General features: G+C 60.8%; 47 protein-coding genes (2 of these 47 only partly in view). 16 read left to right on the top strand and 31 right to left on the bottom strand.

All coding sequences use genetic code 11. The features are described from left to right. The 12 genes from V0R37_RS05630 to V0R37_RS05575 form a co-directional block, all read left to right on the top strand. Positions 1-236: the 3' end of a flavin-containing monooxygenase gene (locus V0R37_RS05630; protein WP_420373561.1), read on the top strand. Its footprint begins 1,549 nt before the window's first position; only the last 236 of its 1,785 coding nucleotides appear in the window; the start codon falls outside the window, past its left edge; its stop codon occupies positions 234-236. 63 nt (positions 237-299) lie between these two features. After that, entirely contained in the window at positions 300-1,460 is a 1,161-nt protein-coding gene (locus tag V0R37_RS05625) for an ABC transporter substrate-binding protein (protein ID WP_420373560.1), read from the top strand. A gap of 72 nt (positions 1,461-1,532) precedes the next feature. Further along, complete coding sequence (locus V0R37_RS05620; protein WP_420373559.1) at positions 1,533-2,390, top strand: branched-chain amino acid ABC transporter permease; 858 nt, start codon at positions 1,533-1,535, stop codon at positions 2,388-2,390. Continuing rightward, positions 2,390-3,379 carry a branched-chain amino acid ABC transporter permease gene (locus tag V0R37_RS05615; protein WP_420373558.1) on the top strand — a complete coding sequence of 330 codons (990 nt, stop codon included), beginning with the start codon at positions 2,390-2,392 and terminating at the stop codon, positions 3,377-3,379. The genes V0R37_RS05620 and V0R37_RS05615 overlap by 1 nt, the downstream gene beginning before the upstream one ends. Continuing rightward, on the top strand, positions 3,376-4,149 hold the full coding sequence (locus V0R37_RS05610; RefSeq protein ID WP_420373557.1) for an ABC transporter ATP-binding protein: 774 nt from the start codon (positions 3,376-3,378) through the stop codon (positions 4,147-4,149). Before V0R37_RS05615 ends, V0R37_RS05610 begins: the two co-directional genes overlap by 4 nt. Then, on the top strand, positions 4,136-4,858 hold the full coding sequence (locus V0R37_RS05605; protein ID WP_420373556.1) for an ABC transporter ATP-binding protein: 723 nt from the start codon (positions 4,136-4,138) through the stop codon (positions 4,856-4,858). The genes V0R37_RS05610 and V0R37_RS05605 overlap by 14 nt, the downstream gene beginning before the upstream one ends. A gap of 80 nt (positions 4,859-4,938) precedes the next feature. Beyond that, on the top strand, positions 4,939-6,459 hold the full coding sequence (locus tag V0R37_RS05600; RefSeq protein ID WP_420373555.1) for a class I adenylate-forming enzyme family protein: 1,521 nt from the start codon (positions 4,939-4,941) through the stop codon (positions 6,457-6,459). After that, a complete protein-coding gene (locus V0R37_RS05595; protein WP_420373554.1) occupies positions 6,456-6,836 on the top strand; it encodes a hypothetical protein in 381 nt (126 codons plus the stop codon). Before V0R37_RS05600 ends, V0R37_RS05595 begins: the two co-directional genes overlap by 4 nt. A 1-nt stretch (position 6,837) precedes the next feature. After that, positions 6,838-7,638: an alpha/beta fold hydrolase gene (locus tag V0R37_RS05590; RefSeq protein WP_420373553.1), complete on the top strand. Its 801-nt coding sequence runs from the start codon at positions 6,838-6,840 to the stop codon at positions 7,636-7,638. A gap of 73 nt (positions 7,639-7,711) precedes the next feature. After that, entirely contained in the window at positions 7,712-8,494 is a 783-nt protein-coding gene (locus V0R37_RS05585) for an enoyl-CoA hydratase/isomerase family protein (RefSeq protein ID WP_420373552.1), read from the top strand. Between the two features lie 69 nt (positions 8,495-8,563). Next, complete coding sequence (locus tag V0R37_RS05580) at positions 8,564-8,755, top strand: hypothetical protein (RefSeq protein WP_420373551.1); 192 nt, start codon at positions 8,564-8,566, stop codon at positions 8,753-8,755. 4 nt (positions 8,756-8,759) lie between these two features. Next, positions 8,760-9,566 carry an N-acyl homoserine lactonase family protein gene (locus V0R37_RS05575; RefSeq protein WP_420373550.1) on the top strand — a complete coding sequence of 269 codons (807 nt, stop codon included), beginning with the start codon at positions 8,760-8,762 and terminating at the stop codon, positions 9,564-9,566. Positions 9,567-9,723: 157 nt separating this feature from the next. On the opposite strand, the gene V0R37_RS05570 is transcribed toward V0R37_RS05575, so the two are convergent. The 8 genes from V0R37_RS05570 to V0R37_RS05535 all read right to left on the bottom strand — a co-directional run bounded on the left by V0R37_RS05570 (position 9,724) and on the right by V0R37_RS05535 (position 19,219). Further along, positions 9,724-10,740: an amino acid ABC transporter substrate-binding protein gene (locus tag V0R37_RS05570; RefSeq protein ID WP_420373549.1), complete on the bottom strand. Its 1,017-nt coding sequence runs from the start codon at positions 10,738-10,740 to the stop codon at positions 9,724-9,726. Positions 10,741-10,815: 75 nt separating this feature from the next. After that, positions 10,816-12,090 (bottom strand): phenylacetate--CoA ligase family protein, encoded by a 1,275-nt coding sequence (locus tag V0R37_RS05565; protein ID WP_420373548.1) that lies wholly within the window; start codon positions 12,088-12,090, stop codon positions 10,816-10,818. Between the two features lie 17 nt (positions 12,091-12,107). After that, on the bottom strand, positions 12,108-12,938 hold the full coding sequence (locus V0R37_RS05560; RefSeq protein WP_420373547.1) for an ABC transporter ATP-binding protein: 831 nt from the start codon (positions 12,936-12,938) through the stop codon (positions 12,108-12,110). Between the two features lie 68 nt (positions 12,939-13,006). Then, positions 13,007-14,338, bottom strand: a complete 1,332-nt coding sequence (locus V0R37_RS05555) for an ABC transporter substrate-binding protein (protein ID WP_420373648.1) — start codon at positions 14,336-14,338, stop codon at positions 13,007-13,009. 89 nt (positions 14,339-14,427) lie between these two features. After that, positions 14,428-15,492, bottom strand: coding sequence for a branched-chain amino acid ABC transporter permease (locus tag V0R37_RS05550; RefSeq protein ID WP_420373546.1), 1,065 nt, complete (start codon positions 15,490-15,492; stop codon positions 14,428-14,430). Positions 15,493-15,512: 20 nt separating this feature from the next. Further along, positions 15,513-16,442, bottom strand: a complete 930-nt coding sequence (locus V0R37_RS05545; protein WP_420373545.1) for a branched-chain amino acid ABC transporter permease — start codon at positions 16,440-16,442, stop codon at positions 15,513-15,515. A gap of 18 nt (positions 16,443-16,460) precedes the next feature. Further along, positions 16,461-17,258 carry an ABC transporter ATP-binding protein gene (locus V0R37_RS05540; RefSeq protein WP_420373544.1) on the bottom strand — a complete coding sequence of 266 codons (798 nt, stop codon included), beginning with the start codon at positions 17,256-17,258 and terminating at the stop codon, positions 16,461-16,463. After that, the gene (locus V0R37_RS05535; protein WP_420373647.1) at positions 17,258-19,219 is read right to left on the bottom strand and encodes an AMP-dependent synthetase/ligase; all 1,962 of its coding nucleotides are present in this window, start codon (positions 19,217-19,219) and stop codon (positions 17,258-17,260) included. The genes V0R37_RS05540 and V0R37_RS05535 overlap by 1 nt, the downstream gene beginning before the upstream one ends. A gap of 179 nt (positions 19,220-19,398) precedes the next feature. Between V0R37_RS05535 and V0R37_RS05530 the strand changes: the two genes are divergently transcribed. Next, positions 19,399-20,073, top strand: a complete 675-nt coding sequence (locus V0R37_RS05530) for a Crp/Fnr family transcriptional regulator (RefSeq protein WP_420373543.1) — start codon at positions 19,399-19,401, stop codon at positions 20,071-20,073. Positions 20,074-20,083: 10 nt separating this feature from the next. Here V0R37_RS05530 and V0R37_RS05525 read toward each other — a convergent pair whose 3' ends face one another. The 4 genes from V0R37_RS05525 to V0R37_RS05510 all read right to left on the bottom strand — a co-directional run bounded on the left by V0R37_RS05525 (position 20,084) and on the right by V0R37_RS05510 (position 24,093). Continuing rightward, the gene (locus V0R37_RS05525; RefSeq protein WP_420373542.1) at positions 20,084-21,049 is read right to left on the bottom strand and encodes a Bug family tripartite tricarboxylate transporter substrate binding protein; all 966 of its coding nucleotides are present in this window, start codon (positions 21,047-21,049) and stop codon (positions 20,084-20,086) included. A 109-nt stretch (positions 21,050-21,158) separates the two neighbouring features. After that, complete coding sequence (locus V0R37_RS05520; RefSeq protein ID WP_420373541.1) at positions 21,159-22,454, bottom strand: sulfate adenylyltransferase subunit 1; 1,296 nt, start codon at positions 22,452-22,454, stop codon at positions 21,159-21,161. Then, entirely contained in the window at positions 22,454-23,362 is a 909-nt protein-coding gene (gene cysD, locus V0R37_RS05515; RefSeq protein ID WP_420373540.1) for a sulfate adenylyltransferase subunit CysD, read from the bottom strand. The genes V0R37_RS05520 and cysD overlap by 1 nt, the downstream gene beginning before the upstream one ends. A gap of 11 nt (positions 23,363-23,373) precedes the next feature. Further along, positions 23,374-24,093 carry a phosphoadenylyl-sulfate reductase gene (locus tag V0R37_RS05510; RefSeq protein ID WP_420373539.1) on the bottom strand — a complete coding sequence of 240 codons (720 nt, stop codon included), beginning with the start codon at positions 24,091-24,093 and terminating at the stop codon, positions 23,374-23,376. 381 nt (positions 24,094-24,474) lie between these two features. Here V0R37_RS05510 and V0R37_RS05505 point away from each other — a divergent pair, with 381 nt between their 5' ends. Further along, positions 24,475-25,764, top strand: coding sequence for a Glu/Leu/Phe/Val family dehydrogenase (locus V0R37_RS05505; protein WP_420373538.1), 1,290 nt, complete (start codon positions 24,475-24,477; stop codon positions 25,762-25,764). On the opposite strand, the gene treY is transcribed toward V0R37_RS05505, so the two are convergent. From treY to glgA, 8 genes are all read right to left on the bottom strand, one after another. Next, a complete protein-coding gene (gene treY, locus V0R37_RS05500) occupies positions 25,755-28,439 on the bottom strand; it encodes a malto-oligosyltrehalose synthase (protein ID WP_420373537.1) in 2,685 nt (894 codons plus the stop codon). The genes V0R37_RS05505 and treY overlap by 10 nt on opposite strands. Continuing rightward, positions 28,436-30,553, bottom strand: coding sequence for a 4-alpha-glucanotransferase (gene malQ / locus V0R37_RS05495; protein ID WP_420373536.1), 2,118 nt, complete (start codon positions 30,551-30,553; stop codon positions 28,436-28,438). Before malQ ends, treY begins: the two co-directional genes overlap by 4 nt. Then, the gene (treZ, locus tag V0R37_RS05490; protein ID WP_420373535.1) at positions 30,550-32,439 is read right to left on the bottom strand and encodes a malto-oligosyltrehalose trehalohydrolase; all 1,890 of its coding nucleotides are present in this window, start codon (positions 32,437-32,439) and stop codon (positions 30,550-30,552) included. Before treZ ends, malQ begins: the two co-directional genes overlap by 4 nt. Continuing rightward, positions 32,432-34,546 carry a glycogen debranching protein GlgX gene (gene glgX / locus V0R37_RS05485; protein ID WP_420373646.1) on the bottom strand — a complete coding sequence of 705 codons (2,115 nt, stop codon included), beginning with the start codon at positions 34,544-34,546 and terminating at the stop codon, positions 32,432-32,434. The genes treZ and glgX overlap by 8 nt, the downstream gene beginning before the upstream one ends. Further along, complete coding sequence (gene glgB, locus V0R37_RS05480; RefSeq protein WP_420373645.1) at positions 34,546-36,408, bottom strand: 1,4-alpha-glucan branching protein GlgB; 1,863 nt, start codon at positions 36,406-36,408, stop codon at positions 34,546-34,548. The genes glgX and glgB overlap by 1 nt, the downstream gene beginning before the upstream one ends. Positions 36,409-36,500: 92 nt before the next feature. After that, complete coding sequence (gene treS / locus V0R37_RS05475; protein WP_420373534.1) at positions 36,501-39,911, bottom strand: maltose alpha-D-glucosyltransferase; 3,411 nt, start codon at positions 39,909-39,911, stop codon at positions 36,501-36,503. Positions 39,912-39,965: 54 nt separating this feature from the next. Beyond that, a complete protein-coding gene (locus tag V0R37_RS05470; protein WP_420373533.1) occupies positions 39,966-43,022 on the bottom strand; it encodes an alpha-1,4-glucan--maltose-1-phosphate maltosyltransferase in 3,057 nt (1,018 codons plus the stop codon). Next, complete coding sequence (glgA, locus tag V0R37_RS05465; protein WP_420373532.1) at positions 43,019-44,665, bottom strand: glycogen synthase GlgA; 1,647 nt, start codon at positions 44,663-44,665, stop codon at positions 43,019-43,021. The genes V0R37_RS05470 and glgA overlap by 4 nt, the downstream gene beginning before the upstream one ends. A 243-nt stretch (positions 44,666-44,908) precedes the next feature. Between glgA and V0R37_RS05460 the strand changes: the two genes are divergently transcribed. Then, complete coding sequence (locus tag V0R37_RS05460) at positions 44,909-45,148, top strand: hypothetical protein (protein ID WP_420373531.1); 240 nt, start codon at positions 44,909-44,911, stop codon at positions 45,146-45,148. A gap of 6 nt (positions 45,149-45,154) precedes the next feature. Here the strand turns inward: V0R37_RS05460 and V0R37_RS05455 are convergent, their stop codons facing one another. After that, positions 45,155-46,060, bottom strand: coding sequence for a glycosyltransferase family 2 protein (locus V0R37_RS05455; RefSeq protein WP_420373530.1), 906 nt, complete (start codon positions 46,058-46,060; stop codon positions 45,155-45,157). Between the two features lie 68 nt (positions 46,061-46,128). Further along, on the bottom strand, positions 46,129-47,478 hold the full coding sequence (locus V0R37_RS05450; RefSeq protein WP_420373529.1) for a sigma-54-dependent transcriptional regulator: 1,350 nt from the start codon (positions 47,476-47,478) through the stop codon (positions 46,129-46,131). 219 nt (positions 47,479-47,697) lie between these two features. On the opposite strand from V0R37_RS05450, the gene V0R37_RS05445 reads away from it, so the two are divergent. Continuing rightward, positions 47,698-48,660, top strand: a complete 963-nt coding sequence (locus tag V0R37_RS05445) for a sigma-54 interaction domain-containing protein (protein WP_420373528.1) — start codon at positions 47,698-47,700, stop codon at positions 48,658-48,660. Here V0R37_RS05445 and V0R37_RS05440 read toward each other — a convergent pair. The 9 genes in view from V0R37_RS05440 to V0R37_RS05400 are tightly spaced (at most 37 nt apart) and all read right to left on the bottom strand, a layout consistent with a single transcriptional unit that may run on beyond the window. Further along, positions 48,590-49,603: a UDP-glucuronic acid decarboxylase family protein gene (locus tag V0R37_RS05440; protein WP_420373527.1), complete on the bottom strand. Its 1,014-nt coding sequence runs from the start codon at positions 49,601-49,603 to the stop codon at positions 48,590-48,592. The two genes, V0R37_RS05445 and V0R37_RS05440, sit on opposite strands and share 71 nt — an antisense overlap. Beyond that, a complete protein-coding gene (locus tag V0R37_RS05435; protein WP_420373526.1) occupies positions 49,600-50,694 on the bottom strand; it encodes a glycosyltransferase family 9 protein in 1,095 nt (364 codons plus the stop codon). Before V0R37_RS05435 ends, V0R37_RS05440 begins: the two co-directional genes overlap by 4 nt. Beyond that, positions 50,691-51,674, bottom strand: a complete 984-nt coding sequence (locus V0R37_RS05430) for a glycosyltransferase family 2 protein (RefSeq protein ID WP_420373525.1) — start codon at positions 51,672-51,674, stop codon at positions 50,691-50,693. The genes V0R37_RS05435 and V0R37_RS05430 overlap by 4 nt, the downstream gene beginning before the upstream one ends. Then, the gene (locus V0R37_RS05425; RefSeq protein WP_420373524.1) at positions 51,671-53,404 is read right to left on the bottom strand and encodes a carbamoyltransferase family protein; all 1,734 of its coding nucleotides are present in this window, start codon (positions 53,402-53,404) and stop codon (positions 51,671-51,673) included. Before V0R37_RS05425 ends, V0R37_RS05430 begins: the two co-directional genes overlap by 4 nt. Further along, entirely contained in the window at positions 53,392-54,477 is a 1,086-nt protein-coding gene (locus V0R37_RS05420) for a glycosyltransferase family 9 protein (RefSeq protein ID WP_420373523.1), read from the bottom strand. The genes V0R37_RS05425 and V0R37_RS05420 overlap by 13 nt, the downstream gene beginning before the upstream one ends. After that, positions 54,474-55,094, bottom strand: a complete 621-nt coding sequence (locus V0R37_RS05415) for a D-glycero-alpha-D-manno-heptose-1,7-bisphosphate 7-phosphatase (RefSeq protein ID WP_420373522.1) — start codon at positions 55,092-55,094, stop codon at positions 54,474-54,476. The genes V0R37_RS05420 and V0R37_RS05415 overlap by 4 nt, the downstream gene beginning before the upstream one ends. After that, a complete protein-coding gene (locus V0R37_RS05410) occupies positions 55,085-55,819 on the bottom strand; it encodes an SDR family oxidoreductase (RefSeq protein ID WP_420373521.1) in 735 nt (244 codons plus the stop codon). Before V0R37_RS05410 ends, V0R37_RS05415 begins: the two co-directional genes overlap by 10 nt. Before the next feature lie 37 nt (positions 55,820-55,856). Further along, on the bottom strand, positions 55,857-57,140 hold the full coding sequence (locus V0R37_RS05405; protein ID WP_420373644.1) for a glycosyltransferase family 4 protein: 1,284 nt from the start codon (positions 57,138-57,140) through the stop codon (positions 55,857-55,859). Beyond that, positions 57,140-57,671, bottom strand: the 3' portion of a protein-coding gene (locus V0R37_RS05400) for a BON domain-containing protein (RefSeq protein WP_420373520.1). The gene runs 44 nt beyond the window's last position; the window shows 532 of its 576 coding nt (coding positions 45-576); the start codon falls outside the window, past its right edge; the stop codon is at positions 57,140-57,142. The genes V0R37_RS05405 and V0R37_RS05400 overlap by 1 nt, the downstream gene beginning before the upstream one ends.

The raw sequence follows: 57,671 nt of genomic DNA, 5'->3' as shown, positions 1-57,671 counted from the left end.
GTTATAAAGGGCCCGAGCATCTTCTGCCGCAGCTGTTTGGCGAATCCGTAGCGCAGCGGGTCGGGCCTATTTGGGGCTTTGATGAATCACAGGAACTGCGCAATATGTGGAGGCGAACCAAACAGGCGGGGCTCTGGTTCACAGGTGGGGCATTCTCTCAGTGCCGAATTTACTCGCGCTACCTTGCCCTGCAAATCAAAGCGGCCGAGCTGGGCCTCTTGCCGAAAGAGCAGTAGTCGGTTTCAAGCAGTTCATATACAACAAATGGAAGTCCAATTTCCCGTTTACAGGAGACAGACATGAACAAGATGATGAAAAAGGCAACCGCCCTGGCGTTCGGGCTCAGCCTGATGGCGGGCGCTTCGGCGCAAGAAGTTCTCAAGATCGGCGTGGTCAGCGCGCTCGATGGCCCCGGTTCCGAATGGGGCCGCGGGGTCGACGGCGGCACCAAGATCGCGGCCAAGGAAATCAACGAGGCCGGCGGCCTGAAAGTGGGCGACAAGACCTACAAGCTGGAAGTCATTTCCTACGACGACTCCTACAAAGCCGCGCAAGGCGTGTCCGCCGCCACACGACTGATCGAGCAAGACCGTGTGAAGTTCGTTCTGGGTCCCCTGGGCTCGGCGTCAGGCTTGGCGGTCAAGCCCATATACGAACAGAACAAGGTGATAGGGCTGGTCAACACCTACACGCCGCAAATGCTCAAAGACGTGAAGTATATTTTTCGCGTCCTGCCGACAACCGCGGAAATTGTCCAACCCATCATCAACTGGGTCAAGGAACACCACCCCAACCTGAAGACCGTGGCAATCATTTCGCCAAACGATCAAACCGGATGGGATAGCCAAAAAGCGCAAATCGCCGCGTACAAGAAATCCGGCTACGACATTATTGGCTCTGAACTGTTCGAGCGCTCCTCGCGCGACTTTCAATCGTTCCTTACCCGAATCATCGCCAAGAAACCCGATATCATCGAGCTCGATACCACGCCTCCAGGCACTGCGGGCTTGATCATCCGGCAAGCACGTGAGCTGGGTTACCAGGGCCTCTTCACCAAGATTGGCGGGCCCGGCGTGCCAGAGATCGTCAAAGCCGCCGGAAAAGAGTTTGCGGAAGGTACGGTCACCTATGTGGCTGCAGACACCTCGGCCGAAAAATACAAGTGGCTGGAAAAGCAATATACAAACTTCTATCCCGCTCCCATGAACGCATTCAATGTCTTCTTCTACGATGGCGCTCGTATGCTGTTCAAGGCGCTTCAGGATGCAGGAACGGTCACGGATACGGACAAGGTTCGCGAAGCGCTGATCAAGCTCTCCCCCTTCGAGGGCATGCAGGGCGCCTTGGCCTGGGGCGGCCAAGACCTGTACGGCAATAATCATCAGATCCAGGCACCTGTCTTTATAGGCAACATTAAAGACGGTCAGGAAGTCATTGTCGGGAAAGTCGACGTCAAGTAAAAATCAACCCGGCGGCTCCTGCCGCCGGGCCGCTTCCCGGGAAGCGGATCTCGCCAGCACTAAGGACGTAACATGCTCCAGCTAATCAGCCAGGTAGCTGCCAACGGTCTGATGACCGGACTGGTCTATATACTTATGGCTCTTGGTTTTACACTGATTTTCGGCATCATGCGGGTGGTCAACTTCGCCCACGGCGAGCTGTACATGATCGGTGCATTCGCCATTCTGATCCTTTTCGGCACGCTCGAAGTAAATTACTACCTGGCTGTCGTGGTCAGCGTGATCATTGCAGCCATCTTCGGCATCATTATCGAGCGCACGCTGTTGCGCCGTTTTGTCGGCCAGGAGCTCAATGGCATGATCATGGCTCTGGCGATTTCAATTTCTCTACAAGCCCTGGCGGGAATCTTTTTCGGCCCCCAAGAGCAATCCGTTGCCCGGCCCATCAGCGGCATCTTCAATGTAGGGGGCGTCATTGTTCCCCGAGACCGCATCGTGGTTGGCGGCATCGCGTTGCTGGTGCTTGCCGCTTTTTATATATTCCTTCGCTATACCCGCTATGGCCTGGCCATGAGGGCCGTGTCGCAAGACGCCGACGCCGCCGCCCTGCAAGGCATCCGCCCCGCCCTCATATACACCATGGCGTTTGGCATAGGAAGCCTGCTGGCTGGCCTGGCGGGGGCGCTCATGGCCCCGATATACACCATCTTCCCCTACATGGGGTCCGTACCCATGATGAAAGCCTTCATCGTTGTCATCCTGGGTGGTCTGGGCAGTTTGCCCGGCGCCGTCATTGGCGGCCTCTTACTCGGGATGGTCGAGTCCGGCGTCGCCTCGTTCTACAGTTCCACCATAGCGACGATGGTGGCTTTTGGTCTTGTCATCCTGATCTTGCTGTTCAGGCCGAATGGTCTCATGGGGCGTAGCTGATGATTACCAACAAACTTGTCTCACCACCCGAAAGCAAAGGAAAGCGTCGCTCTCCGTTTACCAGCAGCCCCGCCCTGGCGGTCTATGCCGCGGCCGCGATTGCCTGGCCATTTCTCCTGGACAACCCTTTCCTCACTCACATCGGCGTGCTGTTCTGGATGTTCACCCTGCTCGCGCTCAGCATGAACCTGATGCTCAGAATGGGGCAGCTGTCACTGGCGCATGGCGCGCTGATGGGGCTTGGCGCATACGGCACGGCCCTCCTGATGATGCGCCTGAATGTTCCCTTTATCCTCGCTTTTCCGGCATCGGGCCTCATCGGAGCGCTATTCGCCCTGATTACCGGTCCGATCATGCTCAAGATAAAAGGCGTGTATTTCGTACTGCTGACCTTTGCATTCAGCGAAGTCGTGATACTTACCTTCATCGAATGGGTCGACCTGTTCGGTGGAAACAACGGCCTGTTTGGCGTACCGCGCGCCTCGTTTCTCGGCTACACGCTTACAGAACGCTGGGCATATTATCTGTTTGCACTGACCCTTGCCGCATTGGCCTATCTAGGCGTCAGGTCGCTGTATAAAAGCGAAATGGGCGCAGTCATCGACGCGCTCGACACAAACGAAGAACTGGCTCGGTCGCTGGGCGTGAATGCGCTGCGCTACCGCCTTGTTGTGTTCACGATCAGCGGATTTCTTGCCGGAATTGCCGGCGGATTCTATGCCTGCTATTACACCTTTGTAACGCCTGATGGATTTACTTTCTGGACTGCGGTGAACGCTATCATCATGAACGTGCTCGGAGGCATTGCTCTGCCCATCGGTGCTGTTCTGGGCGCCTTGCTCATGGTGCCCCTGCCGGAAATCCTTAGAGACGCCAAGGAATACCAGCATCTGGCATACGGCGTCATCCTGATCCTCTTCATGGTTTTTCTACCGAACGGGTTCATCGGCGCGTACCGGCAATATCGTGAACGGAGGCAACAGTCATGAGCGCGGTACTCGAGGTCAAGAGTCTGTCCAAGAGGTTCGGCGGTCTGGTGGCGACAAACGATGTCAGCTTCAAGACGGAGCCCGGCGAAATCGTGGGGCTGATCGGGCCCAACGGTGCGGGTAAAAGCACGCTGTTCAACCTGATCACCGGAACCATCCGACCGTCATCCGGACGTGTGGAATTTCACGGCAAAGACATTACCGGCTGCTCTCCTGAGCAAGTGGCGCAGCGAGGGCTGATCCGAACATTTCAATCAGCCACAGTGTTCAAGGATAAAACGGTACGCGAAAACCTTCGCATAGGCATGCAGTTCAATCGTCTGGGCGGGCCCTTGCAATTGCTCGATCGTTCTCGAGTCAGGGTGTTTCGCCGCGACTCAGAGCGCATCGCCAATGAGCTTCTCGAGTTTGTGGCCCTGGAACCTTACGCAAGCCGTCCCGCAGGCGAGCTGCCGTATGGCGCTCAAAAAACGCTGGGGGTCGCCATGGCGCTTGCGGCGGAACCAAAGCAACTGCTGATGGACGAGCCGGCAGCCGGCCTAAACCCGGTCGAAACCGAGCAGATGGGGCATCTGATCGAAAGAATCCGTTCCGAGCACCACATCGATGTGGTGCTCGTCGAGCACGATATGGCAATGGTCACCAGCATTTGCGACCGCATCATCGTCATTAACCGGGGGGAAATCATCGCCGCCGGCACGCCGGAAGAAATCCAGCGCCATCCGGAAGTGATCGAAGCCTATCTGGGAGTAAACCTTGAGCTTGATTGAGTTAAAAAACCTCTCGGTCCGTTACGGGCCGATCACGGCCGTTGAGAAACTGAATGCCTCATTCGAAAAAGGGGCAATTACCTGCATTCTTGGCGCCAATGGCGCGGGCAAGTCCACCACCCTCAAGTGCTTGGCGGGATTGATTCCGCCCAGCGATGGACAGATAATTTTCGACGGCAATGATGTCAGCCGCAGCTCAGCGCACGATATGGTAGCCCACGGCCTGGCGCTGGCTCCCGAAGGGCGCCGGCTGTTTCCAGGACTATCCGTATTCGAGAACCTGAGGCTGGGCGCCTACACCACCCGTGACCGTCAGACATGGAAAGAAAGCCTGGAGCGCGTTTATAGTTATTTCCCGCGTGTTCACGAGCGCAGAAACCAGTTGGCGGGAAGCCTGTCGGGAGGCGAACAGCAGATGGTTGCCATCGGCCGGGCACTGATGAGCCGACCCAAAGTCTTGCTGCTTGATGAACCGTCGCTTGGATTGGCGCCCAAAATCATTATCGATATGGCCAAGATCGTTCGCGAAATCAACACTGCGGGCATTACTGTGGTGATAGTAGAGCAAAATGCCCGACTTGCCCTGCGACTGTCCAGTTACGGCTACGTGCTCGACACCGGACGCCTGGTGTCCGAAGGGACCAGCGAAACCCTGCTGAACGACGATCAGATCAAGAACGCTTATCTCGGGAAAACCGGCGCATCATGATCAAGGATACTGTCCCAGTAAAAGCATAGAGTACGCCGCTCCCTCCAACCCTGGTCGAAGCAACATCGGTGAAGCCAAAGATGCCCAATATCTATCAAGCTGCAATGTTCAATGCTGACCGCCATCCCGAAAAGGTGGCGCTATCCGATGAGCATTCCCAGTTAACCTTTGCACAGCTTTGCAGCCGGGCACGGGCGCTTGCCGCCTATCTTTCCAGACTGGGAGTACAACGCGGAGACCGGATCGGCCTGCTGCTGCACAATTCGATCGACTATGTCGCCCTCCTGCATGCAACGGCGGTCGGAGGCTTCTGCATCGTCCCCATCAACACGCGTTATGGCTCCAAAGAGCTCAGTTTTCTCCTGAACGACTCTCGCCCCCACGTGGTGATTTATGGCGACGAGTTCCAGGAGTGCGTAACCCTGGCGCGGCAATCCGTGGCCGACGAAGCAAACATGGTCTGGCTGGACAGCCTGCCTGAGCATCTTGACGATGAGCTCGCTTTATCGCCGGTTGAAAGGCGATTCGGCATTGTCGAAGACAATGATGTCGCGATAATCATGTATACATCGGGCACGACATCTTCGCCCAAAGGGGCGATGCTCACGCAGGGCAATCTCGCAGCCAACGCCGTCAATTACATTGTGGAACTGGGCGTTGACTCGACTACCCGCTCGCTATTGGCGACGCCGCTGTTTCATATCGGAGGCTTTGGGGTCGTTAACGGTCCCATCCTGTATGCCGGCGGGAGTCTGCATATCGTGCCGCGCTTTGATCCCGATGGAGTGATTGAAGCGCTGAACGCCAATCGCCCCACTCACGTGTTTCTGCTATCGGCGATGTGGGTCGGCCTGACCGACACCCCCCGGTTTGCCGACCTTGTCATGCCGTATGTCGCCTTTGTACAGACAGCGGCAGCGCCGCTGGGTAAATGGAGGCAGGAACTTATTCGGAAGGTGTTCCCGAATGCCGAATTCAGCTGGGGCTTCGGGATGACGGAAAGTTGCGTCACCACCATCAAGAATCGCTATACCAGCGAGATCGAGCAGCATCCCGGCTCCATCGGCTACTTATGGCGCCACATCAAATACCGCCTGGTCGACGAACACGGAGCGGTGCTGTCCGATCAGCGCGGGCCCGGCGAGCTGCACGTGAAGGGCCCTACTGTCTTCAAAGGATATTGGAACCAGCCCGAACTTACCGCCGAAGTGCTCGACAAAGACGGCTGGCTCCATACCGGAGACATTTTGCGTCTCGACGACGACGGTTTTGTTTACTTTGTTGGCCGCAGTAAAGACATGATAAAAACCGGCGGCGAGAATGTGGCCGCGCTTGAAGTGGAAAACTGCCTGGCCGGCCATGCCGATGTGCGCGAGGCGGCGGTTTTCGGGTTGCCGCATGAGTACTGGGGCGAAGAGCTGGTTGCGGCCGTTGTGCCCACTTACGGAAAATCGCCTGACGCCGAGGCCTTGCGAGCGCATTGCCGTAACGCGTTGTCTCCTTTCAAGGTTCCCAAGCGCATCTTTATCGTCGACAGCCTGCCCCAGTCTTCGTCCGGAAAAGTACAAAAGTTCCGTCTGAAAGAGGAATTCTCATCATGACCGCCCAATCCTCCAGCTTCTTCTGCACCGACTGGCTGAACGCGCTTGGCGTGGCAGCCAGTGGAGACAGCTTTGTTGCGCAGCACAGCGTGCTTGCCTCCCTGAAAATGGGCTTTCGCAACACGGAAACCAAAGAAAGCGCCTGGATCTCGGTTGATGAAAATCGTGTCACCGCAGGTACGGAAGCAACCTCGGCTGTCGTGGCCTTCACCTTTCTTGGCGACACGGCAGCGCTCGAGGACCTTCGGCGTGGCTACCCCTTCAACCGTTTGGTGCGGCAGCACCGCTTGGTAGTGGAAGGCGACATGCGCAGTTGCGTTCAGAACTGGTTGTTGATTTACGCCGTTTTGCGTCTGGCCGCCGGATTGGAGCACTGACATGCCTTATATCACCACATCAGACAATATAAGGGCCTATTACGATTTCGAGGGGTCGGGACCCGCCCTGATCATGCTGCATGGCGCCAGCCAGGACAGCCTGTCGTGGCAATACAATGTAGAGTTCTTTGCTCGGCATTACAGCGTTTACGCGTTAGACCTTCCCGGACATGGCAAAAGCGGGATGCCAGCGGACGGGCCAAATCGCCGTTCAGACGACAATGCGCGCTATCTCATCAGTGTCATGGACGCTCTGAGTTTGGAGTCAGCCGTCTTGATGGGCCACTCCATGGGCGGCGGCATCGTGGCGCGGGCAGCCACCATGGAAAAGAGCCGCGTACAAGGCCTGGTCCTGGTCGATGGCGCATCCGTCAACGTCGTGAAGTCTTCAGGCTATAACCCCAAAATACTGGAAATGGCCCGCATCAATCCAGGCGACTGGTTTGAAGTTACCTTTCGCACCTTGATGGGCAGCGCAACGTTGGCCGAGCGTGCCGAAGAAATCGTCACTGATGCCCGCCGCTGCATCCCTGCCGTTGCATTTGCCGATATTTCTGCGTTCGGAAGCTTCCGTATGGAGCACATCCTTGACGATATTCAATGCCCCACCGTGATTGTGGGAGGCAGCGAAGACTGGTCGGTACCGCCAGAATCCGCCCGTGCCGTCGAGAAAACTCTCCGGCAACGCAACGTTCCGGTTGAATACCTCGAGTGGGAAGGAGTTGGTCATTTCCCGCAAGCCGAATGCCCCTCCACATTCAATGTGGAAACGCTGGCCGCCATGAAACGGCTGGGCCTGTAAAGCAGTGGCCCGCCGCGACTGAGCTTTCTTCAATTTTTTACCCATTCATGAGCATCGGTTCCAAGGAAACGCAATGAAACGCAAGTATGGCAAAGCCGTTACGGTCAAGACTACTGGCCAGCACGCACTGGTGCGATTTGATCGCGGAGTCAACCGAAACGCCCTTGACCAGGACACCATCCTGGCCTTGACCAGCGTAGCGCGCGACCTGGCTGATTCGCTTGAGATCAGCACCGTTGTACTGACCGGGGCGAATGACATATTCTCGGCCGGCATAGACTTGAAAGATCCGGCCAAGTGGGAGGAAACAGAAACAGGCCTTCTGGAGCGCCGCGATGTAGCTCAGCGTGGCGCCCGGCTGTGCCGGCTTTGGGAAGAGCTTCCGCAAATCACGATAGCCGCCATCGAAGGTCCCGCAGTAGGCGGATCGGTCGCGCTGGCACTGGCATGCGACTGGCGGGTGATGGCCTCGAACAGTTTCATCTATCTTCCCGAGGCAAAAGTGGGGCTTAACATGGGCTGGGGAGCGATTCCCCGCATGACATCACTGATTGGCCCGGCACGTACAAAGCGCGCCATTCTGATGGCAGAGCGGCTTTCGCCGAAAGCCGCTCTGGAATGGGGCTTGATCGATGCGATATCCGAACCCCAATGCGCCGTCGAAACAGCACAAGCGCTGGCTGCGCGCAGCGGCGAAGCACCCGCTGCGATCTTGCGCATGACAAAAGAGTCTGTCAACGCCTCTGCAACCGCTTTGCATCGGTTGGGGATTTATATGGATGCAGATCAGGCCCTGGTTTGCAGGGATAGTGCCGAAGGCGCTTCGGCCCGCGCAAAATTTACAGGGAACCGGTAGCTGAAGCCCCTTCCCGAATCCAGCGACGCCACCATCCCGGACACCGATCAATACCTGGAAGAGACACACATGCCGCATACCTCCGCCTCCCCAAAGGCCTTGCTGATCAATGGGCTCCGGGTTCCAGCAACAAACACCATCTCGTCAATCAACCCCGCCCCAGGCGCCATCAATTTTGAAATCGCCTCGGCAGGTTCGACACAGATCGACCAGCTTCAGATGATTGAAAATGGCCCGGGCAACACACGGAGTGCGGGCTAGAATTATGCCTAAAAAAAATGAACTGCCTCAATACGAGGTCTATGCACTGCGTTATGCAGGCATGCCACGCTTGCGCCGCGACAACTTCATTGGCGGCGATCCCCACGATGGGCCGATGCCGATGGATTTCTTCGTCTGGCTTCTACGCAGCCCTGAACGCATTATCCTGGTGGATACCGGCTTCAATGCGCAAGCTGCCGCAGACAGGAATCGGGAACTCATTCGTTGCCCCATAGAAGCATTGGCCACCTTGGGGATAAGCCCTGACCAGGTAGACGATGTCATTCTGACTCATCTGCACTATGACCATGCGGGTAACCTCGACAAACTGCCCATTGCGCGTTTCCACATACAAGACTCCGAGGTCGAATACGCCACCGGCCGCTGCATGTGCTTTGCGCCGATGCGACACGCCTATTCCGTGACAGACATAATGCTGCTGGTACGCAATATCTATGAGGACCGGGTTGTGTTTCACGAAGGTGATCAATCGATTGCGCCAGGAGTCAGCGTACTGAGAATCGGTGGACACACCAAAGGATTGCAATCCGTCCGCGTGCATACCGCCCGGGGCTGGATCGTGCTTGCATCGGATGCATCCCATTATTATGAAAACATGGAAAAGGCCAGGCCATTTCCCATCGTGTATAACATCGCCGACATGCTGGCCGGTTATGCACGGCTTGAAGCCGCTGCAGACAGCCCAGACCATATCGTGCCCGGCCACGATCCGATGGTGATGGATCGCTATCCTTTATACAGCGAGCATGACCCTGACACCGTGAAGCTGCATGTAGCGCCGAAACGCTGATCTGCTTGCCTTATTAATACAGACGACATGCGCGCTCTTTTCGGCGCCGGCGCACAAGCCCATAAAAGCAGGCGCCCCGCAAGACGGGGCGCCTATTGAATAGACAGGCTCGTCAGATCCATGCCAAACCAGAACATGGAATCAACGCACTAAAACATCAACGAACCGGCAAGGCATACATCAGCCCGCCATCCGTCCACTGAGCATTCAGCCCGCGCTGTATCTTCAAGGGACTATCCTGTCCCACATTACGCTCGAAGCTCTCGCCGTAATTGCCCACCTGCTTGATGATGTTGTAGGCCCATTTCTCGTCCAGACCCAGATTCTTGCCCGCACCCGCCGTCACGCCCAGCAAGCGCTGCACATTCGGATTCGTGCTTTTCAGCTGCTCGTCCACATTCTTGGACGTAATCCCCAATTCCTCGGCGCCTATCATCGCCTGCAAGGTCCACTTCACCACGTTCAGCCATGCGTCGTCGCCCTGGCGCACGAACGGCCCCAGCGGCTCCTTGGAAATGATTTCCGGCAACACCTGATAATCGTCCGGCTTCGTCAACTTGGATATGCGTATCGACGCCAGCCCCGATGCGTCCGTCGTGAACACGTCGCAACGGCCGGCCGCGAATGCATTCACCACCTCGTTGAACTGTTCGATCACCACCGGCTTGTACTTCACATTATTGGCCCGGGCCCAGTCGGCCATCGTGTTCTCGTTCGACGTGCCCGTTTGCATGCACACCGATGCGCCGTCCAAGTCCTTCGCGCTCTTCACGCCCAGCGACTTCGGGACCAGGAAACCCTGGCCATCGTAGAAATTGATGCCCGCGGCCATCGCGCCCAAGGCCGTGTCGCGCTGCTGCGTAACCGTGGTATTGCGCGCCAGCAGATCGATTTCGCCCGACTGCAAAGCTGTGAAGCGTTGCTGTGAATTAAGCGGCACCGCCTTGAACTTCGATGCGTCGCCCAGGGTCGCCGCAGCCACCGCCCGGCACAAATCCACATCCAGGCCTTGCCACTGGCCCTTCGCGTCCGGAGCGGAAAAGCCCGCAAATCCCGTGGTGACTCCGCACTGGACCTCGCCGCGCTTCTGGACGACCTCCAGCGTGCCGGCCTGAGCCATCGACATCGCGGCAAACATGACTGCCGCGGAGGCGGCGTACTTGAACGTGCGCATAACAATTCCCCTGTAAGAAACAACAAGCATTTTGTCGCATCTTACTGCAATCCACCGCGGGGAAAACACATAAACTTATTCGTAACTGCGTATATCGTCGATCACCTTGCCGTCATTGGGCAGGCTGCCCGGTTCCACTGGCTGGATATCCGCGCGCAGCTTGGTCAGCTCACGGACCGAATCAGCGATGCGCGCCAAAGCGTCCTGGCTGGGATCGGCCAGTTCCGCCTTCAGCACCATGACATCGCTGCCCACATTGCCGCTGACCACCAGCCGGACCTTGCGGACCTCGGGGTGCCGCTTCAGCACGCCCGCCACCTGCCCCGGATGCACGAACATCCCCCGCACCTTGGTGGTCTGGTCCGCCCGCCCCATCCAGCCCTTGATGCGCATATTCGTACGGCCGCAGGGCGACGCGCCCGGCAAGATGGCCGATAGATCGCCCGTACCGAAACGCACCAGGGGATAATCGGGATTCAGCGTGGTCACCACCACCTCGCCAACCTCGCCCTCCGGCAGAGGCTGGTTCGTTCCGGGCCGCACGATTTCCAGGATGATGTCCTCGTTTACGACCAGGCCTTCGCGAGCCTCGGTTTCGTACGCCATCATGCCCAGGTCAGCGCTGCCGTAGGCTTGATAGCCGTCGATGCCTCGCTGCGCGAACCAGGTGCGCAAGGATGGCGGGAATGCCTCGCCCGAAAACAGGGCGCGCTTCAGCGACGGCAGCTCAACGCCCAATTGTTCGGCTTTCTCAAGGATGATCTTCAGGAAGCTTGGGGTGCCGGTATAGCCCGACGGCGCCAAATCGGCAATGGCCTGGACCTGCTGCTCGGTTTGCCCCACGCCGCCCGGAAACACCGTGCAGCCCAAGGCGTGCGCCGCTGTCTCCATCATGGAGCCGGCCGGCGTGAAGTGATAGGAAAAACAGTTGTAGACCAGCTCGCCCGGGCGGAAGCCCGCTGCGTACAAGGACCTCGCAAACCCCCAGTAGTCCGGGCGCTTGCTTTCGGGTTCGTAGATGGGGCCGGGCGATGCGAACACACGCATGGCCTCGCCCCAGCCTATGGCTGAAAACCCGCCGAAGATGCGGGATACCGCCGGCAACTGACTGCCGGCCTGTCCTTGCCGCATGGACAACTGTGCCTGCAAAAGCTCGCTTTTCCGGATGACCGGTATCAGCTCCAAGTCGGCCCGCTGCGAGATGGCGTCCGGATCCAGCCCCTGCAACTGCTGGCCAATGGCGGGTGCCCTTGCGCGGGCGCGCTTCAGTGCGGCGGGCAGGCGCGCCAGCAGGCTTTCCTCGCGCTCGCGCATCGCCGCCGCCTCGCGATCCTCGAAATAAGTAGTCATGGTAGTTCCCGCCAGGCCTAGGCAAGCCAGCGCTTGCGCCGCCGATAAAATTTGGTGTCGCGAAAGCTTTTTCGCTCGCCGCTTGATACGCCAAGGTAGAACTCCTTGACGTCTTCGTTTTCCGCAAGCTCTCTGGCCTGCCCGTCCATCATGACGCGCCCGTTCTCCAGGATATATCCGTAGTCGGCGTAGCGCAGGGCTATATTGGTGTTCTGCTCGGCCAGCAGGAAGCTGACACCCTCGCGCTGGTTCAGATCGCGCACGATTTCGAAAATCTCTTCCACGATCTGCGGCGCCAGGCCCATGGACGGCTCGTCCAGCAGGATCATGTTGGGGTTGGCCATCAGGGCGCGCCCAATGGCCGTCATTTGCTGTTCGCCGCCGGACGTATAACCGGCCTGGCTGCCCCGGCGCTGTTTCAAGCGGGGGAAATACTGGTAGACCTTTTCCAGCGAGGCGTTCAGCTCGCCGCGGCCTATGTCTCGCGTATAAGCGCCGGTCAGCAGGTTCTCTTCGATGGTCAGGTGGGCGAAGCAATGGCGCCCTTCCATGACCTGCACCACGCCGCGCTTGACCAGATCGGCCGGGGTGAGCCTTTCGATGCGCTCGCCGCGGTAGTCGATATTGCCCTTGGTGACGTCGCCCCGCTCGGCCTTCAAAAGGTTGGACACCGCGCGCAAGGTAGTGGTCTTGCCCGCTCCGTTGGCGCCAAGCAAGGCTACGATCTTCCCCTCGGGCACGCAAAGCGACACCCCCTTGAGCACCAGGATCACATGGTTGTAGATGACCTCGATCCCATTGACGTTAAGAAGAATATTCGGGGCCGGGGCCTCAGCATTCGCATTCATACACTTGTTCCCTGTATCGGGTTGGGGCCGGCCGCCGCGTCGGCGGCGGCCGGAGTCCAGGCCTTAGCCTAGCCCTCGCACTTGCGGACTTCCAGCTTCTTCTCGGCGGCGTACTTCGCGGCCAGATCCTTCACCAGCGGATCGACGAACTTCTTGTCGGACTGGTACCAATCGGACACGATGTTGAACTTCGCGCCATCCCACTGGATGATGCGGGCCCAGTCGTCGCCCATGTGGTTGCTGCAACTGGTCTTGACGGGACGCATCAGCTTGGCGAAGCCCAACTCTTCAAGGCGCTCTTTGGTGATGTTCAGGTTCTCGAACCCCCACCGCACCTGTTCGCGCGTCATGTACTTGCCCTTGCCGAATTTTTCCTGGGCGGTGCGGATGGCCTCCACTTGCAGCATCGAAATCATCATGCCGCGCGTGTGAGCGATGGTGCCGACATACTTGCCGTTGGTGTCCGTACCCTGGCCCTTGTCATACACATGCTTCTTCAGGTCTTCGTGCACTTTGCCATGATCCGCGCTGTTATGAATGGTGATGCCGTTGTAGCCCTTGGCGACCTGGCCCAGGTCCTGGACGTCGTTCTCGGAACTGGCCCACCAGATGCCGTACATCTTGTCGCGTGGATAGCCGACGGCTTGCGCCTCGCGTATGGCCGTGGGCGTCATGATGCCGGCGCTCCAGAGCAAAACGTAGTCGGGACGGCTCTGACGGATTTGCAGCCAGGTGGATTTCTGCTGCACGCCCGGCGCCGTGACGGGATAGAGCTGCAACTCGAAGCCGTTGGCCTTGGAGCGGGACTGCAGCAAAGCGATGGGCTCTTTGCCATAAGGCGAATCGTGATAGACCAGGGCGATCTTCTTGCCTTTGAGCTTGTCTACGCCGCCCAGCTTCTTGGCGATATCCTGGATCATGACGTCGGCCGCCGTCCAGTAGGTGCCCAGTAGCGGGAAGTTCCACTTGAACACCGAACCGTCGGCGGACTGCGACAGGCCATAGCCCACGGTTTCAATCGATACGCCATCCACGATGGCCTTGTCCGTCAGCGCAAAGGTAATGCCGGTGGATTGGGTGTCGAAGCCAGAGGCGCCGCCATTCTTGTCCTTCAGGCGCTCATAGCACTCCACGCCGCGGTCGGTCGCGTAAGCGGTTTCGCATTCTTCGTAGACGATCTTGACGCCATTGATGCCGCCGTCGCGCTCGTTGACGAGCTTAAGGTAGTCCATTTTTCCGTCGGCCCAGGGTATGCCCAGGGGCGCAAAGGAGCCCGTCCGGTAGGCCAGTAAAGGCACGAACTGTTCTTCGGCGGCGGCGGCCGGCATCGATACCGTGGCCAGCGTGCCCGCGACCGCAAACATGGCGGCGGCGAATTTCAAAGATGGTTTCATCTCCAGGTCCTCCTGATGGTGTCTATCTGCACCGTTTGTGTTTCGGCATGGCCCAGATGGGTCAGCCGGCTTGCTGATGTGTTGCCATGAAAAAACTAATGAGGGAAAGGCCAGATACGCAGCTTTTCCTTGCCTATGCTCCAGAGTCGCGCCAGACCGTGCGGTTCGACGATCAGGAAAAACACGATCAATGCGCCGAACACCATGTGCTCGATATGCGACGCGGTATCGACGGCCAGCGACATGCCGAACATATGGGGAACATTGGTCAGCAGCACCGGCACCAGCACCATGAAGGCCGCGCCGAAAAAGCTGCCCACGATGGAGCCCAGTCCGCCGATGATGACAATGAAGAGCAGTTGCAGGGAGCGGTTCAGGTCGAAGGCCAGCGGCTCCCAGGATCCCAGATGGATGTAGGCCCACAAGGCGCCGGCCACGCCGATGATGAAGGAGCTGACGGCGAAGGCGGTGAGCTTTGCATAGACGGGGCGTATGCCTATGACGGAAGCGGCCACATCCATGTCGCGAATGGCCATCCATTGGCGGCCGATGGCGCCGCGCACCAGGTTCTTGGCCAGCAGGGCGAAGACAACCACGAAAATCAGGACGAACAGGTAGCGCTCGACCGGCGTCTGCACGGGCAGCCCGAAAGCGGTCAGCGCCGGCACCGAGACGTTGCCCGACGACGAGTAATTGGTGAAATAAGGAATCCGCAGGAAAGCCCAGTCCACGAAGAACTGCGCGGCCAGCGTGGTGACAGCCAGGTACAGGCCGCGTATGCGCAGACTGGGAACGCCGAACACCACGCCAACCAGAGTGGCGAAAACGCCCCCCAGCAGGATCTGGACGACCAGCGGGGTGGCCGGCATCCGTACGCCGAAATTCCAGGCGGCGTACGCCCCCACCGCCATGAACGCCCCCGACCCGATGGATATCTGGCCGCAGTATCCCACCAGTATGTTCAGGCCTATGGCGGCCAGGGACAGAATCAGGAAGGGGATGAGAATTGCCTGCAGAAAGTAGTTCGACGCCAGGAGCGGAACCAGCACGAAGGCGGCAAGCAGCACCCCCAGCATGAAAGTCCTGTCCTGGCGGATCGGAAAGATCTGCTGATCGGCACGATAGGTGCTTTTGAATTGGCCGTTTTCACGATAGAACATAGTGTCGTTACCTGATCTTCTTAAACACGGTCGATTATTTTTTCGCCGAACAGGCCCTGAGGCCGGAACAGCAGGAACACCAGGGCAAGCATGTAGGCGAACCAGATTTCGATTCCCCCGCCCACGAACGGGCCCAGATAAACTTCGGACAGCTTTTCGCCCACCCCGATGATGAGCCCTCCGATGATGGCGCCCGGCACCGAGGTCAGTCCGCCCAGGATCACCACCGGCAAGGCGCGCAGCGCCGCCGTCGACAGCGTGAACTGCACGCCGAACTTGGAACCCCAGATGATGCCGGCCACCAGCGCAACCAGCCCGGCCACCGTCCATACCACCACCCATATGCGGTTCAGGGGTATGCCTATGGATTGCGCGGCCTGGTGATCGTCGGCCACCGCGCGCAGGGCCCGCCCGACCGAGGTGTACTGGAAGAAGAACGCCAGCGTCGCCACCAGCAGGGCCGCCACGGCGGCCGCGGTAAGGTCTTCCAGGCTGATCAGCAGCCCTCCCTCGAAAACGGTATCGAGGATGAAGGCGGGGTCCTTGGGCATGCCCACGTCGATGGAATACACGCTGCTGCCGAAAATGATCTGGCCCATGCCGTCCAGAAAATAGCTGATGCCGATGGTTGCCATGAGCAAGGTGGTGCCTTCCTGATTCACCAGGTAGCGCAAGACCCAGCGTTCGATCGCGATCGCGATGATCCACATGAAGATGGCGCTGACGATAAACGCCAGGACATTGGCGAGGATCAGGCTTTCTATGCCCAACCAATGGGGTATCCATTCGGAGAACCGCGCCATGGACAAGGCCGCGATAAGCACCATAGCCCCCTGGGCGAAATTGAAGACGCCCGAGGCCTTGAAAATAAGCACAAAGCCCAGCGCCACCAGTGAATACAGCATGCCTGTCATCAGGCCGCCGAACAGGGTTTCAAGAAAAAATGCCATATATGTATTCCTTAGACCCTAGTGACTGGCACCGAGATAGGCTTGAATGACATCCGGGTTCTGGCGGACTTCATCGGGCATGCCATCGCCGATCTTCTTGCCGTAATCCAGTACCACCACACGATCCGAGATGTCCATGACAACGCCCATATCGTGTTCGATAAGCACGATGGTGGTGCCGTATTCGTCGTTCACATCCAGAATGAAGCGGCTCATGTCCTGCTTTTCTTCTATGTTCATGCCCGCCATGGGCTCGTCCAGCAACAATATGCGCGGCTCCATGGCCAGCGCCCGCCCCAGATCGACCCGTTTTTGCAGTCCATAGGGCAGGCGCCCCACAGGCGTCTTGCGATAGGCCTGGATTTCCAGGAAATCGATGAGGTTTTCGACGAATTCGCGGTGCGCGATTTCTTCGCGTTCGGCCGAGCCCAGGCGGAAGGCCTGTGCCAGGACGCCGCTTTTCATGCGCAAATTGCGGCCGGTCATGATGTTGTCCAGGACGCTCATGCCCTTGAACAAGGCCAGGTTCTGGAAGGTCCGCGCGATGCCCATCTCGGCGGCGCGCCTGGAATTCATTTTGGAGAACCGGACGCCGGACAGCGTGATCTCGCCATTCTGGGGGGTGTACACCCCATTGATCACGTTCAGCATGGAGCTCTTGCCCGCGCCGTTGGGACCGATGATGGCGCGGATTTCATGTTCTTTGACATCGAAGGAAATATCGGTAAGCGCCTTCACCCCACCGAAGGCCAGTGAAATATTCTTCATGTCGAGAATCGTGTTCCCGATTCGTTGTTCGCGAGCGCCTGAATTCATTATGCAGCCTTCTTCGTGTTGCCTGGATAGACCGTGGCGGCGAGGATTTTCAGGTCAGCGGAAATCCTGCCGGAACGGCCGTCCTCGAACTTGACCTCGGTTTCGATGAACTGATTGCCCTTGCCCTGGAATAGCGCATCGACCAGGACTCCATACTTCTGGGCAATAAAGGCCCGGCGTACCTTTCGGGTGCGGGTGAGCTCGTCATCATCTGGATCAAGCTCTTTATGCAGGATAAGGAAGCGCGATACCTGGGAGCCGGCCAGCTTGGGATCGCTGGCCAAATCGGCATTGACCTGATTGACGCAATCGCGGATAAGCTCGTAGACCTCGGGCTTGCTCGCCAAGTCGGTGTAGCCGGCATACGGCAGCCCGCGCCGCTCGGCCCAGTTGCCGACAGCTTCAAGGTCGATATTGATGAAGGCGCACACTTGGGACATGTTCGCGCCGAAGGCGACAGCCTCTTTGATGTGCTGGAAGAACTTCAGCTTGTTCTCGATGTACTTGGGTGCGAACAGGCTGCCGTCGGCCAGCTTGCCGACGTCCTTGGCTCGATCGATGATCTTGAGCTGGCCGTCGGTGTCCAGGTAGCCGGCATCGCCGGTGCGATACCAGCCGTCGGGCGTATAGGATTCGGCCGTGGCTTCGGGGTTGCGGTAATAGCCCTTGAACATGCCGGGACTTTTTACCTGTATCTCGCCATTCTCGGACACACGGATGTCCACGCCCTTCACGGGCGGACCCACGGTATCGGAACGAACCTGCCCGTCGGACTGGACGCAGACGAACACCGAGGTCTCGGTGGAACCGTAGAGCTGCTTCAGGTTGATGCCTATGGAGCGATAGAACACGAACAGATCCGGGCCTATGGCTTCGCCCGCCGTATAGGCGATGCGCACGCGGCTCATGCCCAGCGCATTGCGCAAGGGCCCATAGACCATGAAATTGCCCAAGGCGTACTTGCAGCGGTCCCAGGCGTTGACGGTCGGATCTTTATCGAGGATGCGCACGCCCACGCGACGCGCCAGTTTCATGAAGGCGTGAAACAGCTTGCGCTTGACCGCGCTGGCATCTTCCATGCGTATCATCACATGCGTCAGCAGTCCTTCAAGCACCCGCGGCGGGGCAAAATAATACGTCGGCCCGATGTCGTGCATATCGATGGAGACGGTCTCGGGTGATTCGGGATGATTGACGGTAAAGCCGGTGACCAGGAATTGCGTGTACGAAAACATGTTCTGGCCTATCCAGGCCGGCGGCAAGTAGGCCAGGACATCTTCGCGATCGGTCAGGTTTTCGAGTTCCTGGATGGCCAGGGCGCGATCGATAAGGGCATGATGCGACAGCATGACGCCCTTGGGCTTGCCCGTGGTGCCGGATGTATAGAACATGGCCGCCGCGTCGTCGGGCTTGATGGCGGCAATGGCCTCATCGACAAAAGAGGGATGGGCGGCCGCGTAGTCGCGCCCCATTTCCATCAAGCACTCGAAGGCCAGCAGCTTGTCTTCCTGGTAATTGCGCAGGCCGCGCGGATCGTCGTACACCACAAAGGCCATGTCCGGACAGCTATCGGCGGCCTCCAGCATCTTGTCGACCTGCTCCTGGTCTTCGACGATGGCGACGCGGACTTCGGCGTCTTGCAGGACATACAGCATCTCCTGCGCCACGGCGTCCTGGTATAGCGGGACGGGTATGGCTCCGATTGCCTGCGCGGCCATCATGGACAGGTATAAACGGGGCCGATTCTCGCCTACAATGGCGACATGCTCGCCGGGCCGGACACCCAACGCCGCCAAGCCGTTGGCCAGTGCGCGCACCTGGCTTGCGACGTCGGCCCAGGTCATGGTTTGCCATATGCCAAGGTCTTTCTCGCGCATGGCGGGGCGGGCGCCACGCACTTTGGCGTGGTGCAGCACCCACGCGGGGAAAGTCCCCGGTGCCGCCGTTGCTTGCGTAGGCATGTCTTGCGCCACGTTGTCTCCTTCGGCCAGTGTCCTGGTCCTCTTTTCGAGGTTTATGGTTAACTGTATACCCCGCCTTGTTGGCGTTATTGTTATTCAGTTGAATGCAAAGGTATAGGCTAGATCACCCCCCAACTGTCACGGATATGACATTCCTGCTTTTTCTAGGGTAAATCCTCATGCTGGCGAAAGAATCCCTGCACGACGCCGCGGCGTGGTTCGACTTGCTCACCGACGAACAGCAGGACCGCGTGCAGCGGGACGTGGCGGTGACGCAGTACCCCGCTGGAGCCATGATAGAGCGCAAAGGTGAAAAAGCCTATGCCTGGATAGGCGTGCTCAACGGCCTGGTCAAGGTTTCCGTCGGAAATTCCGACGGGAAAATGGCGTCCCTGACCGGCGTGCCCGCCGGCGGATGGATAGGCGAAGGCTCGCTGCTGAAGTGCGAATCGCGCAAGTACGACGTCGTCGCCCTGCGCGACTCCGCCATCATCCGCCTGCCCGTCGCCACCTTCAATTGGCTGCTGGACAGCAGCATACCGTTCAACCGCTACCTGCTGCACCAGTTGAACGAACGCGTGGGCCAGTTCATCGGCAAGGCGGAATACGACCGCCTGCTGGCGCCCGACGCCCGGGTGGCCCGCTGCCTGGCGGAGCTCTTCAACCCCATGCTTTATCCGGGCAAGGGCATGCGCCTGGATATTACCCAGGAAGAAATCGGCTACCTGGCGCGGATATCCCGCCAACGCACCAATCAGGCGCTAAGGACGCTCGAGGCGGCCCAGCTGCTGAAGGTCGAATACGGGGCCGTGCAGGTGTTGAACCTGGACGGCCTGAAGCATTACGGTATGTAAATTCCGTTCGTCAATCCAGCTTGATGCCCGCTTTCTTGATGACGTCCGCCCATTCGGCGCGCTGGGCTTGGGCGTAGGCCTTGAAATCGGCGGCCGTCATGGGCAGGGGCTCCACACCCATCGCTCGGATCTTGGTGTCGACTTCGGGCGATTTCAATACCGCCTGCAGGCCGGTGCTGAGCTTGCTGACGACATCGGCCGGCAAGCCGGCGGGGCCGACCAGTCCTTGCCAGGCATACGCGGTGAAATCCTTGACCCCGGCTTCAGCCATGGTGGGCACATTGGGCAGCAAGGCGATGCGGGCGGGAGTGGCGACCGCCAATACACGCAGTTTGCCGGCCTTGATATTGGATTGGGCCGCGGCTGAATCGACGAAGCCAAGGCTGACCTGCCCGCCCAGGATGTCCTGCAATGCGGGGGCCGCGCCCTTGTAGGGAACGTGGGTGATATTGACCCCGGCACGCTGCTTGAACATTTCGAGGGCCAGGTGATGGGGCGAGCCCGCGCCCGCCGAGGCCGACGTGAGCTTGCCCGGTTCCTTGCGCGCCGCGGCCAGGACATCGTCGAGCGATTTGAATGGCGAATCTTCCTTGACGGCCAGCATCAGGGGGAAGCGCGCCAGGCCGCCGATATAGGTGAACTTGGCGGGATCGTATTGCAGCGAGGAATACAAGGACGGATTGAAGGCCAGCGTGCCGGAATCGGCTGTGCCCACCACATAGCCGTCGGGCTTGGCGGCCTGTATGAAGGTGGCGCCGATAATCGTCGCGGCGCCCGGCTTGTTCTCGACCACGATGGTCTGGCCCAGCGATTTTTCCAGGCTGGCGGCCACGACGCGTCCGATCACGTCCGAACCGCCGCCCGCCGGATAGGGGATGACCCACTGAACGGCCCGCTCGGGCCAGGAGGCGGCGTGTGTCATGCCGGCCAATCCCAACAGCGAGGTGGCCAGCAAGGCTTTCAATAGTTTAGACATGAATGATTGCTCCGTGAAATGTATAAGCGCAGACTATTTACGCTTGCGATTATGCAACGGATCAATCATTTTTAGAATACGGGCTACCCCTTTTCCGCCATTCCGTCCATCAACGCACCATGCCCGCGGCCGCAGTCTGGTGGGTAGCGGCGTCTATCAGGATAAACGCTCCCGTGGCCGCATTCCCCGCATAGGAATCCAGCGCCAGCAGATCGCGCGACACCAGCGTCGCATGGCCTATGTCGTTCATGTTCAGGATGTCGCCGGCCTGCACATGCTGCAAGGCATGCATGTCGCGACGGGTATGGACCGCCTTGATCCGCGCATGGGTCAGCCGGGTCCCCTGCTTCAGCCAATACTGGCGGGCCGGATTCAAGGCCTGCTGGTCCAGCCAGCACAGCTCGGCGTCGAACTCCCTGACCACTCTAAGCTGAGCGTCCGCCGGAACGACAAGATCACCTCGCGACACATCGATGTCCCGGTCCAGCACCAGGGTTACGCTATCGCCGCCCGCGGCAAAGGAAAGGTCATCAGCGCCGCGCAGCAGCCGCGCCACCCTGGCCGTCAGGCCCGAAGGCAGCACCTTTATCTCGTCGCCGACCTTCAGCGCGCCGCCCGACAACTGCCCCGCATAGCCGCGAAAATCCTCCCGCTGGCTGCCGCCATGGCGTATGACCCACTGCACGAAAAAGCGCGATGAAACGCTCGTGTCGGCCGCCGCCACAGGAAGGGTTTCCAGCAAGGACAACAGGGGCGGGCCATCGTACCAGGGCGTATTTCCCGACACGTCAACCACATTGTCGCCCTTCAGGGCGGAGATCGGAACCACATGAAAGCTGGGTATGCCCAGCGTTTGGGCCAAGTCCGCATAGGCCTTGCCTATGCGTTCGAAAACCTGGCCGTCCCAGCCCACCAGATCCATCTTGTTGACCGCCACGATCACGTGCTGCAAGCCCAGCAATTGCGCCAGCGCGCTATGGCGCTTGGTTTGCGGCAGCAACTGGCCATCGGCGGCGCGGCTGGCATCGATCAGAATGATGACCACTTGCGCCGTGGATGCTCCAGTGACCATATTGCGGGTGTATTGCTCGTGTCCGGGCGCATCGGCCACAATGAACTTGCGCAGCGGCGTGGCAAAATAGCGGTAGGCGACATCAATGGTGATGCCCTGCTCGCGTTCGGCTTCCAGCCCATCGGTCAACAGGGCCAGGTCGATTTCGCTGGCTTGGGTGCGCTTGTACTTGGATCGGGCAATGGACGCCAACTGGTCCGCGAATACGCCCTTGCTGTCATATAGAAGACGGCCTATCAGTGTGGATTTTCCATCGTCCACCGAACCGGCGGTGATCAGGCGCAGCACGTCGGTGCCGCTGGCGGACACCCATGATTCGTTGATTGCATTCATTAAAAGTATCCCAATTTTTTCCGGCGTTCCATAGAGGCCTCGGACGTCTGATCGTCCATGCGCGTGGCTCCGCGCTCGGTAATGGTCGTGATGGCCGTTTCGGCAATGATCTGTTCGGGGGTGGCGGCTACGGACGCCACCGGGCAGGTGCATGAAATATCGCCCACGGTGCGAAAGCGCACCGTCCGGATTTCGGGGATTTCCGTGGCCTTGGGCGGCGTAATGGGCGTCACCGGCACCAGCAGGCCGTTGCGCTGCACCACCAGACGTTCGTGCGCATAATAGATCGAGGGCAGGCTTAGTTTTTCGCGTGCGATGTATTGCCACACATCCAGTTCCGTCCAGTTCGAAATCGGAAATACGCGCATGTTTTCGCCGGGATGCACCTTGGTGTTGAACAGGTTCCAGAGCTCTGGGCGCTGCGCCTTGGGATCCCATTGCCCGAACTCGTTGCGAAAGGAAAACACCCGCTCTTTGGCGCGGGCCTTTTCCTCGTCGCGGCGCGCGCCGCCTATGCAGGCATCGAAGCCGAACTCCTCGATCGCTTCGAGCAGGGTGGTGGCCTGCGCCGCGTTGCGCGAGTCCGTCGCCTTGCGCAGCGCCACAGTTCCCCTTGCGATGGAGTCCTCGACCTTGCGCACGATCAACGTCCCGCCCAGTTCAGCCGCGCGCCTGTCGCGAAATTCGATGACCTCGCTGAAATTATGGCCGGTATCGATATGCATCAGGGGAAACGGAAAGCCCGCGGGGTGAAAAGCTTTTTGGGCCAGACGCAAAAGCACCACGGAATCCTTGCCGCCCGAAAACAGCAGCACCGGACGTTCGCACTCGGCCGCCACTTCGCGCAAGATATATATGGCTTCCGATTCCAGCCAGTCCAGATGTGTTCTTGAGGAGATATCGCCCATGGCTTTCCTTTTCAATCTTTCAAATTGCCCGCATGCAGGCCGCATTCCTTGGACTGCTTCTGCTCCCACCACCACCGCCCGGCCCGCTCGTCTTCGCCCGGACGTACCGCGCGGGTACAGGGTTCGCAGCCTATCGATGGATATCCTCGGTCATGCAAGGGGTTGTAGGGGATTCCAAACCGCCTGATGACGCTCCATACCTCTTCCTGTGTCCAGGACGCTAGCGGGTTGTACTTCCACAAGCCGAAAACCGGGTCGAACTCCGACTCCGGCAGCTCCGTCCGGGTCAGTGATTGGGAGCGGCGCTGCCCTGTCAGCCATGCGGAATGTCCTTGCAGGGCGCGCCGTAGAGGCTCGACCTTGCGTAAGGCGCAGCACTCCTTGCGCAAGGCCATGCTCTCGTAAAAGGCATAAGCGCCGTGGGCATCGACATGCGCCTTGATTGACGCGGGATCCGGCTGGATGCGCCTTACCGCGACGCCATACCGGTCTTCGATAAGCTGTATCAGTGCCAGGGTTTCCGCATGCAGGCGGCCGGTGTCCAATGTGAATACCTGGATGGGCAGGCCTGCGGCGAATATGGCATGCGCCAGGACCATATCCTCGGCCCCCAGGGACGAGGCGAACACCGCATCCGGATGCGTATCGGCAATGTGTTCCAGGGCGGCTTGCAATATGGCCCACGAGCTTGACAGGGCAGGCTCGGGCACCGAAGAAAGAATTGCGCTCATGGTTCGCTCGACTTGCGCCCACTACGCCGCCCCGCCGTCCGGGGTTCGCGCCAACAGGCAAATAAAGCACACAGTCTGACGCGGCCGCGCCCGCTTTGGAACGACTTAATAGTTGGGTAGTTATCACCGGCAGCCATTAATAGAAATGGACATAAGCTCATGCCGGATCAAGCCCAGCCTTGCCTCGGGCGTGATCCGGTAGCACAATCGTCCAGTCCGGCGGCGAAAACGGCGGCCGGGGCCCTTTTGATACGTCCCCAATTAATTGAATTAACTATTAATCGGGGACGTAGTAAGCTCTCGCACTAAAATAACCGCATTCGGCCGGGCGGTGCCTGGCGCATTCCAGTTCGCTTTCTTCTTTACGCTAAGGTCCACATCATGTCAGAACACCCGACGCATGCTCTTCCCTCTTATCTGAATTCCAATGACCTGGGCCCCTGGGGCATTTATCTGGAGCAAGTCGAGCGCGTTACGCCCTACCTGGGCAAGCTTGCCAAATGGGTTGAAACCTTGAAACGCCCGAAACGCTCGCTCATCGTGGACGTGCCCGTCGAACTGGACAACGGCACCATCGCCCACTTCGAGGGGTACCGGGTGCAGCACAACACGACGCGCGGCCCGGGCAAGGGGGGCGTGCGCTTCCACCAGGACGTCACCCTGTCCGAAGTCATGGCGCTGGCGGCCTGGATGTCGGTCAAGACCGCCGCGGTGAATCTGCCTTTCGGCGGCGCCAAGGGCGGCATACGCATCGATCCCCGCAACTACTCGCGGGGCGAGCTTGAGCGCATCACACGCCGCTATACCAGCGAGATCGGCGTGATCATCGGACCGCACAAGGACATACCCGCGCCGGACGTCAACACCAATGCGCAAACCATGGCCTGGATGATGGATACGTATTCCATGAATGAAGGCGCCACGACCACCGGCGTCGTGACCGGCAAGCCGGTTTCACTGGGCGGCAGCCTGGGCCGCGTCGAAGCCACCGGCCGCGGAGTATACGTAGTCGGCTGCGAAGCGGCGCGCGACGCCGGCGTACCCATCGAAGGCGCCCGGGTGGTGATACAGGGCTTCGGCAACGTGGGCGGCACCGCCGCCCGGCTGTTCTATGAAGCCGGCGCCAAGGTCATCGCCATCCAGGACCATACGGGCTGCCTGCATAATGCCAACGGCCTGAACGTGCTGGCCTTGCTGAAGCATTCGGAAGAGCATGGCGGCATTGCCGGCGCCCCCGAGGCCGAAAACCTGACGCCGGCCGAATTCTGGGCGCTCGAAACCGAGCTCCTGATTCCGGCAGCGCTGGAAGGCCAACTGAACGAGCAAAACGCCAACTCGGTGCGCGCCAAGATCGTCATCGAAGGCGCCAACGGACCGACCACGCCGGAAGCCGACGACATCCTGACATCGAACGGCACGCTTATCGTGCCCGACGTGCTGGCCAATGCGGGCGGCGTCACGGTCAGCTACTTCGAGTGGGTTCAGGACTTCTCCAGCTTCTACTGGACCGAGCCCGAAATCAATCATCGCCTGGAAGCCATGATGCGAGCCGCCTATTCGTCGGTATCCGCGGTGGCCAAAGAGCACCAGGTCAGCCAGCGCACGGCCGCCTTCATCACGGCCTGCACCCGCATCCTGGAATCGCGCGAAGTGCGCGGGCTCTACCCCTGATCGGACGCCAGCACCGCGACAGGCAGGCCGGAAAGTACGCCGGCCAGCCTTAGGGTGCCGTCGGGGCCGCCATATGCGGCGGTCCCCCGCAGAACATCGCGCAGCGCCGCGCCCAGATAACGGCGCGGCAGCACCAGCGCCGTCTCTTCCCAGAAGTCCGGCGCTATCGCCGGCAGGCCGCGGCCAGAAGCCATGTCGACGCCGCCCGATACCAGGCGCGGCGCCAGCACGAATACATGACGCTCCCCGCTGCATAGCATGAAGGCCAGCACATGCGCGTGGCGCGCTCCCTGCACGGGCAGCGGAATATACTTTCCCGACGAGAATACCTGCGAAAATTGACGCCGCACTTCCAGCAGGCGCGCCAGCAAGGCCTGCTTGATGCGCCCTGTTTTCCAGTCTGGCAGCATCGCGCAAATATCGGATGGACCGCCGTTCAGGGCTTGCAGGGCGGCGTGGCGGCGCGCGTAATCAACCGGACGGCGATTATCGGGATCCACCAGACTGAAATCCCAGAACTCCGTCCCCTGGTACAAATCCGGCACGCCGGGCGACATTGTCCGCAATACCAGTTGCGCCAGGCTGTTGACGGCGCCCGCCGGCGCCAACCGGGCGGCAAATCCGGCGATGTCGCACAGCAGCCCGTGCTGCGCCTTGCCCGGAAGCAGGCTATCCAGAAACTCCAGGGCGGCTTCCTCCCGCGCCAGGTTCGGCTTGAACCAGCTCGAATCCTGCTTGGCTTCGCGCATTGCCTTGATTTGCCATTCCCGCAGGCGCTGCACATAGCGGCCCACGCCGGCCTCATCGTCCGCATCCAGATCAATCGGCCAAGCCCCAACCATGGTCTGAAACAGCATGTAGCGTTGCGCCAAGCCCGCTGTGGATCCCGGTACGCGGGCGGTTCCGGACCAATGCATCCATCGATGGCAGGCCGTCGCCCACGCATCGGGAATTTCGCTGATGACGGCCAGCCGAGCCCCCACATCCTCTCCCCGCTTGTGATCGTGCGTGGCCGTCGCCAACAGGGAATGCGGAGCGTGGTCGGCCCTCCAGACATTGCGCCGATGAAACATATCGGGCGATATTGCAAACACATCAGGGTCGGAGCCGACCTCATTGCGCGAAATCAACCGGCCAAAGCGATAGAAAGCGGTGTCTTCGACGGATTTCGCCGCCAGCGGCGGCGTCAACTGCTGGAATCGCCGAACGGCTTCGCGCTGCAGCACCCGCGGCGATACGCCCGGCACGGCGTCGTCCGTCGAAAGCGCGATACCCCCCAGGCAGTTGTCCAGCCAGCGTAGCAACCGGTATTCGTTTTCGTCCAGCGCCAATCGGTTCTTCAGCTGCTCCACGAGCGATGCCAGCAGACGGGCGTCGGATTCGTTTCTGCCGTTCTCGCCGGCATAGCTGCGATACACCGGAAAGGCTATCAGCAGTTCATCCAGCATGCGGCCCAGCGCTTCGGTCGTCCAGTCCCTGGAGTCAACGCCCGCCTGCGCAAGACTGGACAGTACCTTCAACAAGCCCTTGCGCTCGGCCACGAAATGCCGCCGCAGCATCAGGCAGCGCGCCTCTGCCACATAGTCCCGCGCCGGACGCTCGCCGCCGGCGATGCCGTTCCATTCTCGCGATAGGGCGGCCTCTCCGGCTGGATCGTGCAGGACGGCGCCGGCCTGGTCCATGAAGTCGTAGCCGGTGCTGCCGTCAACTTGCCAGTCTTCTCCCAGAACCTCATCGGGCGCCAGGATTTTTTCCACAATCAGCCACGGCCGGTCCACCGCAAGACCGACTGGCCGCAGCGGGCTGCGCACATCCAGCGCGGCGCGCAAGCCGTGACAATAATCCAGAGGCCGCGCCAAGCCATCGACATGATCAATGCGCAAGCCGTCCACCAGACCCTCGGCATAAAGACGCAATGGAAGGGAGTGAACGGCATCGAACACTTCCGGCCGTTCCACGCAGACGCCTATCAGTTCGCTTATCTCGAAAAATCGGCGCCAATTGATGCAATCGGCGGCGCAACCCCACCACGCCAGACGATAGTTCTGGCGCTCCAGCAAGGCATGCAAGCGCTGGCGTCCATCCGCATGCCTGCCGTCGTAATGCCTGCGCGCCGCCGAGGCATCCATGCCCGCAAGCCGCAGGGTATCGGGAGCAATCGGATAGCGCATGCCGCAAGCCTCTATCTCTGCCGAAGAGGCCCGTTCGTCGAAGATCAACTCAATATCGCCCTTGCTCAGGCAGCTTCCGTAAGGCTCAGGCAAAAAGGGGGCCAGTATCTTGCCGCGCAAGGCCGGATCGGCGGGCTGCCAATCGATGTCGAACCACCGCGCGTACGGGCTGGCGGCGCCAAGGCGCAGCACATCCCACCACCAAGCGTTGCCGGGATGCGCCGCCATGTGGTTGGGAACGATATCAAGAATCAGCCCCATGCCCTGTGTACGCAAGGCTTGGGACAGCGCCACCAATGCCGGCTCGCCACCCAGCTCGGGATTCACGACCGAATGATCGATGACATCGTAACCGTGCATTGAGCCCGGCCGCGCCTGGGTAATGGGGGAAAGATAGAAGTGGCTGATGCCCAGTTGCGCGTAATAGGGCACTTGGGCCCGCGCATCATTCAGTGTGAAGCCGCCATGCAATTGCAGGCGGACGGTGGCGCGCGGGATGCTCATGCCTCGCCCCTGGCCCGGCGTATCGCGGCAATGCCGGACACTACGCCTCTATCGGTGAATATCTGCTCCACGCTCATGGGCAGAGTCTGCATCCAATTGGGATGAGCCGCTACGCCGGTGCCGGTATGGCCGGGAAGATTCGGCTGATCCTCCATGCCCAGCAAGTCTTCCATCGACACCATGACCAAGGGGCTGGGCGTACTCGCGACAAAGCCAAGGACGGCGTCGCGCGGCACCTCGGCCGTCGGGTTCGCGGCCGCAACCGGAAGGCAACCCGCCGCCTGCATGGCGTTCCACAAGGCCTTTTTCTCGCCTTCGCGCCAGTGCGCGGCCTTGGACCATTGCCCGTGCTCCGGCGCCTCCCCCAGCCGCTCGCGCCAGTGCAGATCGCGCCCACGCCACCAGCCCGCTATCGTAGGCAGATCGTGAGTCGTGGGCATGGCCATCGTCCAGGACGGCCATTGCGAGGGCAAGGAAAACGGAGCGGGCTCTCCACCCTCGCCCGCTTGGCCGTCCCGCTGGAACCACAGTACGCTCATGCCCAGCATGCTTTTCTCCCGCAGCCGTTCGTTGAATCCCTCGGGCACTGTGCCCAGGTTTTCACCCACGACAACGGCCTGGTGCCGCCATGCCTCCAGGGCCAGGAGGCGCAGCATGTCATCCAGCGGATAGCGCAGATAGGCGCCGTCGGCGGGAGACTCCCCCTGTGCGACAAGCCACATGCGTGCCAAACCAAGTATGTGGTCGACTCTGACGCCGCCCGCATACCGGAATGCCGCGCGCAGGATTTCGATGAAGGCCGCGTAGCCGGTATCGCGCAGAGCGCGCGGCGACATGGCGGTCAAGCCCCAGTCCTGGCCCAGCGCCTGATACAAATCGGGCGGAGCGCCGACCGACACCCCGGCTAGGATTTCCTTCTGCCGGCTCCAGGCGTGGCTGCCGCGCGGATCGGTACCTATGGCTAGGTCGGTAATCAAGCCTATGGGCATGCCCGCAACGCGAGCGCCGCGCTGAACATCCTGCATGCCCTTGTGCGCCAGCCACTGCAGGAACACGTGAAAATGGACTTCGTTTTCATGCGCGGCGGCATAGGCGCGCAGACCCGGACTGGATGGATCGCGAAAGTCTTCGGGCCAATCTTGCCAGCCGCTTTCCGCTCCGAAATCCAGGACATGGCGGTCATGCAGCGCCTCGAATCGCGCATGGCTTTCCAAGGCCTCGCCGCCTTCCCGCGAGAACTTCTCCAGATCTTCAAGCAGCGACTTGCCGCCGCGCCTGCGGAAATTATCGTGCATGCGTCTGAGCAGCCGAAGGCGCTGTGGCAGTACCCGCGGCCAATCGATGCGCAATGCGTCCTCGTCCATACGATATCCATCTTCGCGCTCGCCCTGATCCAAAGCCTGCAGGAAGGCATCGTTGCCCAGAACGTGCGCCGGATCGATATACGCCGCATTCAGGAACAGTCGGCTGGATGGGGAGTAGGGGCTGAATCGCTGGGGAGCCGCGCTGAACATGGCGTGGACCGGACTGATCGCCACAGCTGCGGCGCCCTGCCTGCCAGCGTGTTCCGCCAATCGGGCAAGCAGTGAATAATGGCCGGCAGGCTGGCCGCGCAGGCTATAGACCTGTGCGGCCACGCCCCAATGACGGCCTGGGTGGCCGGCCAGCGTTTCGACAGACGGACAACGCGGCGGGCTCACCGCCAATACAAGCTCAGAATCACCGATAGACAAACCGTGGTAACCCGGGCGGCTTACCGGTGCTATCCGCAGCAAGCCGTTCCCGGCGTGCTCTGCCGACCCGCTGCATTGTCCGCCTCCGTCGAGTGCCAGCCGATAAGCCGTGGAGCCTGTATGTGCGAATACGGGCGCCTCGTCCGCCTGGGCGATAACCATGCGGGCGACGGCCTGCCGTGCCTCTTGCTCCAGCCAGCTCCGGCTTTCACTGATCTGGGCGGAGCAGCCGCAAGGCAGTTCCAGTGCGACCAGCATCTTTCGCAGGATCTCATCGCGCACCTGATGCCGTTTACCAAATACATCGGTCCACTGCGTGTCCAGCCCCGCCGCTTGCGCCAGTGCAAGCAGTGCGGCATCGCCGTTCACAGGCCGGCTCACGCCGCCGCTCCATGGTTTTGGCCGGCCTCGGGGTCCACGCACCGCTCCATAGTCGCGACGGTGCTGCAGGCGGCCATGCGTCCATCTTGCAAGCTGCGGCCGGCATGGTCGCCAACCGCGTAGAAAATCCGTTCCTCTGCCGACATGCCTTGTTCCAGTGTTACTTCGTCCGCCGACAGATTGCAATAAATGCGCAGCAGCCCGCCGTCGCTCAACCGCCAAGCCGCCAACAGCGCAAGCGATCCGGTTACCCTGGCCGGCAAGCTCTGCGCTCCTTCCAGATAAGGGCTGACGAACTCACGGCGCGCGGCCAACAGCGTCCGGTACCCCTCGCGCCACTTTTTGCCCTGTGCATCCCGCGCGCCCGAAAAGGGCCATGAGTGCTCCCAGGTATCCACATCGTTGGGATCGGGTATGCGATCTCTTGCGCGCGGATCGGAGAAGGGCGGAAAAGCGGCGAATTCCTTGCGCCGCCCCTCGCGCACGGCCTTGGCCAGCGCGGGATCCTTGAAACTGGTGAAATAAAGAAATGGCGCTGTCGATCCGTACTCTTCGCCCATGAAGATCAAGGGGATATGCGGCGTCAGCAATTGCAGGGCGATGGCCGCTCGCAGACCCTCCGTTTTCTTGCCGCAAAGCGTCAATAGGCGCTCACCGCAGGCTCGATTACCGATCTGATCATGGTTTTGCAGAAAGAACACGAACGCCGAAGGGGGCAGGCCGGCGCTGGATTCGCCGCGGGGCCGGCCGCCACGCCAAGCGCTGGGCTGGCCCTGATACAGGAAGCCTTCGCTCAGGCAGCGGCCCAGTTCGCTCGCGCAGTCTTGGCCATAGGCGGCGTAATACCCGTGGCTTTCCCCCGTCAGAATGCGGTGCAGCACATGATGCGCATCATCGTTCCACTGAGCGTCGAAGCCTTTCTTCAGCAGGCTCGCCGCGTTATCGTCGTTCTCCAGAATCAGATGAACGTGGCGCTCCGGGTCCAGGTGGCTACGGACGAAGCTTGCCATTTCCGGCAGCCAATCGGGATCGGAGATGGCATGCACAGCATCCAGGCGCAAACCGTCGAATCGATACTCCCGCAACCAGTACAACGCATTCTCGGCAAAGAAAGAGCGCACCTGACTTCTGCCAAAGTCGATCGCCGGACCCCATGGAGTGACCCGATCTTGCCGAAAAAACTCGGGCGCATAGCTGGGCAGATAATTCCCTTCAGGGCCGAAATGGTTGTAGACCACATCCAGGAACACCTGTATGCCCATGCAATGCGCCGTATCGATAAGCAGCCGCAGATCGTCGGGGCTGCCGTAGGCGCAATCGGGCGCATACGGCAGAACACCGTCGTAGCCCCAATTGCGCGGCCCCGGAAAGTCGGCTATCGGCATGAGTTCGATGGCCGTAATACCCAATTCCGACAGATCGGCCAGCCGCTCCTGCACACCCCGAAAGCCGCCGGCCAGCCCAACATGGATTTCGTACAGCACCGTCTGCTTCCATGGCAGCCCGAGCCAATCATTATTGCGCCATGGATAGGCACTGGTATCCGCGACGATGCTGGCATCGTGAATATCGCCGTCCTGCAGCCGCGAAGCCGGGTCGGGCACGCGCAAAACGCCATCGATATGATATCGATAGCGCGTGCCCGGCGCGCAGGCGCAAATAAGCTCGTGAAACCCCTGCCCGGACGTCTCCATGGGCCGGGGAGGCTGGCTGGCCAGCTCCAGGCAAACCTGCCGGGCCCCAGGCGCCCATATGCGGAAGCGTACCGCCCCCCCTCCGATACATACTGCGCCGAAGGCGTAATCGAAACCGCTGTCTGGCGCGGTGCTCGCCGCGCACCGGTAGGCTGGCCGTGACTTTTTGCCCGTGGGTTGGGTCCTAAGCATAAGGGCGCTCCACATCAACCGTCGCGGCCAGCAAGACCAGGCCATGGGCGCAAACGATCACGCTGCCGCCTTTCACCGGACCGGACAATGCATCGGGATGGGCCGAATCCAGTTCGCGAATCCAGGCGTAGTCCGGCGCTGGCAGCTGGAACTCGATGTCGTCGTCTCCCGCATTGACCAGCAACAGCGACAGGTCGATCATATCGCCCGCAGGGCAGGCGCGCCGCATGCCCAGGACCCGCCCCTCGGCGAACTCCCAGGCTTCGGGGCTCATGGCTTGCCCATCCATGTCGAACCACGCAACTCGCGCCACGCCGGGCAGGACTTCCTCGCCGCCGTCCATGAAGCGCGGCATGCGCACGGACATGTGCGCACGCCTTAGCGCGGCCAGTTTCCCAGCGAAGGCCGTCAGCCGGCGCCCCGCGGGCTCCGCCGCCTGCGCCCAGTCCAGCCAGGATGTCTCGTTATCCTGGCAATAGGCATTGTTGTTGCCGCCCTGGCTATTGCCGAACTCATCGCCCGCCAGCAACATCGGCGTGCCATTAGAGAAGAACACGGTGGCCAGCATGGAACGCAGGACCCGATCGCGCAAAGCCAGGATAGCCGGGTCTTTCGTCTGGCCTTCCTCGCCCCAGTTGTTGCTGAAGTTCTCACCATGCCCGTCGGCGTTCTCGTCGCCATTGGCCTCGTTATGCTTATCGTTGTAGCTGACCACGTCCCTGGCCGTAAAACCGTCGTGCGAAGCCAGGAAGTTAATGGATGCCCAAGGCCGGCGATGGCGCCTGTCGAAGATATCGGGCGTTGCCATCAGCCATCCGGCCAGGTCGCCGCGCAAACCGGCCTCTCCCACCCAAAAGCGGCGGATGCCGTCCCTGAACTTATCGTTCCATTCCGCGAAGCCGGGCGGATGATTGCCCAGCTGATAGCCGTCGGGACCCGTGTCCCAGGGCTCGGAAATCAGCTTCAGGCGCGACAGGACGGGATCCTGGCCTATGGCATCGAAGAATCCCGAGCCTTGGTCGAAGCCGGTTCCCTCGCGCCCCAGCGTAACGCCAAGATCGAAGCGGAAGCCGTCGATACGATAGCTTTGCGCCCAGTAGCGCAGCGAGTCCATCACCATTTGCAGCACGCGCGGGTGAGACAGGTTGACCGTGTTACCGCAGCCGGTGTCGTTGATGTAGTAGCGCTCCTCGCCCGGTATCAGGCGGTAGTAGCTGGCATTGTCCAGCCCGCGCCAGGATAGCGTGGGCCCCAGCTCGTTGCCCTCCGCCGTGTGGTTGTAGACCACGTCCAGAATCACTTCTATTCCGGCGCTTTGCAAGCGGCGGATCGCCATGCGCAAATCGTTGGTCTTGCCATGAGTCAGGTAAGCCGGTTCGGGCGCGAAAAAGGCCAGTGTGTTGTAGCCCCAATAATTGCGCAAGCCGCGCTCAACCAGGAAGTGGTCCTGCAGGAAGGCGTGCACCGGCATGAGCTCGATAGCCGTTACACCCAGTTTGTGCAGGTGGTCGATGAAACGCGGATTGGCGAGCCCCTCGCTACTGCCCCGCAGTTCGCGCCGCAGATCGTCGCGGCGCATGGACACGCCGCGCACATGCGCCTCATAGATAACCGTTTCCGCCCATGGCGTGCATGGACGGCTCTGTCCGCCCCAATTGAAGCTCTCGCCCGTGACCACGCATTTGGGCACCAGGGCGGCGGAATCGCGCCGATCCAGGCTCAGGTCGCCCTTGGGATGCTGGACACGATAGCCGAACAGTGCGTCCGACCAGCGCAGCGGCCCATCCAGCTTGCGCGCATAAGGGTCGATGAGGAGCTTTTGCGGATTGAAACGATGGCCCCGCTTGGGATCGTAAGGGCCATATGCGCGATACCCGTACAGCAGGCCGGGCTCGGCGTCGGGCAGATAGCCGTGCCAGATCTCATCGGTGCATTCGGGCAGGGTATAGCGACGCAGTTCCTTGCGGCCCCTGGCATCGAAAATGCATAATTCGATTTTACTGGCGTTGGCCGAAAATACGGCAAAGTTCACGCCCAACCCATCGCTGATCGCCCCCAGCGGGTAGGGTAGTCCTGAAGCCAGGCGATCAGGCAAGGAACCGTTCATCATGACTTACCTTCCGCTATGAAAATCAAGGTCGCCAGAGGCGGCAGCGAAAGCGACAGCGACTGCCCGTACCCATGCATGGGCTGCGCAATCGTGTCGGCCGACCCGGCGTTGCCCACCCCGGATCCGCCGTAGGCTTGGGCATCGGTATTCAGGCGCTCCGACCAGCGTCCCGCAATGGGCACGCCTATCCCGTATGCCATGCGCGGCACCGGTGTCATATTGCTGACGGCCAGCGCCGTCTGTCCATTGTGTCGGCGTAGAAACGCAAACACGCTGTTGGCATCGTCATCGCCCACTACCCACGCAAATCCTTCCGGGACCGCGTCGCCCCCATAAAGCGCCGGCGTATTCCGATACAGCATATTCAGATCACGCAGCAAGTCCATCACGCCGGAATGCAAACTGTCGCCCAGCGCTCCCCAGTCCAGCTGCGCATCATGATTCCATTCGCTTTCCTGGGCAAGCTCGCCGCCCATGAAAAGCAGTTTCTTGCCGGGATGCGCCCACATGAATCCGTAGTAGGCGCGAAGATTGGCGTAGCGCTGCCAACGGTCGCCCGGCATCTTGCCAACCAGCGATCCTTTGCCGTGCACGACCTCGTCGTGCGATAGCGGCAGGATGAAACGCTCGGAGTAGGCGTATATCATGCCGAAAGTCATATCGTGATGGTGGTAGCGGCGATGCACCGGATCGTGCCCCATGTAGCGCAAGGTGTCATGCATCCAGCCCATGTTCCATTTGTACTGGAAGCCCAGCCCGCCCTCGCTTGCGGGCCGGGTCACGCCCGGCCAGGCGGTGGACTCCTCCGCGATGATGATCGCTCCCGGACATGCCTGCGCCACATCGGTGTTCAACTGCCGAAGAAAATCCACCGCCTCGAGATTCTCGCGTCCGCCGTAACGATTGGGCGTCCACTGTCCCGGCTCGCGGCTGTAATCCAGATACAACATGGACGCCACCGCATCGACCCGCAAGCCGTCCACGTGATAACGCCGCAGCCACTCCAGCGCGCTGGCCAGCAGAAAGTTGCGCACCTCGTTGCGGCCCATGTTGTAAATCAACGTGTCCCAGTCGGGATGCAGGCCTTGCTTGGGGTCGGCATGCTCATACAGCGCCGTGCCGTCGAACCAGGCCAGGCCATGGGGATCCGACGGAAAATGCGCGGGGACCCAATCCAGGATCAAGGCAAGGCCCGCCTGATGGCAAGCATCCACAAAGCCGGCGAATTCGGCGGGCGTCCCATAGCGGGCCGAAGGAGCGAACATGCCCAGGGGCTGATAGCCCCAGGAACCGCCGAAGGGATGCTCCGTAATCGGCATCAGTTCCAGATGGGTGAAGCCCATGCGCGCCGCATGCTCGATCAGGCGCGGGCCTACCGTAGACCAAAGGCTGCCTTCTTCCTTCGGATGCATCCAGGAACCCAGATGCGCTTCATAGATGGAGATCGGCGCATCCGCCCGCTGCCTGGCTTCGCGCCCGGCCATCCAATCGCCATCGGTCCATCGGAAGTCGGCGGGCTCGGGCACCACGGATGCCGTGGCCGGCGGCAACTCGGTTTGACGGGCAAGGGGGTCGGCTTTCAATGCCAGCAGTTCGCCGTTGGCCGCCAACAATTCAAATTTGTACAGGGCTCCCGCGCCTACTTCGGGAATAAACAATTCCCATACGCCGCACTCGGGGCGCAAGCGCATGAGATGCCTGCGCCCGTCCCAATCGTTGAAATCACCCACCACGGCGACGCGGCGGGCGTTGGGCGCCCACACGGCAAAGCGGGTGCCTTCCATTCCTTCCACCGCCATGGCATGCGCTCCCAGGCAATCCGCCAACTGCCAGTGGCGCCCTTCCGCGATGAGATGCATATCCAGCTCGCCCAGCAGCGCGCCCTCCCTGCCGGCCTGGCTGGGGCCGCGTGTGTCGTCCCTGGATGATTTCGTGGTTTCCCGCTTCATGGTTAGCCCTTGTCCTTGCCCTGTTCGGTTCGTCCCGCAAGCAGGCGGCGGGCGACACGAAGCAAGCCTTCCAGCGGAATGCCCAGCCAGTCGGGGCGGTGCGCCGCTTCGTAGCAAATTTCGTAGGTGGCCTTCTCCAACAAGGCCAGCTCCAGCAGGGATCCACCCTCCATGACGGGTTTGGCAGGAGCGCTTTCATCAGCGGGATGATCCTGCGTGTCCCGGACGCCTTGCCGATAGCCGTCCAGGAACGATGTCGTGGCGCTGGTGCAGAACTGTTCCAGGAGAATGCGCCTTTGCTGTGGAAGGGCGGCCCCTCCCATGGCGGCGGGGGCCAGGCCGCCGCCTTCGGCCATTGCGGAATCCGCGCCTATGGGTTCCGCGGCGGCATCCGATGCCAGGAAGGCGGCGCAGGCATAATCGAAGGAGCGCAGCAAGCCGGCCACATCGCGCCATGGACAGCTTTTCCCACGGCGCTGTTCCAGTGAACGCGCCGGCTCACCTTCAAAATCGATCAGATAAACATCGTTCTGGGAAATAAGCACTTGGCCCAGATGAAAGTCCCCATGAATGCGGGTTCGCATCGTGCCGGCCAGCGCCAGTGCCTGGATGCCGATCTCTTCCATCAATGCTTTCTTCAAAGACTTGAGTTCATCAAGTTGAAGGACTCCCGCCTCGGAAAGCGTGGATCTGCGAGCAGCGGCGGCCTTCATGGCGGCATTGAACAGATCCCGGATATCTTTCGCCCATGCCTGCGCATCGTCCTTGCCGGCCTTTTCAGGCTGGAAAGCCGGATCGTCGCAAGGCAAGGCCAGCACCGCATGCAACTGTGCCAGGCGCTGCCCTATCGTCGCGGCGATCGTTGTATAACCCAATAAGTCTTCGCGGTAGTCGGCCTGGCTTTCACCGATCAGCGCGGCATTTTCCAGCGTACGCTTCAGATAATCTTGCGTCCAGCCCCAGGCGTCGCCCTGATTCGGTATGCGGGCGTGCAGCAGGGCCAGCGTATGCGGAGTTCCATCCTCATCCACGCGCACGAGCTCTCCAAGCAATGCGGCGGAATTGCCATAGCCCAACAAGGTCAATTGACGAGTCATTTCAGCTTCCGGGTGCACGCCGGCCGTGACATGGCGCAACAACTTCAGGACAGCCAGGCTGCCCAGCAGCATTGAACTATTGGACTGCTCGCCGTGAAACCAGTCCACGGTCAGGTCTTCCGGCCAGTCCATGGTTTGCAGCCCAGGTTCCGCCCGAAAATGCAGCAGGGACCGTCCGCGGCTGACATCGATGGATATCTGCCGCTCTTTCCGCCAGCTCTCCAGCAAGGCTTGCGAGAAGTCCGGCAGGGAATAGGCATCGGTGGCCAGACCCAGCTCAGAGCCCCTGCGTACTCGGGCCATTGCGTACTGGGCCGGCATGCCATCGATCGTTTCAGACCATATCAAGGCCAGCGGCAGGAAATAACGTTGCGATCCATCATCTCCCGGGACATCGAACTCGGCCAGGAACAGCTCGCCGTGATCGGCGGCGCTCGACGATAGCGGAACGATGTACGCGATCTCGACGGAATCGGGCGCCCGCCCGCCGGCATACCATCGCTGGCGCTCAAAATAAAGCGGCAGGACCTGATTGCACAAGGCTTTGCGCGAGCCTTCCACCAATTGATATCCCGTCTTTCGGCGCAACACCAGAGTCACGTATTCCGGCATTTGCGGCGGGCTGCTCGCATGCCAGGCGGGCGGGGCGGCGCTATCGCTCAGCTCGAACCAATAAAAGCCATAAGGGGGAAGCGTGAGCAGGTAGGGCAGTGTCCCGATGGTGGGGAAAGGCGTGCCGCCCAGCAACTCGATGGGCACCCTGCCGGCCATGGGGGCCAAATCCAGTTCGACCGGCTGCGAAGCGTCGGAGAGATTGGCGACGCACAGCAGCGCGGTTCCTTCATACTCTCTCTGATAGGCCAGGATCTTCCGGTTTCCCGGAAATAGAAAGCGCAAGCTGCCACGGCCGAAAACATGGGTTTGCTGGCGTTTGGCCAGCATGCGCCGCGTCCAGTTGAGCAGGGAATGCGGGTCGCGCTGCTGGGCTTCGACGTTGACGGCCTCATAGCCGTACAAAGGGCCCATCAAGACCGGCAGCGACAGTCTTTCAGGATCCGCCCGCGAAAACCCGCCGTTCCGATCGGGACTCCATTGCATAGGCGTTCGGACGCCGTCGCGATCGCCCAGGTGAATGTTGTCGCCCATGCCGATTTCGTCTCCGTAATACAGCACCGGTGTGCCCGGCATGGAAAGCAGCAGGCTGTTCATGAGTTCGATGCGGCGCCGGTCGCGCTCCAGCAACGGCGCCAGGCGCCGCCGTATTCCCAGGTTGATGCGTGCGCGCCGGTCGACGGCATAGACATCCCATAAATAATCGCGTTCGCTGCTGGTTACCATCTCCAGGGTCAGCTCGTCGTGATTGCGCAGGAAAATTGCCCATTGGCAGCCCTCAGGAATCTCGGGCGTCTGCTGCATGATGTCCGTGATCGGCAGCCGATCGGCCCGGGCAATGGCCATGTACATGCGCGGCATCAATGGAAAATGAAAGGACATGTGGCATTCATCGCCCTGCCCGAAGTATTCTTGCGCGTCCTCGGGCCATTGATTGGCTTCGGCCAAAAGCATGCGATCAGGGTATTCCTGGTCCAGGGCGGCGCGTATGCGCTTGAGGATTTCATGCGTTTCCGGCAGGTTCTCGTTGTTGGTGCCCTCGCGCTCGACCAGATAGGGCACGGCATCCAGCCGCAAGCCGTCCACACCCATGTCGAGCCAGAACCGCATGACGCCGATCACCGCTTCCAGCACCCGAGGGTTGTCGTAGTTCAGATCGGGTTGGTGCGAATAGAAACGATGCCAGAAATAAGCGCCCGCGACGGGATCCCACGTCCAGTTGGACTTTTCGGTGTCGCAGAAAATGATGCGTGTGCCCGCATAGGCCTGATCGTTATCGGACCAGACATAGAAATTCCGGGCCGCCGAGCCCGGCTTGGCGCGCCGCGCGCGCTGGAACCAGGCATGCTGGTCCGAGGTATGGTTGACGACTAACTCGGTAATGACGCGCAAACCGCGCGCATGCGCGGCGCGTATGAGCTTCCTGACGTCGGGAAGCGCTCCGTAATCCTCATGCACGCCGCGGTACTCGGCAATGTCATAGCCATCGTCAAGCCGGGGGGACGGGTAGAACGGCAACAGCCAGACCGTATTGACACCCAAGCCGGCAATGTAATCCAGTTTCGTGATCAGTCCGGCGAAATCACCCTGGCCGTCATCGTTCGCATCGAAGAACGACTTGACATGCAATTGGTAGATGACCGCGTCTTTGTACCAGAGCGGGTCATGCGCTTGTTCTGATCTGTCTTTTACTGCCTGGGTCATGAAGCCCTCTGTCATTGCCCCGTTGCGCGACGGGTAGCGGTAGCCACCATGGCTCTACACAGCGCCTTCCACACTCCAAAGCAGGAAGGGGCGCTCGGGCGCCAGTTCGATGCGGTGGTGCATGCCGTGCAAGCTGAAGCGCTGGTCGTCGTACAGCTCACGCATGGATACTGCCTCCTTGCCTTGCAAGCCCCATTCCCATAGGGGCAATTCCAGTGTTCCGATCTGTCGGGCGAATGGATCCAGGCTGATGGCGACCAGTACTATGCTGTCCCCTTCCGGAGCCGTCTTGGAAAAAAAGAGAATCCGCTCATTGTCGATCTGGTGAAACCGCAGCCCCAGATGGGACTGAAGCGCGGGGTTCTGACGGCGCAACTGGTTCAAGCGGGTTATCTCCGCAATGATGTTTCCCGGCAGGCTCCAGTCCCAGGAACGCAGCTCGTACTTTTCCGAATCAAGATATTCCTCCTTGCCGGGCAGATTCCTGGCCTCGCAAAGCTCGAAGCCGTTGTACATGCCCCATAAGCCCGATGTGGTGGCCGCCAGCGCCGCCCGAATAAGGAAGCCCGGCCTGCCGGAGTCGTGAAGGAAATAAGGGTTGATGTCGGGCGTATTGACGAAGAAATGCGGCCGGAAGCAATCGGCCGCCGGCGGCGCGTTCAGTTCGGTCAGGTAGTCCGTAAGTTCCTGCTTGCCGTGACGCCAGGTGAAGTAGGTATAGGACTGCGTAAACCCCAATTTGGCCAGCCTGTACATCATTTTCGGCCGCGTAAACGCTTCCGACAAGAACAGGACATCGGGATGCTCCGCCTGCACCTGCGCAATCAGCCATTGCCAGAACGGCAAGGGCTTGGTGTGCGGATTATCGACCCGGAATGCGCGCACTCCCTGCTGTACCCAGAACAGCACGGCATCGCGCAAAGCCCGCCACAAGGCCATCTGCGGCGCCGCTGCGGTCGCATCGGCATAAAAGTCGGGGTTGACAATGTCTTCGTAGCGTTTGGGCGGGTTCTCCGCATAGCGCAAAGAACCATCGGCGCGCCAGTCGAACCATTCGGGATGCTCCTTCAGCCAGGGATGGTCGGGCGAACACTGGATGGCAAAATCCAACGCGATCTCCAGGCCGTGATCGTTTGCCGCACGCAGCAATTCCCGGAAATCGTCCAGCGTTCCCAGCAAGGGATGCACGGCCTCATGCCCGCCCTCGGAAGAACCGATGGCGTACGGGCTTCCGGGATCGTCGGGCCCGGCCGACAAGGCATTGTTCCGGCCCTTGCGGTTGGTTTGCCCGATCGGGTGGATAGGAGGGAAATACAAGGTATCGAAACCCATATCGCGTATGGCCGGCAGGCGGTCGATCACATCCCTGAACATGCCATGGACGCCGGCAGAGCGGCTTTGCGAGCGCGGGAACAGTTCGTACCAACTGGAAAAACGCGCCTCGCGCCTGTCCACGGTAAGTGGATAGATGGGGGCGCAAGCCTCAAATGGGCGTGTGTCGGCGGCGCGCATGATTTGCTCCGCCGACTCGGACAACAAGATGCGCACCTGTTCCGGTTCGGCGACCGGCAAGGGACGAACCTCGGGCTTGCGGGCGGAAACCCCTGTCAGCGACAGCCCCCGCTGCGGCCTGGGCTTGTTTCCCTGCGGACGACCGACAGTGCGCAACAGGGCGGCGACTTCGGCGGCCACCTCCGGCATTTCGTCCTGCATATGCTCCAGCGCGGAGGCGATAAGGATGCGGCCTTCCTCGACATCCAGCGACACATCCTGCTCGGCGGCCTGTTTTTTCCGCAGGCCGTCGCAGTATGAACCCCAGACATCGAGCCAGGCTTGCACTGTATAGCAGTGCCGTCCCAGGCGCTCGGGCATGAACTCTCCTTCCCACCTGTCGTTTCCCAGGGCGCGCATCGGTACACGGCGCCATTGGGCCTCGTCGGCAGCGCGCCACAGCAGGCAGGCCGCGATCCGATCGTGGCCGTCCATGAAAACATCCGCCTGCACGCGCACGGCATCGCCCATCGCGCGCTTGATGGGAAACTGCCCATCGGCTATGCGCGGCGCGATGTTTTCTATGGCAATGCGCGGGCCTTGCGTGGCCTGCTGCGTCGGCTTGGACGGCCCAGGCTGGCGCAACGGTGCCTTGACCGGCCGAACGGAAGCAGCGGACAGCACCATCCAGCGCCCCGCCTCCAGAGAGACTGGAAGGGCGGGGTTTGCATCGTCAGGCACGCTATAGCTGCCCGGCATCCGGGAAGCGATGATCCGTCGATCGACGGCGGCCGAAGCGCCATCATCCGGATTCAGCAAAAGCAATTGCGCCGGCTCGCCCCCGCGAAACCAGACAGTGATATCCGCGGCCGGGCCGGACAAGCGGCGCAAGGGATTCGATGCCGCCATACGGCACCTGGCCAACCAGCGATTCGCCGCGATGACAGCCTCTTCGCCTGCGACGTCCTCGAAGCCAGCCGGCATCAGGATCCCATCGCCGAAGAACGCCGCCGCCCAAAGCCGCCTGCCCGCCGGCCAGCCGATGGCGGCGCTGCCGTCCCATGGGTCTTGAGCAACGCCGGCATCGATATCCCATACCGGTTGAATGACAGGCGCCACCCGCCGCAAGCGGTCGGACTCTTCCATCAACCAGAGCGCCCGATAGTTCCACCATGGCGCAGATCCGAACGTAGCATCGAATCCGCAAGCTTCCAGTGCATGCACTTGCTGGGGTGTCAGTCCAGGCGTCCAGGCCAGAAAGGCGCAGTCGGGATGCCCGGCATGCACCTGGCTTATCAGCTCGTGCCAGGCTCGGCCGGGCACCGACGCGGGTTGTCGGCAGCGAAAGCCCGCAACGCCGGCATCCAGCCATGCGCCCAGCAACTGCGTCCGGCTTTCAAGGCTGGCAGTCTTGTCCAGATCCAAATCCATGAGCAGCATCAGGCCATGGCGCCGGGCTGCGTCTCCCGCCCGCGCCGGTTCTTGAAGCGGGCCCGCCAGTAGGCAATCGAACCCCAGCGCCTTCGCGCGCGCGCAGGAAGCGTCCCACAATGCGGGAGCCGGCCGCCCAGCCGAAGCGGCCCCATCAGAAGAAACATGGTAGATGCGCATGGCCGTCATGCGGCCGAGGCCTCATGCCCCGTTGCGGACGATGCGCGGGTGTCCTTGCGCACGCGCCGCGCCAAGGCGCCGCCAGCCGATTCCGGAAAATATCCCGCAAGCGCCGCATTGGCAGCCCCCGGCTGCCATACACGGCCCGGCAAAATACTGCGATAGCGCTCCGGAATACGGCCTAGCGAAACATCCGGCCTCAAGGATTGGTAAACGCTCAGATAAGAGGGCGCGGTCTTGGCCCAGCTGAAATCGGCGCGCATGCCGTTGGCCTGCATCACGCTCCAGATTCCGGGCATACCGTGCAGCGCCATCGCACGGTCTATGGCCAGGGCCATATCGCGCGGGTGATCGCCCTCGAACAGAATGCCGGTTGCGCTTCGCATGGCGGCGGCCGGCCTGTGCATGCCCGGATCCAGGATGGTGTCGGCCATCCCGCCGACCCGCGAAGCAACGGGGATGGTGCCATAGCGCATTGAATATAAGGGCGTCAGGCCGAAGGGCTCGAATCGGCTGCCGTGCAGCAGGATATCGGCCCCCGCATGCAGCAGGTGCGCCTGCGCTTCATCGAAGCCAATGTGAACGCTGCAACGGCCCGGATAGCGTTGCGCGACCTCGGCCAGCGCTCTTTCCAGCCTCTTTTCCCCTTGACCAATCACGCAGGCCTGAAGCTGCGGATGTTTATCCAGCGCAATCGGAATCGCCTCGACGGCCACGTCGGCCATTTTCTGGTTGGTGAGCCGGCTGCCCATGGCCATCACCATGGCGTCCGGACGCTGGGCCAGGCCGAAGGCTTGCTGCAACTCGTGCTTGCAAACCGCCTTGTTGGCCAGCCTGTCGACGCCGAATTCGCGGCCGTGCAAATAGCCATCGGCCTCCGGGTTCCACAGTGCCGTATCTATACCGTTAGGAATTGAGACAAGGTCGCCCCGCCGCTCTGCCAGCACACCCTCAAGGCCGCAGCCGAATTTAGCGGTCAATATTTCTTGCGCGTAGTTCCGGCTTACCACGGTGATCAAGTCCGCGTAGCGTATGCCTGCTTTAAGAAAATTCAGTTGTCCCCAGAACTCCATGCCCGCATCATTGCAATAGCGTTCGGCTATGCCCAGAGAATCAGCCAGCGACATGGGGAAGACGCCCTGAAAGGCTACATTGTGCAAGGTAAGGACCGTTTTGGCGCCTTCAACGCCAAGCTGACGCATCAGCAAAGGCACCAAGGCGGCATGCCAGTCATGCGCATGCACAATGTCGGGGCGCGCCATCGCATCGATCCCATTTGCAACATGCGCGGCCGCGTGCGCCAGCGCCGCAAAACGGATGGCATTGTCATCGTATTCCGTCCCATCGGGCGCCGCGTACAAGCCATCGCGGTTATACAAGGCATCATTTTTCAGCAACAATACCGGCAACTTCAGCTCCGGGCATTCGGCGGCCAGCAGGACCGACTCGCCACCGGGGATGCCGCCAAGCACCGTTGCGCGGCGCACATGGCGCACATGCTGCAATGTGCCGCGGTATGCGGGAAGCAACAAGGTCACACGCACGCCGCAGTCGCTCAGCGATTGTGAAAGCCCGCTTACCGCGTCGCCCAAGCCTCCCGTCTTGGCCAGGGGAAAAGCTTCGGAGGAAACAGCCAGAATATTCAATGCCACGATAGTTCTCCAGTATTCCGCCCCGATGGCCGGGCGTGCGCCGGAGTTTGCCGCTGCCTGGAGTCCGGTAAAAACTGCCAGGAAACGTAAATCCTATACAGTCCCCGGAATCCGCTACAGGCGCGCTTGCTCTTGCCTGTATTCAAGCAAGTGGCGTGCCCAACAGGAGCGGGCACGGGGATTGCCCTTTGATGCGGCGCACCGAACAGTCACCAAGCCGGGGCGTTTACTCAGGAGATCGCCATGAATATGCCGACCAATAGCAATTGCCCGCTGATCATCATTCCGCCCTTCCTGCGGGCGCATGTGCCCGAGCCGCCGGAGCACGACCCGTCGACCCCGCCCGACATACCCCCTTTGGACGAGCCCGATAAGGAAGTGGACTTGCCGCCCCGGGAAGACCCCGATGAAATACGCGATCCACAGACGCCTCCGCGCGAAGAGCCTCCGATGCATGTGGCGGACGGCCGCCGTACGCACTGAAAGCCTTCAGGCCGGATGGTGGTCGGGGCCGCGCGGAGAGAGGTCGGCGGCGGCGACATCAAGCAGCAATTGCATTTTCTCCACCGCTGGCGAGATGACCTTTCGGCGCCGCAAGGCCCTTGGCATTCCCACCAGCGCCTGCCACAGGATGGGCCACAAGATGCGGCGGGAATGCGCTTGCCGAATGCGCAGCAAGGTTTCCCGCCAGGCGGCCCGGACGGGCCGCCGCATCCAGGCCACCCATATTGCGTTCCGTATCAACAAGCGTTCCCGCAGCGTGGTATCACGGACGCTGGAAGGGAAATGCCGCGTGATGACATCGGCCGCATACACAATGCGCCATCCATGCTCCACCATGTCCAGGGCCATCAGTGATTCTTCGCCTCCGATGAACAAGGGCGGCCAATAGCCACCCACCTCGTAGAAGGCGCGTGTGCGCATGACACAGGCTCCCGCCATGAACCCCAGCAATTGCGGCCCCGGAAGGCTGTCCCGTGCAAGCGGGCTTTGCGCCATGGTTTGGCAACTGGGATCGAGACGGCGGGTGGGGCCTACGTGTATGCAGGCGCTGAGCACGCCGACGTCGGGCGCCCTGTCAAGCAGATCCACCGCCCGCTCGAGCGCATCCGGCTCCCATTGCGTATCGTCATCGCTGAATGCAATATAAGGAGTATGCGCATAAGCCACGCCAATATTGCGCGCCGCCGCGCCCAGGTTGCGCTGGGCGCGTATCAGCATGATCGCCGGGAAACGACGCGCCACGGCTGCGGCGGTTCCGTCAGTCGAGCCATTGTCCACGACGATGATCGGCCAGTTTCCAGGAAGCTTCTGCAATGATTCCAGCGTGCTCAGCAGTTGCACGCGCCTGTTATATGAAAGGACGACAATCGTCGCCCTACCTTCAACCGTCATGGGCGCTCACCTTGCTAATGCCAATGTGTCATGCGCCGGACAGCATATAGCGTGCCAACGGGCTGGACCTAGCGCAAACCCGAGGATGGTTCGTCCATGTCGCCGCTTGCGCCATATTCTTCCAGGCGGTTGTACAAAGTCTTCAGGCTTATGCCCAGCATTTCAGCCGCCGCTTTCTTGACCCCGCCGCACTGTTTAAGAGTCGCCAGAATAAGCTGCCGGTTGGCATCCGCCAAAGGAACCCCGACAGGGACAAGAATTTCGAAGCCCCATCCCGCTGAATGGCCGTGCAACTCGAATGAGTTGAAATCGCCCTTTATGACATCATCCGCCAGGATATAGCTGCGGTAAACATAATTGCGCAGTTCGCGGATATTGCCCGGCCAGGAGTAGTCTTTCATGGCTTGCACCGCCTCAGGCGCAAAGGTCTTGGCCGTCCGGTTTTCCTCGTTCAGCTTCTGAAGAAAATTATTCGCCAACAGAATTACGTCGTCCTCGCGTTCGCGCAGCGGCGGCAGCTCCAGTGGAAAAACGCTCAAGCGGTGGTACAGATCCTCGCGCAGCGTTCCATCCGCGACCGCCTGTTCCGGGTTGCGATTGGTGGCGGCAATGACCCGCACGTCGGCGACAATCTCTTCATGCGTTCCAACCCGCATGAAGCGGCCGGTTTCCAGTACACGCAACAGGCGCACCTGCAGGTCCATCGACATTTCGGTGATTTCATCCAGGAACAGCGTACCGCCGCGTGCGCGCTCGAAAAATCCTTTGTGCTGACGATCGGCGCCGGTGAAACTGCCTTTCTCATGCCCGAACAACTCGCTTTCTATCAGGTTGGGTGAAATAGCGCCGCAATTGACCGGCAGAAAGGGTTTTTGATGGCGCGGGCTGGCAAGGTGTATCGCCTCGGCCGCGAGCTCCTTGCCCGTTCCGCTTTCACCCACCAGCAACACCGTGGCCTGCGTGGGCGCGACCTTTTCAATATGCGCGCACAAGAGCTGCATGGCGCGCGACTGGCCTACCATCTTGGCGAAGCAATCGGACGCTCCTGGCAGCGGATGCTGCTGCAGCATCAGTTTCAACTCGCCAAGCACACCCCGAAGACGGCGCAGGCTGAGGGGCTTCAACAGGTAATCGACCGCACCGCAACGCAAGGCCGCGATGGCGCTATCTACGCTGGAATAGCCTGTGACGAACACCACCTGGGTGTCGGCCAGGGCCAAGCCCTTCCAGAACTCCATGCCGTCCCCGTCGGGCAACTGCATATCCAGCAAAACCACATCGGGTTTCTGCCGTTCAATTTGTATACGGGCGTGGCGTATGTCGCCCGCGTGGGCCACCGTATATCCGTCCTCGGCGGCGACTTCTGAAATGAGCTCACATATGGCCGGCTCATCATCGACAATCAAAAGATGCGGCATATAAAATAAGCTTCTTTAGCAAAGTTTCTCCGATCGGCGGTAGCCCCCGCATCTGTGCCGGTTGCAATCGCCGCCCCTATTTTTTCCGGTTTCCCCCCTGCTTGGCTGTTCGAACCCATCCTACGCGTTTTTCGAATCCGTTCCCGTAAACATACATATCAATTGAAACAAAATTAGATTATTTTATTGTCACGGAATTTTCGTACTAGACTGATTTGTATGATCAAATCGTCCAAAATCCTTGGCCGCTCACCCGCAGCGTTTGCTCTGGCCCGTTCGATTGTAAAAGCCGCGCCAACCGAGGCCAGTGTACTTATCATAGGAGAAAGCGGCACAGGCAAGGAAATCGTTGCCAGGGCCGTTCACGACCGCAGTTCCAGGCGCGAAGCGCCCTTTGTGGCTGTCAATTGCGGGGCCATTTCACCCTCGCTGGCCGAAAGCGAATTGTTTGGTCACGAGAAAGGAAGCTTCACCGGCGCATCATCCACCACCATGGGATGTTTCGAACGCGCTCATCCAGGCACCTTGTTCCTGGACGAGGTTACCGAAATGCCGCTGGCCATGCAGGTGCAGTTGCTGCGAGTGCTGGAAACAGGCCAGTATCACCGGGTCGGCGGCACAGAGCAGCTAAGCGTCAATCTTCGAATCATTGCCGCCACAAATCGCGATCCCAAGGAAGCGGCGCTGGCGGGCACTTTCCGCATGGACCTGCTGTACAGGCTGGCTGTATTTCCCATCCGCGTGCCCGCGCTGCGTGAACGGCGGTCCGACATCGCTTACCTGGCCCAACGCTTCGTGAATGAGCTGAATCAACAAGAAAAAGCCGATAAGGTATTGGCGCCCTCGGCGATAGAAGCATTGGAGTCCTATAACTGGCCGGGGAATATCCGCGAATTGAAGAACGCCATCACGCGTGCTTACATACTGGCAGATCATGAAATAGAGATCGGTCCTTTCAATACCGCCCGCCGCTCCGGTTCGCCGGAGCTGAAGCAGGGTTTCCTGAAAATACCGATAGGCACTTCGCTGACACAAGCGCAGCATGCGCTGATCATGGCAACCCTGGATCACTATGCCGGCGACAAGCGGCGCACCGCCCTGGCCCTGGGAATCAGCCCCAAGACGCTTTATAACCGGCTGGAACAATTCCGGAAGGCTCCAAGCCTGGCTGAGTCCGTCTGAAATATTCGACTGTTCTGCGCAAACCCGTGTCCATATCCACAGAGGGGTTCCATCTCAGGAACCGGCGGGCGAGCGTGATATCGGGACAACGCTGCAAGGGATCGTCAATCGGCAGCGGAAGGAATTCAAACACTGAGCGGGAGCTCGTCAACCGGCGCACCGCCTTGGCGATATCCAGCACTGTATTTTCATCCGGGTTGCCCAGATTGACCGGGCTGCTCAGTCCATCCTCACTGGCCATCAGGCGTACCAGCCCTTCTATAAGATCGTCAACGTAGCAAAGCGAACGGGTCTGGCTGCCGTCGCCGTATATGGTCAGCTTCCGCCCTGTCAGCGCCTGGAGGACCAGATTCGACACCAGCCTGCCGTCGTTCCGCGACATGAATGGGCCATAGGTATTGAAGATACGGGCGATTTTTACCGTGACTTGCTTGCGCTTGCCATAATCCGAAAAAAGCGTTTCGGCGCATCGCTTCCCCTCGTCATAGCAGGACCGGGGGCCGACCATATTGACATTTCCCCTATATGCCTCCGGTTGCGGGTTGACGCTGGGATCGCCGTACACCTCGCTGGTGGAGGCCTGCAAAATGCGCGCTCCGGTACGGCGGGCCAGCTCCAGCAGGTTGTAGGCGCCATCCACGCAGGACCGCAGGGTATGAATCGGGTCCGCTTGGTAATGCGGCGGCGAAGCGGGGCAGGCCAGGTTATAAATCTGCGTTGGAAAAATATCCGTCGGTATCGGTTCGATGACATCATGCCGGATCAGCGTAAAGCGCGGATTGTCCCGCAATGGGGCTATGTTCCTGCTGTCGCCGGTCAGGAAACTGTCCAGGCATATCACGGCATGCCCCTGGCGCAACAGGCGCCGGCAAAGACTGGCGCCGATGAATCCCGCGCCGCCGGCCACCAGAATGCACTCCTTGGCTCCGTGGGCATTACTCATGGCAATTCACCTCCGCCAACAGAGCCAAGGCGTTCACCCCTGTGCAGCTGGACGGTCGCCTGGGCCAGCACCTGATCGACGCTTATGGCTTTTGCGCAAACGTGCCCAATTGGACACTGCCGGTATGCGCAAGGCCTGCATGGCACGCTGTGGTGCAGTACAGGGTGCAGGTCAGAGTCCAATGGCGCCCAGCGGGCCGCATCGCTGCCGCAAGCAATGACCACGCTGGGCGTGGCGAGCGCGGCCGCAATATGCGAGATGCCGGTATCGTTGCAGATCAGCAGACGGCTCCGTTGCAACAGGCTGGCCAGCGCGCCCAGCGATGTCTTGCCGCACAAGTTCACCGCGCGCGAAGAAAGCTGCGCGGCCAGGCGCTGCGCCAATGGCCCCTCGTCCCCATTTCCTGTGATGACTATCCGCCAGCCTTCCCTTTCGAGCGCGGCGGCTACGGCGGCGAAGCGCTCGACCGGCCAGCGCCTGGATTCCAGCCGCGCTCCCGCATGAATGAAGATGCTGTGCCTCGGATCCAGGCCCGCCTGCGCCGCCAGGGCATCGGCCTTGACATGATCGTCACGGTCCAGCGGAAACTCCAGCTCTGCGCTCCCTTCCGGCAAGCCCATGAAAGATACCAGGGACAGGTAGCGCCGAACCTCCGGCTGATCATCCGGCCAGGCCAGCAGGCGACCCGGCTCCTGCTGCCCCGCCTCGGGTACGAAGCCTGCCCAGTCGCGCGCCGCCATGGCTTGAGCCACAGTGTTGGATTGTGCGCCGCTCCCATGCATCTGCAAGACCAGATCGAAACGCCGGGACCGCATGCTGCGATAAAACGCGGGCAGTTCAGCCATGCGCGGCGCTTGCTCCGGAAAAGCGCTGTGCCCGGGAAACAGGATCAGCTCGTCCAGATAGCGGTGAAAGCGCTCCACCACCGGCCGCGCGCTATCCAGGCCGACCAGCGCGATCCAGGCATCCGGCAAAGCCTTGCGGAGCACGCGCAAGGCAGGGATGGAGCATAGAAGATCGCCCAGATTCAAGGCGCGGAACACCGCAATCCGGCGAGGCAATGGATGCCGAAGTATCATGCAGTCCGTCATGGTAGCGCCCATCCGAAACGCGCCGCGCCGACCGCCCGCCAGAATACCGACAGGGGGGGAATCAGCACCGAAGACAGCAGCAACTCGCCGATATTGCGCAAGGTGAATGCGCTTAGCCAAAGCCGGCGGATGAAGAAGCCAAGCGTCATCAAGGCCCACAGCGACAGCGCTGCCGCGCCAAAGGCCGATTCGCCAGCCAGGAAGCCGGCGGCGGCCAGCAACAGCGCCAGCGTGACCGAAAGATAGAACCACGGCGGGCCGCTGCGTATGCGCTGTCGATACAGAGCGGGAAATTTCCGATACAGCAGCACATCGAACATCACCTTTCTTTGCATCCCGATGGCGGCGGCGAAACGCGCTGGCCGTATCGGATGAATAACGATGGCGCGCGGTATCGGCGCCACGTTGAATCCCTTTTCAATCAAGGAGAAATGCAAATCGGAATCTTCGCGCCACGCTTGTGTGAAACGCTCATCGAAGCCTTGCACCGCCTCGAGCGCCTCCCGCCGCACAAAGCAATTGGCGGTGGCGAATTCCGCCTCGCACAAACGCGCGGCATCACGCTCGTAATCGCTGGCGCGCGCCGGCAAGGGCATGACTATCCGTCCCACCGCGGCTTGCACCCCGGAAGCCATGCCCTCCAGTCCCGCCTTCAGCCAGCCCGGCTCCGGTATCGTGTCGTCATCGGTGAAGGCGATGATGGGCGCTCGCGCGTTGCGCCATCCCAGGTTGCGCGCTCCCGCCGGTCCTTGGGTTTCAAGGACCTCAAGGTAGCGGACGCCGGGACGCCCATTGCCGCGGCGGCTTGCAAGCATCGCCACATCCCGGGCCTGCCGGCTGGGACCATCGTCGCAAACGATGATTTCAAAATTGTCATGGGGCAGCGACTGCACCAGCAAGGCCGACAGGCAGCGCTGCAAAAGATCGGGCCGCTTGTAAGTCGGCACGACGACCGAAATCAATGGCGCCTGATCTATCATGATTTCTCCACAAGGTAGCTGCCTATCACCAATGCATCCAGGGGCGACGTCCAGAATGATTCCAATGCGTCGCGCGGCGTGCATACGACAGGCTCGCCCCGTGTATTGAACGAGGTATTGACCAGCACCGGTACACCGGTCTTCTCGCCGAAAGCCGCCAACAGTTCGTGCAGAAGCCCATTCTGATCATGGGTGACGGTCTGCACCCGCGCCGTCCCATCGATATGCCTGACCGCCGGAATTGCGGCCGCCTTGTCCTTCAGCACATCGAATACGAACAGCATGAAGGGGGCATCGATGGCGGACCGTCCACGAGCATCGAACCATTCATGCGCGCGTTCCGCCAGGACCACGGGAGCCACGGGCCTGAAGTCTTCGCGGTCCTTGAGCGCATTCAACCGGGACTGCATGCTGCTGTCGCGTGGAGATGCCAGAATGGAGCGGGCGCCCAAAGCCCTCGGGCCGAACTCCATGCGCCCCTGGAACCACCCTATGATTTTCTCGTCGGCCAGCAGCTCCGCGGCGGATTCCGCAATATGGGCCAGACGCGTGAAGCGAACTCCGGTGTAGCCCAGGAAGGCTTCGATCTCTTCATCGCTGTATTCCGGACCAAGATAAGCATGGTCCATCGCCCATTGCCGCCCGCCCTCGCGCTGGTGCAGGTCGACCCATAGGGCCGCCCCCAGGGACGTTCCCGCATCGCCCGCGGCGGGCTGTACCCAGATATTCGTGAAAGGGCTGTGGGCCGACAATCTAGCGTTCATCACGCAGTTAAGCGCCACGCCGCCCGCCATGCACAGGTTGTCGGAGCGCGTCACGCCATGCAGCCATTGCGCCATGGCCAGCACGGTTTCCTCGAGCACGCATTGAAGGGAATGCGCGATATCCATGTGCTGTTGCTCGAAGCGTTCGCCGCGCCGCCGCGCGGGGCCGAACCGTTCAGTCAGATTCGCACTTTGCAGGGTATAGCCTCCCGCGTCATCCATTTGCACGATTTCCCTGAAGTCGCTCACATACAACGGCTTGCCGTAAGAAGCCAGCGCCATGACCTTGTACTCGTCGGATGAATGCAGAAACCCAAGATGGCGTGTGACATCTTCATAGAGCAGTCCTAGCGAATGGGGCAGGTTGATCTGCTTGATCCGTTCATACCTTCCATCCCGGTAGAGTCCATAGCTGGTCGAGGCACGCTCGCCCCGCCCGTCCATGGTCAGCACCGCCGTTTCGCCGTAGGGACTGGCCAGGAAGGCGCTGGCCTCGTGAGTCAAATGGTGCTCCACGAACTGCCATTTTTTCAGGACGTCATCCAGGCCGGCTCCGGCGAAACGCTTCTGCAAGTGGTGGGGCGCGCCATCCACCAACTGCCGCGGCGCATTGATGATGTAAGACAGGAATAATGGATCCCACGGCGAAGCCTGGCTTTGCGGCCGGCTGGCGGCCGAAGGCTCCAACGGCAGCGTCAGCGTTCCGTTCGGTGCAAGTGTCGGCTGCAGCAAGGCCGGATCGAAGGAATAGGCTATGTGGTCCACGCCGGCAAGGTCGATGTCGGCCACGCGCAGACAATAATCGATGGCATGGTACGGGAGCTGCCATGTGGAAAAGGGCACGGGGCGCTTGCCATGCTTTATGCGGGTGAACCGCTCTTCTTCGGCGGCGGCCAGAACCTTGCCATCGCGCACCAGGGCGGCCGAACAGTCATGGAATGCCGCATTGATCCCTAGAGTATGCATGCTTTTTCCTCCAGCAGTTCCCAGGCGGCTCGCGCCACGTCCTGGGGAGGCACGCCGTTCAGGCACGCGTTATGGCCTTGCGGACAAACACTGCGGTAGCAGTACTTGCATGGAACGTCCCGGTACAAGAGCCGGTGCGCAACCTGCCATGGCGTATGCTGCGGATTGGTCAATGCATACAAATCCACCACGGGCGTCTGCACAGCGGCGGCGATATGCACCGGGCCGGTATTATTGGAAATAAGAAGGTCAGCGTCTTCAATAAGGCAGGCGAATTCACCCAGTGCCAGGTCTCCGGTCAAGTCCATGATGTCCAGGCCGGGCTCGCAGTGAGCCGCAATGCGAGCCACCAAGGCGCATTCCGCGGAAGTTCCCGTAAGCATGATGGTTCGCCCCATGCTCCGGAGCAGCGACAACGCCCGCGAGAATCCATCGGCGCCGTAGCGGCGCGATTCGGCCGTGGCGCCGCAATGGGCGACGATGTAGCGTTTTCCCTCGGCTACGCCCTTCTTGTGCATGACGGCGCGCAAGGCATCGCGGTCCGAGTGGCGCGTGACGAAAGACAGCCGCGTGTTCTCGCAGCGCGCTCCCACCGTCGCCACCAGGTCCAGCTGCCGTTGCACCTCGTGCCGGATTCCACTGTCCGGCTCGGTATCTCGCACCCAGGGATTCAACAGCCGGTAGGGATTCTCGCGGGAATGCGCCAGAATCCGCGGAATGCCGGCAAGGTGGCACATCAAAGCGGCTGGCAGGGCGCTTTGGCTGTACACGGTAAATATGACCGCCGCATCGAACTTGCCGCGCTGCAAGGCCTGAATGGCCGCATGGTCATGGGCCCGGCCGCGCGAACCATTCTTGACCCAGGCCGCCTCATAGCGGATCGTGTCGTCGACGTCGGGTAAAAAGGGCGCCAGAAGCGCACCCGAGGGGGAAGCCAGCAGCGTTATCCGCCTTCCATCGCCGGATTCCCTCAAGGCCCGCAAGGCTGGCGTCGTCATAAGCACGTCGCCCATGTTATCCAGCCGTATGCATACGATGCGGCGCACATCGCTCCAGTCCGTTTGCTCATTCATGCCGGAGCTCCCACTGTGCGGAGGGATGGAGGCCCGCCCTGCAAGCCGCCCCGATCCAGGCAACTGACGATCCAGCGGCTGGCGCCAGCCAGATCTTTCTCTACGCGATCCGGCCGGCGCCATTGCCCGCCGCGCCATTCCGTTTCGTTGCCATTGTCGATAAGCACCGTCCGGCACCCCGCCCGCCGGCCTGCCTCGACATCGTCGAGGATATCTCCGACGAGCCACGAAGCCGCCAGATCGATGGACATCCGCTGGGCCGCTATATGCAGCAGGCCGGGCGCCGGCTTGCGGCAATCGCATATTTTCGCGTAGGCCGGATACACGCCGCGCGGATGATGCGGACAAAAATAGAATCCGCTTAGCCGCGCTCCCGCCTCGATGAACATATCTTCAAGCCGCTTGCGCATCGGCCCTACGGCATCGATGGAGAATTTCGCCAATGCGATGCCCGGCTGATTGCTGATTACGATCAAGGGAAGCCCTAACGTTCCAAGCAGCGCAAGGCCGGCGGCCGCCCCCGGTGCGAATCGCATCCGGCGGGGATCCACGTTATACGGGACGTCGGCCAGCACCGTGCCGTCCTTATCCAGGAAGATGGCGGGAGTCATGGCCATGATGTCTCTTTCATGGGCAGCACCATGACCTCCGGAATCACGGTTTCCGGAGGCTGGGTCAATACGAACTTCACCGCATTGGCGACGTTCATGGGATCCTGGAGCAAGCTCGCATCGATATCGGGAAAGCGATCCAGCAGAAAGGGGGTGCGCATGCCGCCGGCAATCACCGCTGAAACTTTGACTCCCGCGGGACGCAGCTCCGCATGCAGGGCATGAGTCAGCCCCATCAAGCCCCATTTGCTGGCGTGGTAAACACTGGCATTGGGCCAAGCTCGCCGGGCGGCCGTCGAAGCAATATTGACAATATGGCCATTGGGTGCGAGATGCTGCAGGGCATGCTTGGCCAGCAGGAACGGACCCGTCAGATTGGTGCGTATGACACGGTCCCAATCCTTGCTGCTCAGGTCTCCAATGCCCGTCGTGACATCCACGCCCGCATTGTTGATCACCGCATCCAGGCGGCCCAATTGGCGAGCCGCGGCCGCCAGCACTTGCAGCACCTGCTCTTCGTTGCCCACATCCAGCGCGAATGCGCAAGCGGTGCCCCCATTTGCTTCGATACGCCGGGCCACCAGCCGGGCGGCGTCCTCATTCAGATCGGTCGCGGCAATATGCGCGCCGGCCGAAGCCAGGCTTTCGCAAATAGCCGCACCCAGCCCTCGCCCCGCCCCGGTAACAAGGACAACACGCCCCCTCAACGTATCGTAATCGTACGCATCCATGCTTTCTTCCTTCAAAAATAATCCGGCGATAAGCCAGCTATGCAGGCAGCCCTTGCCCTTCTGACAATTCCCTTATCGGCCAAGATATTCCCTTTTGCCCGGTCAGCTCATCGAACTCCCGCGCCAGCTCCAGCCCGACCCTGTCCCAGGTAAAAAGCTTCTTTGCGCGGCGCAGGCCTGCCGCTCCCATGCGCGTTGCCAGCGCTCCGTCGCGTGCGAGTATTTCCAGCTTGTCGGCCAACAAGACCGGTTCGCGAGGCGGCACCAGAAAGCCGGTTTCGCCGTCCACCACGGTGTAGCGTATCCCGCCCGTATCCGATCCCACGACGGGCCGCGCGCACGCCATGGCCTCGACCGGCGTGATGCCGAACGGCTCATACCAGGGAGTCGTCACAAAAGCATCGGCGGCGCAGTAATACTGTCGCAACTGGTGGCGGGCCCTGCGCCCGGCGAATTCCACATGATCCTGCACGCCTTCTTCCTGGGCGATGGCCCTGAGGCGAGCCAGCTCGGGGGTTGTCGCATCGAGCGGATCCCGGGTATTTCCGCCCACTATGCATAAGCGCGCATCCACTGTGCGGCGCTTGCGCAGATGCGCCAATGCGCGAATAACATTGTCTACGCCCTTGCGCGGAACCATGCGCCCCAGTTGCAGCAAATAGAAAGCACCGGGCTCCCAACCCAGGCCCGCCCTTGCGGTAGCCCGATCCATCGGCCACATTTCCTGCTCATCGAATCCGCAGGGAATCATGCCGATGCGCTGCGGATCCGCCTGATACAGATCTATCAAATCTTTTTTATCCTGCGGGCACTCGGCAATGATCCGGTCGGCATGGCGAACAATGTCGTCCTCAATGTCGAAACGGGCATCAGGGAAAAGGTCGGCTTCCGCCTGGTGCCGCCGCCGCACACGGCCCAGGGCGTGAAACGTGACGGCCAAAGGGATTCCGGCCCGCCGGGCCACCGGCAAAGCCGCCATTGCCGACATGAAGAAATTGGCATGAATCAAATCGTAGGCATCTCCCGCGCCGAAATAGCGATTCATGTACACACTGAAATCATCCATGTAGGGCAGCAGAGCCTCTTTGGGCAGCGAACGCGCCGGACCCGCTGGTACATGCACAATGCGCACATTCTGGCCCCACTCCATCTCCGAAGGCAGATAAGGATTGTCCAAGCGGGTAAACACGTCTATCTGCATGCCCATCGCCGCCAGGCGGCGCGCAATCTGCGCCACATATACGTTCTGCCCGCCGCTATCCACCCCGCCTGCCTGAGCGAGCGGGGAGGCATGTTCGCTGACTATCGCAATTTTTCGCATCATGATTCTCCAATGGACAGGTCGCCCTTGCCGCTGCCGGCCTGCTGAACCCGTATCCGGTTGTCCACGTCCTGGACTCCTAGACAATCGTCCGCCAGGTTCTCGATGGCGTGCTTAAGGCGACGGCTATCCACAGTGCCTTCAAGCGTCACCTGGCCCTGAGAGACCTCCACCGATACATCGCTCACGTCCAGGCCGCTATGGCTCAGCCTCTCGCATATGTCTTCGCGCAGGCGCTCATCGGAACGGGTGTACCCCTTGGGCAATATCCGGCGCTGTTGTGGCTCACGCTCAAAACCGCCATATCCGTAACCTCCGTAGCCGCCCCTTTCCGGATATGGCCCAAACTGTTGGCGCTGTCGGCGCGGGTCCTCGTTGGTAAAGCCGCCATAGCTGCTCTGCCCTGGATCCGCGCTGCGGCTGCGAATTGGTTCATCCGGCCTGGCAGCATGCACACCGGAGTAGCCCCGGCCCGCGCCGCGCTCCCCGCGCATGCGTCCGTAGCCTTGGTCAAAGTCATCGCGCGGATCA

It is taken from the genome of Pollutimonas rozaliensis, assembly GCF_048751585.1.
In the GTDB taxonomy this organism is placed as follows: domain Bacteria; phylum Pseudomonadota; class Gammaproteobacteria; order Burkholderiales; family Burkholderiaceae_B.
This window is presented reverse-complemented; position numbering and strand designations above follow the sequence as displayed.

Excerpts from the sequence above, each read along its gene's own strand:
- V0R37_RS05625 (WP_420373560.1), top strand. The coding sequence starts at position 300 with ATGAACAAGATGATGAAAAAGGCAACCGCCCTGGCGTTCGGGCTCAGC.
- V0R37_RS05620 (WP_420373559.1), top strand. The coding sequence starts at position 1,533 with ATGCTCCAGCTAATCAGCCAGGTAGCTGCCAACGGTCTGATGACCGGA.
- V0R37_RS05615 (WP_420373558.1), top strand. The coding sequence starts at position 2,390 with ATGATTACCAACAAACTTGTCTCACCACCCGAAAGCAAAGGAAAGCGT.
- V0R37_RS05610 (WP_420373557.1), top strand. The coding sequence starts at position 3,376 with ATGAGCGCGGTACTCGAGGTCAAGAGTCTGTCCAAGAGGTTCGGCGGT.
- V0R37_RS05600 (WP_420373555.1), top strand. The coding sequence starts at position 4,939 with ATGCCCAATATCTATCAAGCTGCAATGTTCAATGCTGACCGCCATCCC.
- V0R37_RS05595 (WP_420373554.1), top strand. The coding sequence starts at position 6,456 with ATGACCGCCCAATCCTCCAGCTTCTTCTGCACCGACTGGCTGAACGCG.
- V0R37_RS05590 (WP_420373553.1), top strand. The coding sequence starts at position 6,838 with ATGCCTTATATCACCACATCAGACAATATAAGGGCCTATTACGATTTC.
- V0R37_RS05585 (WP_420373552.1), top strand. The coding sequence starts at position 7,712 with ATGAAACGCAAGTATGGCAAAGCCGTTACGGTCAAGACTACTGGCCAG.
- V0R37_RS05580 (WP_420373551.1), top strand. The coding sequence starts at position 8,564 with ATGCCGCATACCTCCGCCTCCCCAAAGGCCTTGCTGATCAATGGGCTC.
- V0R37_RS05575 (WP_420373550.1), top strand. The coding sequence starts at position 8,760 with ATGCCTAAAAAAAATGAACTGCCTCAATACGAGGTCTATGCACTGCGT.
- V0R37_RS05570 (WP_420373549.1), bottom strand. The coding sequence starts at position 10,740 with ATGCGCACGTTCAAGTACGCCGCCTCCGCGGCAGTCATGTTTGCCGCG.
- V0R37_RS05565 (WP_420373548.1), bottom strand. The coding sequence starts at position 12,090 with ATGACTACTTATTTCGAGGATCGCGAGGCGGCGGCGATGCGCGAGCGC.
- V0R37_RS05560 (WP_420373547.1), bottom strand. The coding sequence starts at position 12,938 with ATGAATGCGAATGCTGAGGCCCCGGCCCCGAATATTCTTCTTAACGTC.
- V0R37_RS05550 (WP_420373546.1), bottom strand. The coding sequence starts at position 15,492 with ATGTTCTATCGTGAAAACGGCCAATTCAAAAGCACCTATCGTGCCGAT.
- V0R37_RS05545 (WP_420373545.1), bottom strand. The coding sequence starts at position 16,442 with ATGGCATTTTTTCTTGAAACCCTGTTCGGCGGCCTGATGACAGGCATG.
- V0R37_RS05540 (WP_420373544.1), bottom strand. The coding sequence starts at position 17,258 with ATGAATTCAGGCGCTCGCGAACAACGAATCGGGAACACGATTCTCGAC.
- V0R37_RS05535 (WP_420373647.1), bottom strand. The coding sequence starts at position 19,219 with ATGCCTACGCAAGCAACGGCGGCACCGGGGACTTTCCCCGCGTGGGTG.
- V0R37_RS05530 (WP_420373543.1), top strand. The coding sequence starts at position 19,399 with ATGCTGGCGAAAGAATCCCTGCACGACGCCGCGGCGTGGTTCGACTTG.
- V0R37_RS05525 (WP_420373542.1), bottom strand. The coding sequence starts at position 21,049 with ATGTCTAAACTATTGAAAGCCTTGCTGGCCACCTCGCTGTTGGGATTG.
- V0R37_RS05520 (WP_420373541.1), bottom strand. The coding sequence starts at position 22,454 with ATGAATGCAATCAACGAATCATGGGTGTCCGCCAGCGGCACCGACGTG.
- cysD (WP_420373540.1), bottom strand. The coding sequence starts at position 23,362 with ATGGGCGATATCTCCTCAAGAACACATCTGGACTGGCTGGAATCGGAA.
- V0R37_RS05510 (WP_420373539.1), bottom strand. The coding sequence starts at position 24,093 with ATGAGCGCAATTCTTTCTTCGGTGCCCGAGCCTGCCCTGTCAAGCTCG.
- V0R37_RS05505 (WP_420373538.1), top strand. The coding sequence starts at position 24,475 with ATGTCAGAACACCCGACGCATGCTCTTCCCTCTTATCTGAATTCCAAT.
- treY (WP_420373537.1), bottom strand. The coding sequence starts at position 28,439 with ATGAGCATCCCGCGCGCCACCGTCCGCCTGCAATTGCATGGCGGCTTC.
- treZ (WP_420373535.1), bottom strand. The coding sequence starts at position 32,439 with ATGCTTAGGACCCAACCCACGGGCAAAAAGTCACGGCCAGCCTACCGG.
- glgX (WP_420373646.1), bottom strand. The coding sequence starts at position 34,546 with ATGAACGGTTCCTTGCCTGATCGCCTGGCTTCAGGACTACCCTACCCG.
- glgB (WP_420373645.1), bottom strand. The coding sequence starts at position 36,408 with ATGCATCTCATCGCGGAAGGGCGCCACTGGCAGTTGGCGGATTGCCTG.
- treS (WP_420373534.1), bottom strand. The coding sequence starts at position 39,911 with ATGACCCAGGCAGTAAAAGACAGATCAGAACAAGCGCATGACCCGCTC.
- V0R37_RS05470 (WP_420373533.1), bottom strand. The coding sequence starts at position 43,022 with ATGACGGCCATGCGCATCTACCATGTTTCTTCTGATGGGGCCGCTTCG.
- V0R37_RS05460 (WP_420373531.1), top strand. The coding sequence starts at position 44,909 with ATGAATATGCCGACCAATAGCAATTGCCCGCTGATCATCATTCCGCCC.
- V0R37_RS05455 (WP_420373530.1), bottom strand. The coding sequence starts at position 46,060 with ATGACGGTTGAAGGTAGGGCGACGATTGTCGTCCTTTCATATAACAGG.
- V0R37_RS05450 (WP_420373529.1), bottom strand. The coding sequence starts at position 47,478 with ATGCCGCATCTTTTGATTGTCGATGATGAGCCGGCCATATGTGAGCTC.
- V0R37_RS05445 (WP_420373528.1), top strand. The coding sequence starts at position 47,698 with ATGATCAAATCGTCCAAAATCCTTGGCCGCTCACCCGCAGCGTTTGCT.
- V0R37_RS05440 (WP_420373527.1), bottom strand. The coding sequence starts at position 49,603 with ATGAGTAATGCCCACGGAGCCAAGGAGTGCATTCTGGTGGCCGGCGGC.
- V0R37_RS05435 (WP_420373526.1), bottom strand. The coding sequence starts at position 50,694 with ATGACGGACTGCATGATACTTCGGCATCCATTGCCTCGCCGGATTGCG.
- V0R37_RS05430 (WP_420373525.1), bottom strand. The coding sequence starts at position 51,674 with ATGATAGATCAGGCGCCATTGATTTCGGTCGTCGTGCCGACTTACAAG.
- V0R37_RS05425 (WP_420373524.1), bottom strand. The coding sequence starts at position 53,404 with ATGCATACTCTAGGGATCAATGCGGCATTCCATGACTGTTCGGCCGCC.
- V0R37_RS05420 (WP_420373523.1), bottom strand. The coding sequence starts at position 54,477 with ATGAATGAGCAAACGGACTGGAGCGATGTGCGCCGCATCGTATGCATA.
- V0R37_RS05415 (WP_420373522.1), bottom strand. The coding sequence starts at position 55,094 with ATGGCCATGACTCCCGCCATCTTCCTGGATAAGGACGGCACGGTGCTG.
- V0R37_RS05410 (WP_420373521.1), bottom strand. The coding sequence starts at position 55,819 with ATGGATGCGTACGATTACGATACGTTGAGGGGGCGTGTTGTCCTTGTT.
- V0R37_RS05405 (WP_420373644.1), bottom strand. The coding sequence starts at position 57,140 with ATGCGAAAAATTGCGATAGTCAGCGAACATGCCTCCCCGCTCGCTCAG.